This window comes from Aquabacterium sp. OR-4 (assembly GCF_025290835.2).
GTDB lineage: Bacteria > Pseudomonadota > Gammaproteobacteria > Burkholderiales > Burkholderiaceae_C > Pseudaquabacterium.
Genome location: NZ_JAOCQD020000003.1, coordinates 171,713 through 227,358 on the forward strand (window position 1 = coordinate 171,713; position 55,646 = coordinate 227,358).

The window sequence follows — 55,646 nt, forward strand, 5'->3', positions numbered from 1 at the left end:
TCCATGCGGCGCAGGAGCGCTCGATGCTGATGGACCTGCCGCTGTGGCTGCCCTATGCGCTGATGCTGCCGGGCCTGGCGCTGTGCGTGCTGATCGGCCTGGTGCAGTGCCAGCGCCTGCTGGGCCGGGGAGAGGCCGCATGAGCAGCTTCCAGATCGGTCTGCTGATGTTCGGCGCCATGCTGGTGCTGATGGCCGTGCGCGTGCCCATCGCCATCGCGATGTTCGTGCCCGGGGCCGTGGGCTATGTGGCGCTGTCGGGCTGGCTGCCGCTGCTGTCGCACCTGAAGGGCGCGGTGTATGGCCGCGTGTCGGTGTACGACCTGTCGGTGATTCCGCTGTTCATGCTGATGGGCGGGCTGGCGGTGCAGGGCGGCCTGGCCAAGGCGCTGTTCGACTTTGCCAATGCGCTGCTGGGGCGCTTTCGCGGCGGCATGGCCATGGCCGGCGTGCTGGCCTGCGCGGCCTTCGGCTCGATCTCGGGCAGCACCGTGGCCACCACCGCCACCATTGCGCAGGTGGCCTATCCGCAGATGCGGCGCATCGGCTACTCGGGCCGCCTGGCCACCGCGGCGCTGGCCACCGGCGGCACCATGGGCGTGCTGCTGCCGCCCTCGGTGACGCTGATGGTCTACGCCATCCTCACCGAGCAGAACATCACCAAGATGTTCCTGGCCGCCTATGTGCCGGCGCTGCTGGCGGCTGCCGGCTATCTGCTGGCCATCGCGGTGATGGTGCGCATCCATCCGCAGCATGCGCCCGCGGCGCAGGCCGCACCGGCCGGCGAGGTGCTGCAGGCCGGGCTGCGCGTGTGGCCCATCCTGGCCATCTTCGGCGTGGTGTTCGGCGGCATCTACGGCGGCCTGTTCACGGCCACCGAGGGCGCGGCCATCGGTGTGGTGCTCACGCTGCTGATCACGCTGGCCCGCGGCGAGATCAACCGCGCCAAGGCCGCCGAGGCGGTGCGCACCACGGCGCAGACCAGCGGCATGATCTTCCTGATCTTCATCGGCGCCGACATGATCAATGCCGCGCTGGCCCTCAGCCAGCTGCCGGCGCAACTGGCCCAGGTGGTCGGCCATCTGCAGCTCTCGCCGCTGCTGGTGATGGCCGGGGTGATGCTGTTCTACGTGCTGCTGGGCTGCGTGATGGACGAGATGAGCATGATCCTGCTCACCGTGCCCACGCTGTTCCCGGTGATCATGGGCATGGACTTCTTCGGTCTGAACCCGGCCGACAAGGCGCTGTGGTTCGGCATCCTGATCCTCACCGTGTGCGAGATCGGGATGATCTTTCCGCCGGTGGGCCTGAACGTCTACGTGATGAACGGCCTGGCCCGCGATGTGCCGATGGCCGAGACCTACCGCGGTGTGGTGCCCTTCCTGATCACCGACGCCGTGCGCCTGGCCCTGCTGATCCTGTTTCCGGCGCTGGCGCTCACGCTGGTCCATCGCCTGACCTGACCCCCCCCACACCCTCTCCCGAAGGACACGACATGAAGACCCGTTCGCTGGTGGCCGCGGCCACCCTGGCGCTGAGCGCGCTCGTCAGCCCCACGTTTGCCCAAGCCCAGGCCCAGGCCCAGGCCCAGGAGGTGACGCTGAAGCTGCACTTCTTCCTGCCCGCCAGCTCGTTTGCCAACACGCTGTTCATCACGCCCTGGTGCGACAAGATCGCCAAGGAGTCGGCCAACCGCCTGAAGTGCCAGATCTACCCCAGCATGCAGCTGGGCGGCACGCCGCCGCAGCTGTTCGAGCAGGTGCGCGACGGCGTGGCCGACGTGGTGTGGACGCTGCCGGGCTACACCGCGGGGCGCTTTCCCAGCCTCGAAGCCTTCGAGCTGCCGTTCATGATGCAAAGCCCCGAGGCCACCAGCAAGGCGCTGTGGGACTACGCCCAGCAGCACAGCCAGCAGGAATTCAAGGACGTCAAGCCGCTGGCCTTTCATGTGCATGGCGATGGCGTGTTCCACATGAGCAGCAAGCCGGTCAAGAGCCTGGCCGACCTGAAGGGCCTGAAGCTGCGCGCACCCACGCGCCTGACCAACAAGTTCATCGCCATGCTGGGTGCCACGCCGGTGAGCATGCCGGTGCCGCAGGTGGGCGACGCGCTGAGCAAGGGCGTGATCGACGGCGCCGTGGTGCCCTACGAGGTGGTGCCCTCGGTGAAGATCCAGGAGCTGGTGAAGTTCCACACCGAGACCGACCCCGCGCAGCCGGCCTTCTACACCAGCACCTTCGTGTTCGCGATGAACAAGGCGAAGTACGAGTCCCTGCCGCCCGAGCTGAAGAAGGTGATCGACGCCAACTCGGGCCAGGCGCTGTCGGGCCAGATCGGCCGCGCCTTCCTGCAGGCCGATGCCGAGGGCAAGAAGCTCACCGCGCGCAACACCACCAACGTGATCCCTGCGGCCGAGCTGGCGCCGTGGAAGGCCATGGGCGACAAGCTCTCGGCCGACTGGGTCAAGGAGATGGACGCCAAGGGCCTGAAGGGCACGCAGATGCTGCAGGACGCCAAGGCGCTGATCGCCCGGCACGCCGCAGGCAAGTGAGGCGCTGACATGGCCCGCATCATCGGAGGCATCGGCGCCTCGCATTCGCCCACCATCGGCTTTGCCAAGGACACCGGCAAGCACGACGACCCGGGCTGGAAGCCGATCTTCGACGGCTTCGATGCCATCCGCGGCTGGGTGCACGAGAAGCGCATCGACGTGATCTTCATGATCTACAACGATCACGTCACGTCCTTCTTCTTCGATCACTACTCGGCCTTTGCCCTGGGCATCGACGACCGCTACCTGGCGGCCGACGAAGGCGGCGGCCCGCGTGACGTGGCGCCGGCCATCGGCCACCTGGGCCTGGCCCAGCACATCGGCATGGCGATGGTGGCCGACGAGTTCGACCTGTCGTTCTTTCAGGGCAAGCCGGTGGACCACGGCCTGCTCTCGCCGCTGTCGATGCTGGGCGATGCCCGGGGGCCCTGGCCCGGCCGCATCGTGCCGCTGCAGGTGGGCGTGCTGCAGCTGCCGGTGCCGAGTGCCCGGCGCATGTGGAAGCTGGGCCAGACCCTGCGCCGCGCCATCGAGAGCTACCCCGAAGACCTGAACGTGGCCATCATGGCCACCGGCGGCCTGTCGCACCAGGTGCATGGCGAGCGCGCGGGCTTTCTCAACGAGGCCTGGGACGCCGAGTTTCTCGAGCTGCTCGAGCACAGCCCCGACACGCTGGCGAACATGCGCATCGCCGAGTACGCGGCCAAGGGCGGCATGGAGGGCGCCGAGGTCATCATGTGGCTGATCATGCGCGGCGCGCTGTCGCCCCAGGTGCGCCTGGTGCACAAGCAGACCTATGCGCCCTCGGTCACCAACATCGCGACGCTGGTGTTCGAGGATCTGGGCGGCGCGCCCGATGCGCAGGCCGTGGCCGACTACCGCCGGCACATCGGGCATGAGCTGGAAGGCGCGGGCGATCTCGCCGGCACCTACCCCTTCACCCATGCGCGCAGCCACGCCAACCTGCGCCTGAACGCCTTCTTGCACGACCTGGTGCTGCCGGCGCACCGCGAGCGCTTTGTCAACGACTTCGAGGCCCTGGCCAGCGAGCGCGGCCTCAGCGACGAAGAGAAGGCGCTGGTGCGCGAGCGCCGCTGGATCGAGATGGTGCGCCGCGGCGTGAGCTTCTTCGTGCTCGAGAAGATGGCCGCGGTGCTGGGCGTGCCCAACCCCGCGGTGTACGCGGCCTTCCGCGGCGAGACGCTGGCGCAGTTTCTGGCCACGCGCAAGCTGCCGCTCACCTACTCGGTGGCCGGCGGCGCCCAGGCCCAGGCCATCGCCTCGAACTGAGCGACCCCGGGCGCCCGCCGGCCGGCGCAACAACAACAACCCACCCATCGACAGGCCGACACAGGCCAAGGAGACAAGCCCATGAAGATTCCGTTTCAGTCCCGCACCCTGGCCCTGGCGGCTGCCGCACTGGCCGGCGGCAGCCTGATCGCCGGCTGCAATGCCGGCGCCGACAGCCCGGCCGCCGCCGCCACGCCGGCCACCACCCCCAGCACCACCGAGACGGCCGGCCCGGGCGTCTACGACAGCCAGCTGGTCTTCGACAAGACCCGGTACACCACGATCACCGTCACGCTCGACGGCGTGGCCACGCCGGTGCGCTGGTACCGCGAGCAGTGCTACGTGGGCAAGCCGATGGCCCTGGCGCCCAATCAGCGCGGCTCGGCAGTCGACAACCAGACCTGCGGCTACCAGAACCTGAACATCTTCGTGCGCGAGGTCGACGCCGCCCGGCATGACAACCCCATCCTGCTCAACGTCAACAACGCCGGCTGGTTTGCCAGCTACCAGGGCGGCCTGAACGGCTGGGACGGCGCGGCCGCCATCACCAGCACCAACTACCGCGGCGCCGACATCGTTGCCGGCCGCAGCTATGTCAGCACCAGCGACACCGACAAGATCGGCGCAGCGCTGGCCCGCGGCTTCGTCTACATCAACATGGCCTCGCGCAGCCGTGGCGCCACCGCGCCCGAAGGCAGCTACAGCGACGGCATCTACCAGGGCAAGGCGCCGGCGGCCATCGTCGACGCCAAGGCGGCCGTGCGCTACCTGCGCCTGAACGACGCCGTGATGCCGGGCAATGCCAGCCGCATCGTGGTCAACGGCACCAGCGGCGGTGGGGCCCAGGTCACCCAGCTGGGCGCCACCGGCGACCATGCCGACTACCTGCCCTACCTGAAGGCCATCGGCGCCGCCGGCGTGGATGCCAACGGCAAGAGCGCGATCAGCGACAGCGTCTATGCCGTGGTGGCCTATTGCCCGATCCAGGACATGGGCAGTGCCGACATCGCCTATGAGTGGATGTTCAACGTGCTCGACACCCGCACGGCGGTCTCGGCCGACCAGAAGGCCGGCCTGATCGTCGACGCCAGCGGCGCCGAGCTGGTGCGGGCCTCCAACCCCGACAGCGCAGGCAGCCTCGAGCTGATGAACAGGTTCGTGGCCTACCAGGCCGGCCTGGGCCTGAAAAACGACGACGGCACGGCACTCACCAGCGACAACATGCTGGCCGCGCTGCAGACCGAGTTCAAGAAGTCCGCCAGTGCCCACGTGCTGTCGGGCAGGTCGATCGTGGCCTACGGCGCCTACGGCAGCACGGCGGCCAATGGCGTGGCCGGCGGCAGCGGCACGCTGTACTACCAGAACGACTTCGTCAACGTTGACGCGGGCGGCACGGTGACCTACTTCAATCTGGGCAACTACCTGAAGTACGTGGCCAAGCAGGCGCGCCTGAAGGCCGTTCCAAGCTTCGACCAGGTGGGCCAGACGCCCGCCCTGGCCGCCACCTTGACGGCCGACACCACCAAGGCCGGAGCCGCAGTGTTTGGCAACTACAGCGGCGGCGAGTCGAACCTGTTCGGCACCGCGGCGCAGGTGTATGCCAACTTCACCGAGTACGGCTGGAACAACAACAACGGTGGCGACGCGATCAACGCCCGCCAAAGCGATGTCGGCCTGCTCAACACCGGCTACACCTGGGCCGCGAACCCGCAGCGCGACGCCCTGCTGAGCCAGTACAGGCTGATCAACGCGCTGGCCTACATCGGCAAGACCGACGGCATTGCCAGGCACTGGCGCATCCGCAACGGCGCGCGTGACCGCGACACCTCGTTCACCGTGGCCTACAACATCAGCCGCGCGCTGAAGGCCGATGCCAAGGTCAAGACCGCCGACTTCGCCCTCCACTGGGATCAGGGCCATGCCGGCAACTACGACGTGCTGAACGCGTTCAGCTGGATCGACGCGCGCCTGGCCGCCGGCGATTGAGGCCGCGGGCCCTCGCACCCATCAGCCCCCCGAACTTTCTCTTTTTTCCACCCTGCCTCAGGAGACAACGATGAAGAAGACGATGACGCCCCGCATGCTGGCCGCTGCGGCCATGCTGCTGTGCGCTGCGGGCGCCCAGGCGCAGAACGTGCAGATCTACGGCCTGATCGACCTGGCCGTGGAGCGCCTCACCGATGTGGGCGCAGCCGGCAGCTCGGTGACCCGCATGCCCGGCCTGACCGGCAGCGCGCCCTCGCGCCTGGGCTTTCGCGGCAGCGAGGATCTGGGCGGCGGCCTGAAGGCCTTGTTCACGCTGGAGGCCGGCCTGGGCGTGGACACCGGCACCTCCAACCAGGGAGGCCGCTTCTTCGGCCGCCAGAGCTTCGTGGGCCTGCAAGGCCCCTGGGGCACGGTGAGCCTGGGCCGCCAGTACAGCATGCTGTTCTGGTCGCAGCTGGATGCCGACCTGCTGGGCCCCAATGCCTACGGCTCGGGCTCGATGGACAGCTACCTGCCCAATGCGCGGGTCGACAACGCGCTGGCCTGGCGCGGCACCTTCGGGCCGCTGACGGCCGGTGCCACCTACAGCCCCGGCCGCGACGCCGTGAACGCCGGCCCCAGCCCGGCCGGCACCAACTGCGCCGGTGAAAGCGCCACCGACAGCCAGGCCTGCCGGCAATGGTCGGCCCTGCTCAAGTACGACGCGGGCCCCTGGGGCATGACGGCGGCGGTGGACCAGATCCGCGGCGGCACCGGCGCCTTTGCCGGCCTGACCAGCAGCACGCTGACCGACACGCGCAGCACCGTCACCGGCTGGTGGCGCGTGAACACCGATCTGAAGCTGGGTGCCGGCCTGATCTCGCGCAAGAACGAGGGCAGCGCCACCACCCCGCGCAGCGACCTGTGGTACCTGGGCGCCAGCTGGAAGCCCGCGCCGCTGTGGACCGTGGACGCCGAGGTCTTCAAGCTCGACGTCAAGAACAGCCCCAACGGCGCCACGCTGCTGGCCGTGCGCGGCAGCTACGCCTTGTCGAAGAACACCGCGCTGTACGCCACCGTCGGCCACATCGGCAACGACGGCGCCAGCGCGCTGGGCGTCAGCAACGCCGCCGCCGGCAACGCCCCGGCGGCCGGCCGCGGCCAGACCGGTGCGGCCACCGGCGTGCGCATGGCGTTCTAGCTAGAACAGCCGGGCCAGAAAGCCCAGGCTGCGTGACAGCGCCAGCACCGCGCTGGGCGCGTGGTGCGAGGCGCGGTCCCAGCAGTTGAAGCCGTGGTCGGCCTCGGGGTAGAGGTGGCACTCGGCGCCTTCGGGCGTGAGGGCCATCGCGGCCTCGATCGAGGCCACCGCGGTGGCCGGGATGTGGGCATCGCGCCCGGCATGGTGAAACTGCATCGGGCAGCGGATCTTGTGCGCCAGGTCGAGCTGGTCGGCAATGCCGCCGCCGTAATACGCCACCGCAGCGTCCACGCCGCACAGCGCCGCGGCGGCAAAGGCCAGCCGGCCGCCCATGCAATAGCCCAGCGCGGCCACCTTGGGGCCGCAGCTGGGCTGGGCGCGCAGCACGCCGAGGCTGGCGGCCATGTCGGCCACCACCTGCTCGCGCTGCACGCTGCGCATCAGGGCCATCGCGCGCTCGCGGTCGGCGCCGTCGTAGCGCAGCGCCACGCGCGGCTGCTGGCGCCAGAACAGATCGGGCGCCAGCACCGTGAAGCCGGCCAGCGCGTACTGCTGCGCCACCGCCTGGATGTGGGCATTGACGCCAAAGATCTCTTGCAGCAGCAACAGGCCCGGGCCGCTGCGGCCGCCCGGTGGGCGCACCAGGTAGGCATCGAAAGCGCCCTCGGCGCTGGCAACCGGAACCCATTCGGGCGAGAGCGAGGCGGTGGTCATGCAGTGGCGCGCCGGCGGGCGCGTGGTGGTGGTCAGGGGGGCGTCTGCGCGCCTCAGCGGGCGGCCTCGGCGCAACGCCGCAGATTGTCCAGGGTGATTGGCAGGCCGTGGTTCAGCCGCCGGATCATCATCGGCCCGATCACCCAGCCCAGCAGGCCCGAGAAGTGCACCCGGTGCGTCACCCGCACCGCGCCACCCACGGGCTGCAGTTCGTGCTCGAAGCGCATGCACAGCAGCGGGATGCGTGCTTCCACGGTGAAGCCGGCATCGGCCTGCACCTGCGTGATCAGCATCGGCACCGTGCGGCCCTGCGTGGGCGTGAGCGAGCCGCGCGTGCCCACCGCAAACGGCCCGGCGATCGACGCCTGCCGCGTGTCAGGGTCCCACAGGTGCCAGCCGGCCACGTTCTCGTAAAGCGCAAAGATGCGCGCGGCAGGGGCCTGGACGGTGATGCTGTGCTCGGTGTGCATGGCGGGCGTGGCAAGGTGGGCATCCGGCCGGACGGTGAGCCGGGCCTGTCATGCTGCCACATGTGGGGGGGGCGGGCCTGGGCGATTGCAACAGCGGCCAGGACGGCCGCGTCCGATCCTGCCTGGCCCAGGCCTTGGGCGGACCTGGCCCTCAGGCCAGGCGCGAGTCCTCGATCACCGTTTGCGGCACGCCCAGTCTGCGGGCCACCTGGCCGGCAATCTGCGCGCCCAGCCACACGCCACCGGTGCGGCCCAGCAGGCGCGGCACCAGGGCGGCCGGGTCGGGCTCGAACTCGTCGCTGCGGGTTTCAGCGTTGCGCCGCGTGAGCCCGTCGAACTGCCAGTGCACACCCAGGTAGACGCGGCTGACCGAGTTGTCGACGATGGCCTGCCACAAGCTCGGGTTGGTCACCGGTCGACGTGGACGCGGCTGTTGGGTGCGCGGGTCGGTGTTGACGCCGTCAAACTCGTCAGAGATGAAGGCCAGCGGCACGTCGTCGGTGCCGTCCGCGTCAAAGCGGGCGAGACCCTTGTGCACCAGGTACAGCCGCAGCACCTGGAACGCCGCCGCACCAAAGGTGGCATGGCCCGACGGATAGGCCGGAAAGTCGGGTGTGAGTGCCAGTCCGCGCTTGTTGGTGTCGGGCCTGCCCAGCGGAAAGAAGCGCGGGTCGGCCACGCCATTGCCGGCTTCAGCGCGTGGAATGCCCACTGCCGGCCGCCACATCATGTGGGTGGGGGCGTATTTGTAGTACCAGGCGTCGATGCCGGCCTCGGCCATGGCCAGGCCCACGCCGGCGATCAGCTCCAGCTCCTGGGCCAGGGTCAGGCGGGGTGCGGGCGCTGGCGCCTGGGCCAGCCGATCCAGCACGCTCAGCACGGCCTGCATGTAGAGGCGGGGGGGCGTGCCCAGTTTGGGCGGGCCGTCGTAGCCCCAGGCAATGCCGATGAACTCTTCGTCGTCGCTTCGTCCCATGGGTGCCGGGCCGCGGTTGAGGCCACCCTTGGCCTGCACCTTGGCAAAGTCGTCCCGGAAGTGCTGGGTGTCTTCAACCTCGGTGGCTGAGCAGCGCCCCGGTGGCGGCGGAAAGCCGGCCACCCGTTGCGTCAGCAGGTAGTTGACAAAGCCCCAGTCGGCCCCCGCGAAACCCTGCCTGGGTTGATTGGGCGGCGCGGCGTGGGTGTAGGGCAGGCCGGACGGGCTGTACATGTCGCCCGCGGCGAACTGCGCATCGTCGGCGCCCAGGCGGTCGATGGCCCGGCCCACCAAGCGGCCGGCCGTCTCGGCCTTCGAGACCGCGTTCTCCGACAGGCTGTACCCGCTGCTTTGCAGCCAGTACAGCCAGGCCGGATCGAGCAGGGCTGCCTGGTGCGGATAGCGCAGCTTCAGCACCTCGCAGCAAGCGGCGCAGCAGGCCACCTCGAGTTGAGCGGTCGACAGGCCGACCAGCCCCGGCTCGGGTGCCAGCGCCATCAGCGGCGGCAGGCCCGCAGCCAGGGCGTTCACCTCATGGGGCGCGGCCAGGGCCATGCCCATCGCCCGGGCCGAGCGAAACGGCCCGGTCTGGTCACCCGGGGCATCGGTGTGATCCTGTCGAACGCATTCCAGACACATGTCGACCCAGAAGCGGTGGTTCGCGGCAGCAGCCATGGTGTGATCCTTTCGTGGAGAGGGCAGCGGCTGTCCGGCGGCATCGGTGGGCGATGCCTGCGCCCGGCGCGTGACGGCTGCGAGGGCCTTGATGACAAGGTGACCTCAGTCTCGACCTGCGCTAAGGCGAGGACATCGTCAATCTCAAGGAACACTGGCCCCTGCCTGGGGTGCCGTGTGTGGGGGTGGGGGCCGGTGCGATCAGCCCTCGATGTCTTCGTGAAACGCCTGCGCGCCGAGCTTCCAGTAGGCCGAGACGCGCTGGCATTCGCGCGGCACGCCTTTTTCGTGCACGAGCAGGGCGCGGGCCTGGGCCATCACCTGGGCTTCGCCGGCGCACCAGGCAAAGCCTTCGCCGGCCGGCAGGGGCAGGGCGCGCAGGGCCGCCAGCCAGGCCTCGGTGCTGTGCACCCACTGGGTCTGCACCTGGGCGGCGCTGTGCCAGGGGCGCTGATCGGCGGGGCTGGCCACCTGCACCAGCACCAGGGCCTGGGCGCCGGCCGGCAGTTCCTCCAGCCGGCGGTTGATGGCAGGCAGCGCCGTGCTGTCGCCGGCCAGCAGGTGCCAGGCGTAGTCGGTGGGAATGATCATCGAGCCGCGCGGGCCGCCGATGGCCAGGCGCTGGCCCGGCGCGGCCTGGCGTGCCCAGTCGGTGGCGGCGCCCTGCTCGTGCAGCGCGAACTCGATGCTCAGCTCGCGGCGCACCGGGTCGAAGTGGCGCGGCGTGTAGTCGCGGCGCACCGGATCGGCACCGGGCGCGGCATCGAACAGCAGCTTGACATGGTCGTCGAAGGACAGGCTGGTGAAGCCCTCGAGCTCGTCGCCGCCGAAGACGATGCGCACAAAGCCGGGGCCGAGCGGCTGCACCTGGCGCACCTGCAGTTCGCGGCGGCGCAGCTCGTGGCGCACGCGCTGCACGCGGCGGGTGGCGGTGGGGTGGGGCGTGCCGGGGGAGGGGAGAGTGGTCAAGATGGGTGGGTGGATTGGTTGATAATGTCATCCATCATGCGCAAGAAGATTGACCTTGTCAACCAAACGGGTGTGGGTACGGGTACGCGTGCCTGCGCTGTTGGGCCGGCCGCCGAGCCGGCCGCCGAGCCGGCCGTCATGGCCGGCGCACGCGCCTCGGGTGTGACACCTGCGGCACCCGCGGCACCCGCGGCACCCGCGGCACCCGCGGCACCCGCGGCACCTGTGGCACCTGCGGCCCGCGCTGAGCGGGTGGCCCGCGACGGCGATGTGCTCGAGGCCATCCATGGCGTGATGCACCTGGCGCGCGGCCAGCAGCACCGCGCACTGCGCGATGCCGAGCAGACGCTGTCGCCGCTGGAGGGCCGGGTGCTGGGCTTTTTTGCGCGCCACCCCGGCGCCACGCTCAGCGAGCTGGCGGCGCACTCCGAGCGCGACAAGGGCCAGCTGGCCCGCCTGGTGGGGGGGCTGCGTGAGCGTGGCCTGCTGCAGGCCACGCCCGACGAGGCCGACCGCCGCGTGAGCCGCCTGCACCTGGCTGGCCAGGCGCAGGCCCAGCACCAGGCGCTGATGGCCCAGCGCCGGCTGCTGGCCGAGCGCGCGGCGGCCGGGCTCAGCGCCACCGAGCGGCGCCAGCTGCTGGCGCTGCTGGCCAAGGTGCGCGCGGCCCTGGCGCCACCGGCTTGAGGCCGCCGCCGGCCTGATGCCCGCGCCACGGCCGGGCCGGCCGCGCCGCGATCACCAAAAGGCATCGCGCCCCGGATCGGGTAACCGCCGCGCAAAGAGCCAGCAAAGTTGTTTGCGGATAGTGCGCTGGCTGCCTGCCAGCGCGGCAGGGCCCGCGCCGTCGGCTGGCGGGCTTGTCGCGTGTGCGGCATCACCAACCCGAGGTTTGCGCATGTTTTTCCGATTTTTTGCCTGGCTGGCGCTGTGCTCGGCCGGCCTGCTGGCGGCCGGCGGCGGCGGCAGTGACAGCAGCACCGCCACCAGCACCACCGACACGGCGCCCGTCATCAGCAGCCAGCCCGCCTCGCTGAGCGTGGTGGCCGGCGCCAGCGCCAGCTTCAGCGTGGTGGCCACCGGCAGCGGCACGCTCAGCTACCAGTGGCGCAAGGGCGGCAGTGCGATCAGCGGCGCCACCGCCAGCAGCTACAGCCTGGCCAGCACCGGCACGGCCGATGCGGGCAGCTTTGACGTGGTGGTGAGCAACAGCGCCGGCTCGGTCACCAGCGCGGTGGCCACGCTCACGGTCACCGGCAGCAGCGGGGTCACGGCGCCGGCCATCAGCACCCAGCCGGTCGCGCAATCGGTGAGCGTGGGCGCCAGCGCCACGTTCAGCGTGGTGGCCAGTGGCAGCACGCCGCTCAGCTACCAGTGGCTCAAGGACGGCAGCGCGATCGCCAATGCCACCGCCAGCAGCTACACGCTGGCCAGCGTGGCCAGCAGCGATGCCGGCAGCTACTCGGTCACGGTCAGCAACTCGGCGGGCAGCGTCAGCAGCGATGCCGCCAGCTTGTCGGTCAGCAGCGCCAGCAGCGGCAGCAGTGCGCTCACGGCTGAGGTGGTGAGCCTGGCCCAGGCCTTCGCGGCCACGCTCAGCAGCAGCCAGCAGAGCACGGTGCAAAAGAGCTGGAGCCTGGCCACCGCGCGCCAGTGGTCCAACCTGCCGGCCGCCATGGTGTCGCGCAACGGCCTGGCCTGGAGCAGCCTGAGCAGCGCGCAGCAGACGGCGGCGCGTGCGCTGATCCTCAAGGCGCTGGGCAGCAGCGGCAATGCGCTGCACCTGGGCCTGCAGGCCGCCGACGATGCGCTGGTCAGCCAGTACGGCGCCGGCAGCGGCACCTATGGCAGTGGCCACTACTACATCGCCTTCATCGGCACGCCCAGCAACACCGACTTCTGGCTGCTGCAGCTCACCGGGCACCACCTCACCTTCAACATCGCCTTCAACGGCAGCGTCAAGTCGCCCACGCCGCTGTTCCTGGGCGTGGAGCCCAAGGGCGCCTTCACGCTGAACGGCAGCAGCTACGACCCGATGGCCGCGCAGCGCACGGCGGCGGCCGACCTGGGCGCCACGCTCACCGGCTACAGCGCCGCGGCGCTCAGCGGCACCTACAGCGATCTGCTGTTCGGCGCCAACGGGTCGGGCGGCATCGACGGCACCTATCCCAAGAGCTACCCCACCGGCACCACCGGCCGCGGCGTGGCCTACTCGGCGCTCAGCAGCACCGACCAGGCCAAGGTGCAGGCCCTGGTGCGCGCCTATGTGGCCACCCAGGCCACCGAGTACGCCGACGAGCTGCTGGCGGCCTACCTGTCCGACAGCGCGCTGGCGGCCACCTATGTGGCCTACGCCGGCGCCGGCAACGTCACCAGCAGCGGCAGCTACCTGCGGGTGGACGGCCCGCGGGTGTGGATCGAGTTCTCGGTGCAGCGCGGCGTGATCGTCAGCAGCGACATCCACTTCCACACCATCTGGCGCGACAAGACCGGCGACTACGGCGGCAGGTTTTGACGCCCCCCCGAAGCGCCAGCGGCGCCTGCCCCGCGGGTGGGCGCCGCCGGTGGCCCGGCCCGGTGGGGTTCACGCCGGCCGCAGCGTGGGTGCGGTGGATCGCGGCGGCTTTGTCGCTGTGGGCCACGTTGGCCGGTGCCCACCCGATGCCCGAAAGCCGGGTGTGGATCGACACCCGGCCCGGTGGCCTGCACCTGCTGCTGCAGCTGCCGCTGAACCGGCTCGAGTTCGCCTACGGCCAGCCGCTGATCGACCAGCCGGCCACGGTGCTGGCGCGCCACGGCGAGGGCCTGTCGCGCTACCTGTTGCAGCATGTGGGCGCGCGCTCGGGCGCGGTGGGCTGGCAGGTGCTGCGGCCGCAACTGCGCGTGGTGGGCAGCGATGGCGCAGCCGAGCTGGAAGCCGAGATCGATCTGCGCGCGCCGCCGGGCGGTGATGCGCGCCAGCTCACCTTGCTGTACGACGCCGTGACCCACGAGGTGCGCACCCACCGCGTGCTGGTGGCCTTGCGCAACGACTGGGCCGGCGGCCAGGTGGGCCAGCCACCGCGGCCGCTGGGCGAGTTGAGGCATGGCCACCAGCAGCTGGAACTGGCGCTGGCGCCGGCCTCGGTGGCCGCCGGCCTGTGGCAGCTGGCCGGCGACGGCGCACAGCACATCGCCACCGGCAGCGATCACCTGATGTTTCTGCTGCTGCTGATGCTGGTGGCGCCGCTCACGCTGGCGCCCGGCACGCGGCGGGCCTGGGGCGGCGTGCAGCCGGCGCCGGCCGCCTGGCGGCGCACGGCGCTGCTGGTGACGGCCTTCACCGTGGGCCACACCGTCACCCTGGTGCTGGGCAGCAGCGGCCTGCTGCGCCCGCCGGTACAGGCGGTGGAGGTGGCCGTGGCGCTGACCATTGCGGTGGCCGCGCTGCATGCCGGGCGGCCGCTGTTTGCGCGCGCCGATGCGGCCATGGCGCTGGGCTTCGGCCTGATCCATGGCCTGGCCTTCTCGGCCAGCCTGTCGGGCGCCGGGCTCACCGCGCTGCAGCACGGCCTGGCGCTGCTGGCCTTCAACGCGGGCATCGAGGCCATGCAGCTGCTGCTGGTGCTGGCCGTGCTGCCGCCGCTGCTGTGGCTGGCGCAGCGCCAGCCCCGCGCCAGCGCCTGGCTGCGCCGCGCGGTGGCCGCGGCCGCCTGCGCCCTGGCGCTGTGGTGGGTGATCGAGCGCCTGGGCCTGCTGCCGGCGGCCTGGCTGGCCTGACACGGCCTGGACGAAGCGGCCGCCCAGGCCCATGGGCCGCGCGCGGCTGGCCGTGCGGGCGGCGCTTCGTGCAGCGCTTCGTGCAGGGCTGCGGATCGGGTGGGCAAGCCCGCCATCGGCCGGTTCGGCGCCCGCCGATACACTTGAGGGTTGCCCTGTACCCCCCGTGTTGACCCCTGACCCCGAGGTTTTGCCATGCCCGCCTACCGCTCCAAGACGTCCACCGCCGGCCGCAACATGGCCGGCGCACGCTCGCTGTGGCGTGCCACCGGCATGAAGGACGACGACTTCAGCAAGCCCATCATCGCCATCGCCAACAGCTTCACGCAGTTCGTGCCCGGCCATGTGCACCTGAAGGATCTGGGCCAGCTGGTGGCGCGCGAGATCGAGCGTGCCGGCGGCGTGGCCAAGGAGTTCAACACCATCGCCGTGGACGACGGCATCGCCATGGGCCATGACGGCATGCTGTACTCGCTGCCCAGCCGCGACATCATTGCCGACAGCGTGGAGTACATGGTCAACGCGCACTGCGCCGATGCCATCGTGTGCATCAGCAACTGCGACAAGATCACCCCCGGCATGCTGATGGCCGCGATGCGCCTGAACATCCCGGTGGTGTTCGTCTCGGGCGGGCCCATGGAGGCCGGCAAGGCCAAGCTGGCCGTGCCGGGCACGCAGACCGTGCAGATCAAGAAGCTCGATCTGATCGACGCCATGGTGATGGCCGCCGACAGCAAGGTCAGCGATGCCGACGTGGCCGAGGTCGAGCGCAGCGCCTGCCCCACCTGCGGCAGCTGTTCGGGCATGTTCACCGCCAACAGCATGAACTGCCTGACCGAGGCCCTGGGCCTGAGCCTGCCCGGCAACGGCACCGTGGTGGCCACCCACGCCGACCGCGAGCAGCTGTTCTTGCGCGCCGGCCGCGTGGCGGTGGATCTGTGCCGGCGCTACTACGAGCAGGACGACGCCAGCATCCTGCCGCGCAGCATCGGCAAGAAGGCCTTCGAGAACGCGATGACGCTCGACATCGCGATGGGCGGCAGCACCAACACCATCCTGCACATCCTGGCCGCGGCCCAGGAGGCCGGCATCGATTTCGACATGACCGACATCGACCGCCTCAGCCGCGCCGTGCCGCAGCTGTGCAAGGTGGCGCCCAACACCAACAAGTACCACATCGAGGATGTGCACCGCGCCGGCGGCATCATGGCCATCCTGGGCGAGCTGGCGCGTGCCGGCAAGCTGCACCTGGATGTGCCCACCGTGCACACGCCCACGCTGGGCCAGGCGCTGCAGGAGTGGGACATCACCACCAGCACCAGCGAAGCGGTGAAGACCTTCTACATGGCCGGCCCGGCCGGCATCCCCACCCAGGTGGCCTTCAGCCAGGCCACCCGCTGGCCCAGCCTGGACACCGACCGCGCCGAGGGCTGCATCCGCAGCGTCGAGCACGCCTTCAGCCAGGAAGGCGGCCTGGCCGTGCTGCGCGGCAACATCGCGCAGGACGGCTGCGTGGTCAAGACCGCCGGCGTGGACGACAGTCTGCTGGTGTTTGAAGGCCCGGCCCATGTGGTGGAAAGCCAGGACGAGGCCGTGGCCCACATCCTGGACGATCAGGTGAAGGCGGGGGATGTGGTGGTGGTGCGCTATGAAGGCCCCAAGGGCGGCCCCGGCATGCAGGAGATGCTCTACCCCACCAGCTACATCAAGAGCAAGGGCCTGGGCAAGGCCTGCGCGCTGCTGACCGACGGCCGCTTCTCGGGCGGCACCTCGGGCCTCTCCATCGGCCACTGCTCGCCCGAAGCCGCCGCCGGCGGCAACATCGGCCTGGTGCGCAATGGCGACCGCATCCGCATCGACATCCCCAAGCGCACGGTCGACGTGCTGCTCAGCGATGAAGAGCTGGCCAAGCGCCGCGCCGAGCAGGACGCCAAGGGCTGGAAGCCGGTGCTGCCGCGCCCGCGCAAGGTGAGCGCGGCACTCAAGGCCTATGCGCTGCTGGCCACCAGCGCCGACAAGGGCGCGGTGCGCGACCTGTCGCAGCTGGAAGACTGAGCCCGCTCTTGCGCCCCGCCAGCGTCGGCCCGGGCCGATGCTGACGGGCGCGGGCCTGCCGCTCAGAGAACCCGCAGCACCTCGAACTGCTGCCGGGCTGCAGCGACCTGCATCGACACCTCGTCGCCCTCGCATTTGCCCCACATGGCCCTGCCCAGCGGGGCCTCGCTGCTGATCACCTGAACAAGCTGCGCGTCGCACTCCAGGCTCATGCTGCCGCCCGCCGGGCCAAGAAAAAGCAGTTGCTGCCGGTGGTCGGCGTCGGCCAGGCAGACCAGGGCGCCGAGCTGGATGCCCTTGCTGGCGTCGTAGGGGCCCGGGCGAAACTGGCGCCAATGGGCCATGGCCTGGCGGATGGCCTCGGCGCGACGGGCCTGGCCGCTGGCCAGGTAGGCGGCTTCGAGCCCCAGGGTGTCGTACTTGTTCTCGGCAATGCTTTCTTCGTGGGTGGCCGCTTCATGGGCCACCCGCACGGCCTGCTCGGCCTGCAGCAGGTCTTGGGCGAGCCGATCCAGCACCTGCTGCCGCAGCGTGTTTTTATCCATGATGAAGGCCGGGCATCTTGGGCATCTCGGGCATCTCGGGCAAGCGGGGGGGGGTCAGGCCGCGATTGTGCCGGGCGAGGCGCGCCGCGCGCAGGCCCGCAGCGCCGAGGGCGCGCCCGACAGCGTTTTGGCCGCTGCGGCCCGCGCCGCCTACCCGGCCAGACGGGTGATGGCAGCGCGGCTGCCGGCCAGTTCGCGCAGGCGAAACTTCTGGATCTTGCCGGTGGCCGTCTTGGGCAGCTCGGTGAAGACCACGCGGCGCGGGCACTTGAAGTGCGCCAGGTGCGCGCGGCAGAAGGCGATCAGCGCGGCCTCGTCCAGCGCCTCGCTGGCATCGCGCAGTTCCACGAAGGCGCAGGGCACCTCGCCCCAGCGTTCATCGGCCTGGGCCACCACGGCCGCATGCAGCACGCCGGGGTGCCGGTGCAGCACGTCCTCCACCTCCACCGACGAGATGTTCTCGCCGCCCGAGATGATCACGTCCTTGGCGCGGTCGGTGATCTGCAGGTAGCCGTCGGCGTGCACCACGGCCACGTCGCCGGTGTGAAACCAGCCACCGGCCAGGGCCTGGGCCGTGGCCGCCGGGTTCTTCAGGTAGCCCATCATCACGGTGTTGCTGCGGATCAGCAGCTCGCCGCTGTGGCGGCCGTCGCCGGCCACCGGCACCAGCGTGTCGGGGTGGGCCACCCGGCAGTCTTCCAGCAGGGCTGCGCGCACGCCCTGGCGCGCCTGCAGGCGGGCGAGTTCCGCCGCCGGCCGCTCGGCCCAGGCGGCCTGCCGTGCGCAGCTGATCGAGGTGCCCGAGATCTCGGTGATGCCGAACACATGGTCGATCTCGAAACCCATGGCCTGCACGGCCTGCAGCACCGTGGCCGGCGGGGGCGAGCCGGCGGTGAGCACGCGCACGCGCCGTGGCAGCGGCGGGCGGGCAGCAGCCGGCGTGGCGGCCAGGCCGGCCAGAACGATGGGCGCGGCGCAGAAGTGGTCCACGCCTTGCGCCGCGATGGCCGCGAACACGTTGGCCGGTGTCACCTTGCGCAGGCACACATGGGTGCCGGCGGCGGCGGTGATGGCCCAGGTGAAGCACCAGCCATTGGCGTGGAACATCGGCAGCGTCCACAGGTAGGTGGGGGCCTTGGGCAGGGCCCAGTCGGTCATCTGGGTCAGTGCCATCAGGTAGGTGCCGCGGTGGCTGGGCACCACGCCCTTGGGGTCGCCGGTGGTGCCCGAGGTGTAGTTCAGCGCAATCGGCTGCCACTCGTCGTCGGGCCACACGCCGGCAAAGGCCGGGTCGCCGGTCTGCAGCAGGGCCTCGTAGTCCATGTCGCCAAGGGCGGCGTGTTCGGGGTCGTCGGGGGCCAGTGCGTCGTCGATGTCGATCACCCGCGGCGGCGGCTGCAGCCCGGCCAGCGCGCGCCGGGCCAGGCCGGCGAACTCTCGGTCCACCAGCAGCACGCGGCACTCGCCGTGGCGCAGGATGAAGGCGATGCCCTGCGCATCCAGCCGGCAGTTGATGGCATTGAGCACGGCACCCGACAGCGGCACGCCGAAGTGCGCCTCCAGCATGGCCGGCGTGTTGGGCGCCAGCACCGACACCGTGTCGCCCGGCCGCACGCCCAGGCCCACCAGGCCCGAGGCCAGGCGCATGCAGCGCTCGCGCGTCTGCGACCAGGTTTGCCGCAGCGCGCCGTGCACGATGGCCACGCGATCGGGATACACATCGGCCGTGCGGCCCAGGAAGCGCAGCGGGGTCAGCGGCAGATGGTTGGCCGCGCTGCGCTCGAGGCCGCGGGCGTAGGGCGAGGTGTCGGGCAGGCTCATGGCAGGTTCTTTCGGGCGCTTTGCAGGCATTGGGCGGGCGTCAGGGCAGGGGCACCGGCCCGCTGCCCTCGTCGTCATGGAAGTGCGTGAAGCCGGCCACCGGCTCGCGCGGGCTCACCAGTGCGTTCTCGGGCCGGCTGGGGTCGGCATAGCCCAGGCTCATGCCGCACACCAGGCGCTGGGTGTCGGGCAGGCCCAGTTGCTGCGCCACGATGTGGTGGAAGGGCGTGAACGCCACCTGCGGGCAGGTGTCGAGCCCGCGTGCGCGGGCGGCCACCATCAGGCTTTGCAGGAACATGCCGTAGTCGATCAGGCTGCCCTGGGCCAGCGCCGCATGCACGGTGAAGATCAGGCCCGCCGGTGCGTCAAAGAAGCGGTAGTTGCGCGCATGCTGGGCATGCATGCGGGCCTTGTCGTCACGCGTGATGCCGAGCAGTCCGTAGAGCTGCCAGCCCAGCTGGCGCCGCCGTTCCAGAAAGGGCGAGACCCAGTGCGCCGGGTAGTAGGGGTAGGGCTCCTGCAGCCCGGCCAGCGTTGCGGGGTCGTCGTGGGCACGCAGGATGGCCGCGCTCAGGCGCTGCTGGGCCGCACCGGTGAGCACATGCACCTGCCAGGGCTGCATGTTGACGCCCGAGGCGCTGTGCCGGGCCACGTCCAGGATCTCGAGCAGCAGAGCGCGCGGCACCGGGGTGGGCAGAAAGGCGCGGATGGCGCGGCGCGAGACGATGGCCCAGTCCACCGCGGCGGGCAGCTGGCTTTCGGGCACGGGAGGTGGCAGCAGGCGGTTCATGGGCCGCGATGCTGTCGCGCCGCGGCGCGGCCGGCTGTTCGTTCGACGACATTCCGGCCCCAGGTATGTCCCGCCACGCGCTGCGGCGCCGGCTGGCCAGAATGGCGGCATGTCCGAGCCCTGCCTGATCGACTTTCTCGAGGCCTCGCCCTGGCGCACCTGCCTGGGTGATGCGCAGATGGACCGGGTGCATGCCGATTCCAGCCTGCGCGGCTTTGCCGCCGGCTCCACGGTGTGCCTGCGCGGCTCGCCGGCCATGCACTGGCTGGGCGTGGCGGACGGCATGCTGAAGGTCGACACCATCGCCGCCGATGGCCGCAGCACCACCTTTGCCGGCGTGCCTGCCGGTGCCTGGTTCGGTGAAGGCGCGGCCCTGAAGGGCGAGCCGCGGCCCTATGCGGTGGTGGCGCTGCGCCACAGCCAGGTGGCCTTCATCCCGCGCGCCACCTTTCTTTGGCTGATCGACGACAGCCAGGCCTTCAGCCGCTGGGTGATCGACCAGCTCAACGCCCGGCTGGGTCACTACGTGGCCCTGGTGGAGAGCTTCCGGCTGCGCGACCTGACCACGCGCGTGGCCTACAGCCTGGCCGAGCTGTACAACCCGCAGCTCTACCCGGGCACGCGGCGCGAGCTGGTGATCTCGCAGGAGGAGATCGCCCGCCTGTGCGGGCTGTCGCGGCCCAACCTGAACCGCGAGCTGCACCGGCTGGAGGAGGCCGGCTACCTGCGCATCGGCTACGGCGCCATCGAGGTGCTGGATCTCGACGGGCTGCAGCGGTTTTCGCGCAGCGGGTAGCAAGCGCCCGCGGGTTTACGCCTGCGCGCGCTAGGGGGCGGCATGCGTGCTGCGTACAAGGCAGTGCGAGCCCCGGGTTTCTAGACTGCGGCGGCCCTGGCGCGGCTTGCGCCCCGGGCGGTTTGTCACTACCCGAGGAGTCCCACATGAACCCCAAGCTCTTGCCGCAACGCGCCCTGCGCGCGCTGGCCTTGCCGGCCGCCGCCGCGCTGCTGTCGGGCGCCGCCCTGGCGCAGATCGGCCCGGCCCCCACGTCGTCCAGCCTCAACGCCACGGCCGGCTCGTTTGCCGTGTCCACCAGCAATGTGTCGCTGCCGCGCGGCTTCGGCGGCGGCACCATCTACTACCCCAGCACCGCCGGCCGCTACGGCCTGGTGGCCATCAGCCCCGGCTTCACGGCCACCGAGTCCAGCATCGCCTGGCTGGGCCGGCGCCTGGCCACGCACGGGCTGGTGGTGATCACCATCAACACCAACACCACGCTCGACCAGCCGGGCAGCCGGGCCACGCAGCTGATGGCCGCGCTGAGCCATGTGGTCAACAACGCCAGCAGCACGGTGCGCAGCCGCGTCGACAGCACGCGCCAGGCGGTGGCCGGGCACTCGATGGGCGGTGGCGGCGCGCTGATCGCGGCCGAGGACAACCCCACGCTGAAGGCCGCGCTGCCGCTGACGCCGTGGAACACCACCACCAGCTTCACCCGCGTGCGCGTGCCCACGCTGATCGTTGGTGCCGATGGCGACACCGTGGCCTCGGTGGCGGCGCATGCGCGGCCGTTCTATGCCAGCCTGCCGGCCACCACGCCCAAGGCCTATGCCGAGCTCAACGGCGCCAGCCACTTCACGCCCAACAGCACCAACACGCCCATCGGCCGCTATGGCGTGGCCTGGATGAAGCGCTTCGTGGATGCCGACACGCGCTACTCGCCGTTCTTGTGCGGCGCACCGCACGACAGCTATGCCACGCGCACGCTGTTCGACCGCTACGACAAGAACTGCCCGTACTGAGCCACCGGAGCCCGGCATGCCGACATCGCACACCGCATCACCGCGCCGCATCGGCGGCCGGGCCCTGGGCGCCGCACTGGCCGCGGCGGCCCTGCTGGCCTGGTGGGCCTGGCCCGGGCCCGCGCCTGCACCGCCAGCCCCGGTGATGGCGCCCGGCGCTGCGGCGCCAGGCGCGGCAGCCTTTCCGTGGGCCAGCACACCGCAGGCGGTGCTGGCGCCGGATGGCGCCCAGGCGGGGGCCGTGCCGGCGCAGGCGCCGCTGGCGGCCGCGCCCGCGGGCCTGGCGCTGCCGGCCGGGCCGGGCCTGGCGCCGCAACAGGGCGTGTTTCGCACCGATGCGCAGGGCCGCCTGCAAGTGGATGCCGGGCTGCGCCAGCGCACCGAGCACCTGCTGGCCCTGCACGATGGCGACGCGCTGGCCACGCGGCTCGAGGCCGAGCTGGGTGCCTTGCCGGCCGCGGCCGCGGCACAGGCGCGCGAGCTGGTGGGCCAGTTCCAGGCCTACCAGTCGGCGCAGCGCGCGGCCTATCCGCCCGGGCAGGCACCGCTGGTGCCCGAGGAGGGCCTGGCCCAGCTGGCGGCGCTGCAGGCCATGCGCGCCGGCCACTTTGGCGCCGCTGCCGCGCAGCGGATGTTTGCCGCCGACGATGCCGTCACCCACCGCCTGCTGACGCTGATGCGCGACGAGTCGTCGGCGCTGCTGAGCATGGAGCAAAAGGCCATGCGCGCGCAGGCGCGCTACGACATCGAGCGCGGCGCCGCGCGGCCCTGATCCGCCGCCCGCGGCGGCGCACCGCGGCGCCCGGCGGTGCATCGTGCGCGCCACGCGGCGCAGACTGTTGCAACTTCGCGCAAGGGCCAGCGCGCCCTCGCGTCAACCCGCGTTGACGGCGTTGCGGGCCTGGCCGAGCATGGCCCGCATGAGCCAATTTTCTGCGCTGCCGCGGCTGGGCCTGCTGGGCGACAGCTTTCTTTATGCCGGCCATGCCGGCGGCCCGCGCGTGTGCCGGCATTCGGTGACCCTGGTGTGCGCACTCACCGCCCAGCCGCTGCAGCTGCTGGCCGCCGGCCAGCGCTTCACCGGGCTGCTGATGGCGGTGCGGCCGTTCACGCTGCGCCACATCGATGCCCCCGGCCAGGCCGTGGGCCTGCTTGATCTCGAGCCCTCGCATGGCCGCTTCAGCACCTTCACCCGCGCGCTGGCCCAGGCCCTGGGCGGGCCGCCGGTGCAGGTGCTGGATGCCGAGCGCCACCAGGGCCTGCTGAGCTGCGTGCGCGGCTTTGCCAGCGGTGCCCTGGTGGGCCGGCAGCTGCAGGCCGCGGTGCAGCTGCAGCTGCATGCCCTGGCCGACGAGCTGCCGCCGGTGCCACCGCTGGCGCCGCGCGTGCTGGCCATGATGTCGGCGTTGCGGCTCGAGCCCGCCTTGCCGCTGGCCGCGCTGGCCAGCAGTGTGGGCGTGTCGCCGGCGCATGCCTCGCGCAGCTTTGTCGAGGCGCTGGGCATCACGGTGCGGCAGTTCGCGCTGGCGCTCAAGATCCAGCGCGCGGCCATGCACTTTGGCAGCGACCGCTCGCTCACCGAGGTGGCCCAGCTCTCGGGCTTTGCCGATTCGGCCCACCTGTCGCGGGTGTGGGTGCGCTGCTACGGCGCCAGCCCCTCGCGCTACCTCGACGCGCTGGCCCAGCCCGGGCCCGGGCCCGGGCGGCTTGACCACGTCTGGCGCCAGCCGGTGCGCCTGGTCAGTGCCTGAGGGCGCGCCGGCATTGCGCGGCGCACCAGCCTCGGCGCCTCACCCCTGGCTCAGCCGGCTGCCGCCGCGGTGGCGTCGGCCCAGCCGCCGCCCAGCACCTTGAACAGCGTGATGCGGTTGCCCTGCTCCAGCAGCTGCAGGCTGATCAGCGCCTGGCGCGCGGCAAACAGCGAGCGCTGGGCGTCCAGCACATCGAGGGCGGTGTCCACGCCATTGCGCTGGCGCGCCTGCGACAGGCTCAGCGCCTTGGCGTACGCGGCCACCAGGGCCTGCTGCGCGGCCAGGCGCTCGGCCAGCGATTGCCGCACCGCCAGTGCATCGGCCACCTCGCGAAAGGCGGTCTGCAGGGTCTTGTCGTAGGCCGCCAGCTGGCTGTCGCGGGCCAGCTCGGCGCTGCGCAGGCTGGCCTGGCGCGCACCGCTGTCAAAGATCGGCAGGCTGATCGAGGGCGCAAAGCTCCAGGCCCCGCCCTGGAACAGCTGGCCCAGGCTGCGGCTGGCGGTGCCGGCCGAGGCGGTGAGGCTGATGCTGGGGTACAGCGCGGCGCGGGCCGCGCCGATGTCGGCCGCCGCGGCACGCAGCTGGTGCTCGGCCGCCAGCACATCGGGCCGGCGCTGCAGCACGCTGGACGGCAGGCCCTCGGGCACCGCCACCAGCACCGCGGCATCGGTCTGCAGGGGCAGCTGCGGCAGCAGCTCGGCGGGCACCGCGGTGCCGGCCAGCAGGTCCAGCGCGTTGCGGTCTTGCGCCACTTGCGCCGCATAGGCCGCGGCGGCCAGGCGGGCGCTTTCCACCGTGGCCTCGGTCTGGGCCACGGTGAGGGCGCTGTCCACGCCCAGGGCCTGGCGGCGCTGCACCAGGGCCAGGCTGTCGCGCTGGCTCTTCAGCGTCTGCTCGGCCAGCTGCAGCTGGGCCTGGTCGGCGGCCAGGCTCAGCCAGGCCTGGGCCAGCTCGGCCACCAGGGTGAGCTGGGTGCTGCGCTGGGCCTGCTCGGTCTGCAGATAACTCTCGAGCGCCGCGTCCTTCAGGTTCTGCAGGCGGCCGAACAGGTCGATCTCCCAGGCCGCGATGCCCAGGCCCGCGCTGAGGCTGCGGCTGCTGCTGGCCTGGCCGCTGCTGGTGGCCTGGCCCGGTGTGCGCGAGGCGCTGGCGCCGGCCGTGGCCTGCAGCGTGGGGCGCTGCGCGGCCGACTGGATGTCGTGCGCGGCGCGCGCCTGCTGCACGGCCAGCGCGGCCTGGCGCAGATCACGGTTGTGCTGCAGCGCCAGCGCGATGGCGCCGCGCAGCCGGGCATCGCTGACCAGGGCCTGCCAGCCGATGCTGCCGGCCTGCGGCTGGCCGCTGGCGGTGGCGGTGGCGGCAGTGCCGCCGGCCGGCCAGGCCGTGGGAATGGCCGCCGCCGGCGTGCCCTGGGTGGGCGCCAGGTTGGCGCAGCCGGTGGCCAGCAGCGTGGCCAGGGCCAGGGTCAGGGCCGACAGGCGTCGGGCGGGGGCACGGGCGGCCACGGGGCTGGCGTGGCCGGTGGGGCCGGCGTGGCCGGTCGGGCGGGATGGATGCGGGTTCATCACGAAACTCCGGTTCAGGCCTGCGAGGCGTCGGTGGACGGGTGCGCCGGGCCCGGCGGGACCAGGGGCTGGGCGGGCGGGGCCGCGCGCCGCCGGCCAAACAGGCGCCGCACCAGCACATAGAACACCGGCACGAAAAACAGGCCCAGCAGCGTGGCGCTGGCCATGCCGCCCAGCACGCCGGTGCCGATGGCGCGGCGGCTGGCGGCGCCGGCACCGCTGGCAATGGCCAGCGGCAGCACGCCGAACATGAAGGCCAGGCTGGTCATCAGGATCGGGCGCAGGCGCAGGCGCAGGGCCTGCAGCGTGGCCGCCACCAGGTCCATGCCCTGGTCTTGCAGCATCTTGGCGAACTCGACGATCAGGATCGCGTTCTTGGCCGCCAGGCCCACGGTGGTGAGCAGGCCGACCTGGAAGTACACGTCGTTGTCCAGCCCGGCCAGCGAGCTGAGCCCCACCGCGCCCACCACCCCCAGCGGCACCACCAGCATCACCGAGAACGGGATCGACCAGCTCTCGTACAGCGCGGCCATGCACAAGAACACGAACAGCACCGACACCGCGTACAGCAGCGGCGCCTGGCTGCCCGACAAGCGCTCCTGGTAGCTCTGGCCGGCCCACTCGTAGCCGATGCCCTGGGGCAGCTGGGCGATGATGTCCTGCACCGCCTGCATGGCCGTGCCCGAGCTCACGCCCTCGGCCGCGTCGCCCACGATCTCGAAGGCGCTCATGCCGTTGTAGCGCTCGAGCTTGGGCGCGCCATGCGTCCAGCGCGTGCTGGCAAAGGCCGAGAACGGCACCATCTCGCCCGCGCTGTTGCGCACGAACCAGCCCATGATCGCGTCGGGCGCCATGCGCCAGGGCGCGTCACCCTGCACATACACGCGCTTGACGCGGCCGGCGTCAATGAAGTCGTTGACATAGCTGCCGCCCAGCGCGGTGGACAGCGTGCTGTTGATGTCGGCGGCCGAGACGCCCAGCGCGCCGGCCTTCTTGTCGTCGATCAGGATGCCGAACTGCGGCGCGTCGTCCAGGCCGCTGATGCGCACCTGGCGCAGCGCCGGGTTCTGCCGCGCCAGCTGCAGGAACTGGTCGCGCGCCTGCACCAGGGCGGCATGGCCCAGGCCGTTGCGGTCTTGCAGCTGCACGGTGAAACCGCCGCTGGAGCCCAGGCCGCGGATGGTGGGCGGCTGCATGACGAACACCTGGGCGTCGCGCAGGCTGGCCAGCTCGCGGTTGGCGCGGCTGGCGATCTCGGCGGCGCTCTGGCCCGGGCCGGTGCGCTCGCTCCAGTCCTTGAGCCGGATGAAGGCATTGCCGCTGGCCTGGTCGCCGCCAATGCCGATGATCAGCGTGTAGCCGGCAATGTCGGCCTGCTGGCCGAGCCAGGCCTGCACCTTCTCGAGCGAGTTGTTCAGGCGCTCGGCGGTCGACCCCGAGGGCAGGCGCACCTGGGCCATCAGCACGCCCTGGTCCTCGGCCGGCAGGAACGAGGTGGGCATGCGGTGGTACATCCAGGCCATGGCGCCGACGATCAGCGCATACACCACCAGGGTGCGGCCGCCGCGGCGCACCAGCCGGCCGGCCAGGCCCTCGAGGCCGGCGGCGCCGCGCTCGAAGCCGCGGTTGAAGCCGCCGAAAAAGCGCCCCAGCAGGCCGGTGCGCGCGGCATGGCCGCCGCCGTCCACCGGCTTGAGCAGCGTGGCGCACAGCGCCGGCGTCAGCGTCATGGCCACGGCCACCGACAGCGCCATGGCCGACACCACGGTGATCGAGAACTGGCGGTAGATCTGGCCGGTCGATCCGCCGAAGAAGGCCATCGGCACGAACACCGCCGACAGCACCAGCGCGATGCCGACCAGCGCACCGGTGATCTCGCGCATCGACTCGCGCGTGGCCTCGCGCGGCGACAGGCCACGCTCGCCCATCAGGCGCTCGACGTTCTCGACCACCACGATGGCGTCGTCCACCAGCAGGCCGATGGCCAGCACCATGCCGAACATGGTGAGGCTGTTGATGCTGTAGCCAAAGGCCGCCAGCACGCCGAAGGTGCCCAGCAGCACCACCGGCACGGTGATCGCGGGGATCAGCGTGGCGCGCCAGTTCTGCAGGAACAGGTACATGATCAGCACCACCAGCAGCACCGCCTCGGCCAGGGTGTGCACCACCTCCTGGATCGAGATCTTGACGAAGGGCGTGGTGTCGTACGAGGTCACGGCCTTCAGCTGGTAGGGGAAGGTCGGCTGCAGCTCGGCCAGGCGGGCGTTCACCGCCTGGGCCACGCCCAGCGCGTTGGCGTCGTTGGCCAGCTTCACGCCCATGGCCGCGGCGGGCTTGCCGTTGTAGCTGGTCTTGACGGTGTAGCTCTCGCCGCCCATCTCGACCCGTGCCACATCGCCCAGGCGCACCACATGGCCGTCGCTGGAGGTCTTGAGCGCGATGTCCTGGAACTGCGCCACCGTGCTGAGCTTGCTGCGCGCCGAGATCGTGACGTTGAGCTGCTGCCCCTGCGTGGCCGGCAGGCCACCCACCTGGCCGGCCGAGACCTGCGCGTTCTGCGCGTTGATGGCGGTGGTCAGGTCGGACGGCATCAGCGCATGCGCGGCCAGCTTGGCCGGGTCGAGCCAGATGCGCATGGCATGCTGGGTGCCCAGCGTGGTGACATCGCCCACGCCCTCGATGCGGCTGATGGTGTCGACCAGGGTCGAGCTGATGTAGTCGCCGATCTCGATGTTGTTGGCGCTGCCGTCGGCCGAGTAGAACGACACCACCATCAGGAAATCGGTGCCGGTCTTGGTGACCGTGACGCCCTGGCTCTGCACCGTGGTGGGCAGGCGGGTCATGGCCTGCTGCAGCTTGTTTTGCACCTGCATCTGCGCCACGTCGGCATTGGTGCCCGAGACGAAGCTGATGGTCACGCTGGCGCTGCCGGCCGAGCTGCTGCTCGACGACATGGCCAGCATGCCGTCCAGGCCCTTCATCTGCTGCTCGATGACCTGGGTGACCGAGTCTTCCACGGTCTTGGCGGAGGCACCGGGGTAGCTGGCGCTGATGGTCACGCGCGGCGGCGCGATGTCGGGGTACTGCTCCAGCGGCAGCTGGGTGATGGACATCGCGCCGGCCAGCATCACCACGATGGCGAGCACCCAGGCGAAGATGGGGCGGTCAATGAAAAAACGGGCCATGGTGCGGGGCTCCTGTGCGATCAGCTGGCGGTGGCCAGGGGGGTTGCCGTGGCCTGCACCACATCGCCCACCTTGACCTTTTGCGCGCCCTCCACGATCACCCGGGCGCCGGCCTGCAGGCCGCTGTCGACCAGCCAGCGGTTGCCCACCGCGCGGGTGGCGGCAATGGCCTGGCGCCGCACCTTGTTGTCGGCGTCCACCAGCAAGACGCTGGCCTGGCCCGAGGCGTCGCGGCTCACCGCCTGCTGCGGCACCAGCAGCGCGCCGGCGGCCACGCCGGTGGGCAGCTGGGCGCGCACGTACATGCCGGGCATCAGCAGGCCATCGGGGTTGGCAAACACCGCGCGCAGCGTCACGGCGCCGGTGCTGGTGTTGACCGCCGGGCTGCTCACGCTCAAGCGGCCGGCATGGGCGTAGGTGCTGCCGTCCTCCAGCACCAGGCTCACGCGGGCCTCGGTGGCGCTGGCCGGCTGGCCGGCCGGGTCGGGCTTGCCGGTCTGGGTGGTCTTGGCGGTGCTGCCCGTCCTGGCGTCGGCCGCCAGCGGCTGCAGCCGGCCGCTGGCCAGCTCGCGCTTCAGGCGCAGCAGGTCGGCGCTGCTCTGGGTGATGTCGACCTGCAGCGGGTCCATCTGGCGCACGGTGGTCAGTGCCGTGGCCTGATCGGCGGTGACCAGGGCGCCCACGGTCACGGTGGACAGGTCGACCCGGCCGGTGATCGGGCTGGTGATCTCGGTGCGCTGCAGGTTGATGCGCGCGGTGGCCAATGCGGCGCGGGCGGCGGCCAGGTCGGCCTGCGCCTGGGCCAGCGTGGCCTGCGCGTCCTGCACATCCTGCTGGCTGATGGCCTCGATCTTCAGCAGCTCGGCGCGGCGCTGCGCGGTGAGCTGGCTGGTCTGCACCACGGCCTGGGCCTTGTCCACCGCAGCCTGGGCACTGGCCACCGCGGCCTGGTAGCTGGCGGGGTCGATCTGGAACAGCACCTGGCCGGCGCGCACCAGCGCGCCATCGGCAAACAGCTTCTTCAGCACGATGCCGCTGGCCTGCGGCCGGATCTCGGCCACCTGCGGTGCGGTGGTGCGGCCGGGCAGCTCGGTGGCGATGGCCACCTGCTCGGGCTGGATCAGCTGCACGCCCACCGCCAGGGGCCGCGCGGTGGCGGCGCCGGCCGGCGGCGTGGCGCTCTGGCCGGCGCTGCAGGCGGCCAGCACGGCGGCGCTGGCCAGGGCAAGAACGAAGGGGGCGATCGAGGGGCGACGCATGGCGGTGGGGCGGCTTCAGGCCGTGTTGCAGGCGCACGAGGCGCGATGTCAGCCATGGTGGCGGCGCAATGTGGAGGAAAAGTGGAGGCCTTGCGCGCCGCCCCGGCGCGCGCTGCGGCGCGGCGCGATTCGCCGACACTCCGGGGCATGGCTCTCCTGCGCTCGCTGCGTTCACTGCCCCGGCCCGGCATCACCGTGCGCCTGTTTCTCGCCGTGCTGGGCACGGCCGGCCTGGTGGTGCTGGCCATGGGCCTGGCGGCGCACTGGAGCTTCAGCCGCGGCTTCATCGGCTTTCTCAACCACCAGGCCGTGCTGCGCATGGAAGCCGCGCTGCCGCGCCTGGCCCAGGCCTGGCGCAGCCAGGGCAGCTGGGAGTTCGTGCGCGACCGGCCCGATGTGTGGTTCGAGCTGGTGGGCGTGGGCCCGCCGCGGCCGCACCGCGCCGATCCGCCCCCGCCCGGCCCGATGCCGCCGATGCTGGCCTCCGACCTGCTGGGCGCCGGCCGCCGCCTGACGCTGCTGGACGCGCAGCGCCAGCGCGTGATGGGCTTTCCGCTGATCCTGGCCGAGACGGTGCAGCGCGAGATCGTGGTCGATGGCCAGACTGTGGGCTGGATCACCATCGCGCCGCTGCAGAGCGTGACCGACGACGCGGCGCTGCGCTTCGAGTTCGAGCAGCTGCGCGCCAGCCTGCTGGCCGGCCTGATGGCCCTGCTGCTGGCGGCGCTGATCGCCTGGTGGGTGGCGCGCACGCTGCTGGCCCCGGTGCGCGCGGTGGCCGCCGCCACCCACCGCCTGGCCGCCGGCCGGCACGACACCCGCGTGGCCGTGACCGGCCACGACGAGGTGGCCCAGCTGGGCCAGGACTTCAACCAGCTGGCGCTCACGCTCGAGCGCAACGAGCAGACTCGCCGCGACTTCATGGCCGATGTCTCGCACGAGCTGCGCACACCGCTGGCCGTGCTGCGCGGCGAGCTCGAGGCCATGGAGGACGGCGTGCACGCGCCCACGCCCGAGGCCCTGCGCCTGCTGCAGGCCGAGGTGCGCACCCTCACCCAGCTGGTGGGCGATCTGCACGAGCTGGCGCTGGCCGATGTGGGCGCGCTCAGCTACCGCAAGACCGATCTCGACCTGGGCGCGCTGCTGGCGCAGGAATGCCAGGCCCTGCGCACCGCCTGCGCCGAGCGCCAGCTCACGCTGGACGCCGGGCTGCCCGCCACGCCGCTGCCGCTGCTGGCCGACGAGGCGCGGCTGCGCCAGCTGCTGCACAACCTGTTCAGCAATGCGCTGCGCTACACCGACGCCGGCGGCACGCTGCGCGTGCGCCTGGCCGCGCAGCACGGCCAGGCGGTGCTGCAGGTGGACGACTCGAAGCCCGCCGTGCCGCCCGAGCTGCTGCCGCGGCTGTTCGAGCGCTTCTTCCGCGTGGATGCCTCGCGCAGCCGCGCCAGCGGTGGCAGCGGCCTGGGCCTGGCCATCTGCCGCAGCATCGTGCTGGCGCATGGCGGCCAGATCGAGGCCCAGGCCTCGCCGCTGGGCGGCCTGGGCATCACGGTGCGCCTGCCGCTGGTGCGCCAGACCGCCGCCGTGAGATCCGCATGACCGAGCCGCGCATCCTGGTGGTGGAAGACGAGCCGCGCCTGGCCCAGCTGGTGGCCGACTACCTGCGCGCCGCGCAGATGCAGGCCGAGGTGCTGCACGACGGCCTGGCCGTGCTGCCGGCGGTGCGCGCCCGGCCGCCCGACCTGATCGTGCTCGACCTGATGCTGCCGGGCATGGACGGCCTGGGCATCTGCCGCGCGCTGCGCAGCTTCAGCGATGTGCCGGTGCTGATGCTCACCGCCCGGGTGGAAGAGGTGGATCGCCTGATCGGCCTGGAGGCCGGCGCCGACGACTACGTGTGCAAGCCCTTCAGCCCGCGCGAGGTGGTGGCCCGGGTCAAGGCCATCCTGCGCCGGCCGCGGCTGCCGGTGGCGGCCGATGGCGGCGCATCGGCGCCCGCGCCGGATGGCCTGGTGCTCGATGCCGAGCGCCACGCGGCGCAGCTCAACGGCCAGGCGCTGCCGCTCACGCCGCTGGAGTTTCGGCTGCTGGCCACGCTGGCGGCGCAGCCGGGCCGCGTGTTCTCGCGCGACCAGCTGCTCGACCGCCTGCATGACGACCAGCGCGCGCTCAGCGACCGCGCCATCGACAGCCATGTCAAGAACCTGCGCCGCAAGCTGCAGGCGGTGGATGCCGGGCTGGAGCCGATCCGCTCGATCTATGGCGTGGGCTACCGTTTCGAACTCTGACTGGACCGCCTTGCAAGCCCTTTTGAACGCCATCGCCACGATGGACCGTCGCGCCGACGCGCACCGCATCTTCCACGGCCGCGGCGGCCTGCACCCGGGCTGCGAGCACTGGGTGCTGGACAGCTTTGCGCCCGTGTTCGTGCTCACCAGCTTCCAGCCCGTCAGCGACGATGAACTGGCCGCCGTGGGCGCGGCGCTGGCCGAGCGCTGGGCACTGATCGCCCCCGGCGAGCCGCTGAACTGGGTGGCGCAGACCCGCCACGAAGGCCGCGCCGACACCCGCCTGATGGCCGGCCGCGTGCCCGAGCCGCATGCCGTGTCGGAAGACGGCGCGCTGTACCGCGTGCATGTGGCCAAGGGCCAGAACCACGGCCTGTTTCTCGACATGGCCGAGGGCCGGCGCTGGGTGCGCGCGCACTGCGCCGCCCATCCCGGCCTGGAGGTGCTGAACCTGTTTGCCTACACCTGCGCGTTCTCGGTGGTGGCGCTGCTGGGCGGCGCACGCCATGTGCTCAACCTCGACATGGCCCAGGGTGCGCTGTCGATCGGCCAGCAGAACCACCGCCTGAACGGCCTGGCCGAGGGCGCCAGCTTTCTGGCGCACGACCTGTTCAGCACCTGGGGCAAGGTCAACCGCGGCGCGCCCTACGGCCTGGTGATCGTTGACCCGCCCAGCTACCAGAAGGGCAGCTTCGTGGCCACCAAGGACTACGCCCGCCTGATCCGCCGCCTGCCCGATCTGCTGGCCCCCGGCGGCCACGCGCTGCTGTGCCTGAACGCGCCCGAGCTGCCCGAGGCCTTTCTGCACGAGCAGCTGCAGGCCCAGGCGCCGCAGCTGCAGTATCTGCAGCGCCTGGCCAACCCGCCGGCCTTTGGCGATGTCTCGGCCGACCGGGCGCTGAAGGTGTTGCTGGTGCGCGCGCCCGGGTGAGTGGCGGCGGCGACAATGCCGGCGATGCAACAGATCGACTTCACGCTGCGCGGCGAGTTCATCCCGCTCGACAGCCTGCTCAAGGCCACCGGCGCCGCGCCCAGCGGCGCCATCGCCAAGATGATGGTGGCCGAGGGCCGGGTGCGGGTGGATGGCCAGGACGAGCTGCGCAAGACGGCCAAGATCCGCGCCGGCCAGGTGGTGCAGTTCTCGGCCGGTGCGCAGGGCCTGCGCATCCGCGTGCTGGCGGCCACCGACCCGGCCGCTGCATAAATCATTCAGCCGCGCCCTCGCGCCGCGGCACCGGCCGGCCCTTAAGCTGGCGCCACCATGACCCCACGCCCCACCCTGATCGGCCTGGATGCCGACGACACGCTCTGGCACAACGAGCCGCTGTTTCGCCTGACCCATGCGCGCTTCGACGCGCTGCTGGCGCCCTGGGCCGATGCGGCCGCGGTGGCCGCGCACCTGGCCGCGGTGGAGCGGCGCAACCTGGGCACCTACGGCTACGGCGCCAAGGGCTTCACGCTGTCGATGATCGAGACGGCGCTCGATCTGTCGCACCGCCAGGTGCCCGGCGCGGTGCTGCACGAGATCCTGGCCGCCGGCCGCGAGCTGATGCACCACCCGATGGAGCCGCTGCCCGGCGTGGCCGAGGCCTTGCCGCGGCTGGCCGCCATCGCGCCGCTGGTGCTGATCACCAAGGGCGACCTGTTCCACCAGGAGAGCAAGCTGGCCGCCTCGGGCCTGGGCCGGTTCTTCCATGGCGTGGAGATCGTCAGCGAGAAGACCGCCGACACCTACCGCCGCGTGTTTGCCCGCCACGGCGCGGCGCCCGAGGCCACGCTGATGGCCGGCAACTCGGTGCGCTCGGACATCCTGCCGGCGCTGGCCGCCGGCGGCCGCGCGGCGCTGATCCCCTACCCGCTGGTGTGGGAGCACGAGGCCGCCGAGGTGCCCCACGGCCACGCCGGCTTTGTGCAGTGCGAATCTCTGGCCGCGCTGGCCGATTGGCTGGAAGGCCTGCCCACAGTGGCCCACCCGGCCCACCCCGCCCAACCGGGGCAGGCCAGCCCGGCTCAGCCCGGAGCGGGGTCTTGATCGGCGGCCGGGCCGGCGCTGCCTGCCACCAGGCCGGGCAGCGGGCGCTCGTCGATCGACTCGACCAGCCGCACATGGCTGCCGTCCGACAGCTGCAGCCGCACCCAGCGCATGTGGCAGGGCAGGATGCTCAGCGCGTCGCTGTGGCGTGCGCCGGTGTCGAAGCTGATCGCCGGCGGCGCGGGCTCGTACCAGCCGCGCTCGGCCAGCTGGCCTTCGGCACGCACGATGTCCTCGCTGGCATAGCGCCACAGCGCGCGGCCCAGCAGATCGCCCAGCGGCACATGGAACTGCGCCTGGCGCAGCGGCGATGCCGCCAGCAGCCGGTGGGTGAGATCGCAGATCAGGTGCACCGGCTCGCGCGACTGGCGCACCAGCCGGCCCAGCATGTGGTCGGCCGCGCTGTCCAGCCGCGCGGCCAGCAGCTGGCGCAGGCGCTGGGCCTCGTCGGCATCGGGCGCGGCGCGGCCGTTCTCCCAGCGCGACAGCGTGGGCTGCGACACGCCCAGCAGCCGGGCCGCATGCTCCTGCTTGATGCGGCGCAGCGCGCGCCAGCTGCGCAGGCTGCGCGCCAGGTGGCGGGTTTCGCCGCTGTGGATCACCGGATCGGTCGTCACGGCAGCGATTGTCGCCAAAGCGGCGCCGGGCTGGTTGCCGCGGGGTCGGCACGGTGAGCGCGGTGGGCCCCCCATCCGCCGCCAGACCGGTGCCGTCCGCATCGCCCGCCTCGCCCGCGCTGCCCGCATCGCCCGCGCCAGCCAGCCCGGCCGGGCTGCCGGCCGCGCCCTGGCCGGCCGTGCTGCTGCTGTATGCCGCCGGGTTGATGGCCGCGGCCCAGCTGGGCAAGCTGTCAGCGCTGGCGCCGCTGTTCACGCCGGCGCTGGGCCTGGGCCTGGCCGGCGCGGCCTGGGCCATCTCGCTGCTCGAGGTGGGTGGCGCCACGCTGGGCGCGGTGGCCGGCCTGCTGGCCCAGCGCTGGGGCCTGCGGCGCACGCTGCAGGGCGGCCTGGTGGCGCTGGCGCTGGCCGGGCTGGGCAGCGCCTCGGCGCAGGGCTTTGGCAGCCTGCTGGGCTGGCGCCTGCTGGAGGCCGTGGGCTACCTCAGCGTGACCGTCACCGCGCCGGTTTTGATCGTGCGCCTGTGCCAGCCCGCCGGTGCCCATGCCCAGATGCTGGCGATGACGCTGTGGAGCACCTTCGTGCCGGTGGGCCTGGCGCTGGGCGCCAGCGGCGCGGCCGCGGCGGCGCTGCCGCTGGGCTGGCGCGGCGCGCTGCTGGCCGGCGGCCTGCTGGCCGCCGTGCTGGCGCTGGCCATGCGCTGGCGCTGGCCGGCCGCCGCCGAAGCCGCTGCCGACCAGGCCGATGCGGCCAGCGAGGCCCGCCACCGCGCCGAGCGCGCCGCCAGCCATGGCCCCGAGGACAGCACCGCCCACCGCCTGGCCCAGCGCCAGATGGCCCGCCCGGGCGTGGCCGCCTGGTGCCTGGCGCTGGGCTTCGGCCTGTTTGCCTTGTTCGAGGTGGGCCTGCTGGGCCTGCTGCCCACGCTGCTGGTGCAGCAGGCCGGCCTGAGCGCCACCGCCGCCGGCCAGTGGACCGGTGTGGCCTCGCTGGCCGCGGTGGGCGGCAGCGCGCTGGCCGCCGTGCTGCAGCGCCACGGCGTGGCCGCGCGTGGCCCGGCCATGCTGGCGCTGGCGCTGCCGGCGCTGATGCTGTGGGGCATCTTCCGGCCGGCGCCCGATGCCGCCTGGGCCGTGGGCCTGGCCATCGCCAGCAACCTGCTGGGCGGCGTGTTTGCCAGCTATGCCTTCGCCATGCTGCCGCGCGTGGCACCACGCCCGGCACAGCTGGTGCGCGTCAACGGCCTGATCACCCAGTGCGGCGCCAGCGGCAGTCTGCTGGGCCCGCCGCTGATGGCCGCCGGCGTGGCCTGGGGCGGCTGGCACGGCGCGGCCGCGCTGGGCCTGCTGATCACCCTGCCGGCGCTGCCGCTGGCATGGCGGGCGTTCGCCGTTCGCCCGGGTGCTGCCTAGGCGCGTGATCCGCGTGATCTGCCCGATCCGCTCGATCCGCCTGGCGGGCGGGTGACTCACCGGGCGGGCCTGACGGGCCTGGTGGGTTTGATGGGCTTGATGGGTTTGATGCGCCTGGCCGGAGCGGCACGCTGCGGCGCAAGCCTGCCGTTCAGGCTATAAACCGGCGCATGCCAATGCTTGTGCGTCCGCAGGCCCTGCACCTGCCCAGCTACACCTCGGCACTGCAGCGCGGCTGGTCGGCCGACACCGTGCGGGGCGCCGCCGCGGCGGCCGACGAGCTGCAGCGCATCGCGCACGATGCCAGCGCCTTTCTGGCCTCGATGGAAGACCGCGAGGCCCAGGGCCCGCCGATCACGCTGCCCGACGGCTCGGTGGTGGCGCGCCTGCCGGGCCTGCGGCGCTGGCTGTGGGACGGCGAGTTCTGCGGCAGCGTCGGCCTGCGCTGGCAGCCCGGCACGGCGGCCCTGCCACCGCACTGCCTGGGCCACATCGGTTATGCCGTGGTGCCCTGGAAGCAGCGCCAGGGCCTGGCCACCCGCGCGCTGGCGCTGCTGCTGCCCGAGGCCTGGGCGCTGGGCCTGCCGCATGTGGATCTGACCACCGACCCCGGCAACACCGCCTCGCAACGGGTCATCCTGGCCAATGGCGGGGTGCTGGTCGAGGCCTTCACCAAGCCGGCGCAGTACGGCGGCCAGCCCGGCCTGCGCTACCGCATCCACCGGCCCGGCGCCACGGCGGCGCAGCCGGCCGAGGGACGCGCCGAGGGATCGGCCACATGAGCCGCGACTGCCTGCTGGCGCGCCGTGCAGGCCCCGGCCAGGCCACGCTGCGGCTGGCGCACGGGCGCTGGCAGATGCCAGGCGTGCAGCGCGTGCTGGGCGTGCAGCGCGTGCTGGGCGTGCAAAGCGTGCTGGGCGCATTGGGTGCAGTGGGCGTGCTGGCTGCACTGGTCGCACTGGCTGCACTGCTGGCCACCGCCCCCGCGCTGGCCGGCACGGTGTACCGCTGGGTCGACGATCAGGGCCGGGTGCACTATGGCGAAACGGTGCCCGAGCGTTATCGCGGGCAGTCGCGCGCCCTGGATGCCCCGGCCGCCGCGCCCAGTGCCGAGCAGCAGCAGCAGGCCGTCGAGCGCGCCCAGCGCGACAAGGCGCGCCTGGCGGCACTGGCGGCGGCCGCGGCGGCCTCGGCCGCCAGCGCTGCGGCGCCACCGGCCTCGGTCGCGTCGCGTCCGGTGGTCAAGCGCCCGGCGCGGCTGCCCGATGCGCAGACCGATTGCGCCACCTGGCAGCGCCTGTACCAGGAAAGCCTGGACTGCCTGGGCCCCTACCGCACGGTGCGCGGCGCGCTCAAGCCCGAGGCCCTGACCTACTGCAACCTGGTGTCGGAGCCGCCGCCCACCAGCTGCCGCATGCGCCTGCCCTGACCGCGGGTCCGGGCGTCCTGGCCGCGCCGTGCGGCGGAGGCAGGGGCGGGGGCGGGGGCGCGCGGCAGGCCCGCCCGCCCGCCTGCCTTGCAACTTGCAGCGGCTTTGACAGATCTGCCGCTGTTTTCAGGTGCGCTGCGCGGCTAAGCTGGCCGCCCCTTGCTCAGGCCCGTCACCATGTCCGCCTTGTTCCGCAGCCCGTCCCGGCTGATCCCGCTGCCCGCGGCCCTGCTGGCCTGGGTGGCGCTGGCCGCCCCGTCCGCCGCCCAGGCCATCGGCTGCGAGGAGCTGCGCCAGAGCATCGCCGACAAGCTGGCGCGCGGCGGCCTGCCGCAGGCCCCGATCGCCATCGTCGACGCTGCCTCGCTGCGCGGCGGTCGCGTGCTCGGCAGCTGCGAGAACGGCACGCGCCGGCTGGTGCTGCAGACGACCGAGCCCGGGCAGACCGCGGCCCTGCCCACCAGCGCCAGCACCGCGCTCAACCGCCCGCGCGCCAGCGAGCCGGCCAGCATGCGCAAGCCGGTGCGCAAGGACGACGTGATGCTGGTGGAATGCTTCGACGGCGAACGCTACCTCGACGGCCCCTGCCGGCGCTGAGCGCCGGCGCACGGCGCACGGCGCACGGCGCACGGCGCACGGCACAGGGCGTGAGGGCGTCAGGGCGTCAGGCGCTCGCCGTCGCGCGGCGGCTGGGGGTCGATGACCCGCAGCTTGCGGCTGCCGGCAAAGATGTCGCGCGGCTTCAGGCCATACACCTGGCGGATCGAGTGGCTGAAGTGCGTGCTGTCGGGGTAGCCGGCATCCAGCGCCACATGCGCCAGATTGGTCTCGCGGTTCACGTAGTGCAGCAGGCTGCGCGCGCGCTTCCAGGTGCGCAGGCTGCGAAACGGCGCCCCCACCTCCTGCTTGAACAGGTGCAGAAAGCGCGAGAACGACAGCCGCGCCTGCACCGCAAAGTCTTCGGCCAGCGCCGGTGCGGCGGGGTCGCGCTTGATGCGGTCGAGCACCGCCGCGATGCGCGCATCGATCTGCCGCGGCGGCAGCGCCCGGCCGAACAGCAGGTGGTCAAAATCCTCCAGCTGCAGATCCAGGCTCCGGCCGGCCGCTGCCAGCCGGGCATGGCAGGCGCGCACATGGGCCACAAAGCCGGCATCGTGCACCGCACCGCTGGGCTGGCGCAGCAGCGGCGGCAGCTGGGCCAGATCGACGCTCTCGGGCTCGAGCATCAAGGCCGCGATGTGGCGGCCCTCGCAGGCCACCTGGTGGCGCACATAGGGCTGCACCACCGCCAGATCGGTGCGCTGCCAGGCGCCGTCGAGCCCGCCCGGGCCATGCTCGGTGCGGATCTGGATGTCGCCATCCAGCGCCACATAGGCCCCGATGCTGCCCATGGTGCGCACCGACGGCGCGCCCAGCAGGCCCACATAGAACACCCGGTCGAGCGAGATCCACATCAGCCGGTCGGCACTGGTGCAGCGGCGCGGCGCATGCCCGCTGGCCGGCACCGACAAGCCGTCGGAGGTCGTCTGCATCTTGTTTGTCTCCTGGGGTGCGCGGCGCGTGCCGGCCCGGCCGCATCATCGTCGGGGCCGCCCGCCCCGGCTGCTGCCCAGGCGACAAAACGAGCCCATGCGCCAGCATAGGCACTGGCCAGGCCGCCGCGGCGCCGCCCGGCCACCCGACACGGCCAGACTTTCCCTTGCGGGTTAGCCCGTAGCGGGTGGGTTTGGCAGGGCCAGCGCATCGCCGCCGCCCACCTCCCGTCCCGGTGAACTTTGCCGGAGGTTTGCGGGAGCCGGCCTTCCTAGCATCGGCTGGCGGCTGGCCACCCCGGTGTGGCCAGGCGCTGTTCAGCCCCTCAACCCGATCTGATTGCCAGGAGTTCTGCCATGACCCCGACACTTTCGCGCAGCCTGCGGCTGCTGGCCTCTGCCACGCTGGCGCTGTGCGCCTCGGCCCACGCCGCCATGGTGGATGTGACCGTGACGGTGCAGAACCTGGTGCCCGCCCAGGGCATCAGCTTTGCGCCCCTGCATGTGGGTTTTCATGCCGGCCGTTTTGATGCCTTCAACCTGGGCGAGGTGGCCCAGGCGGCCATCGTGTCGGTGGCCGAGGGCGGCGCTGGCGGCGCCTGGCAGGCGGCCTTTGCGGCGGCCGATCCGCTGGCCACGCGCGGCACCGTGGGCGGCCTGCTGCTGCCCGGCGCCAGCAGCAGCCTGACGCTGCGCGTGGACACCGCGCTGAACCCCTTCTTCACCTTTGCCGCCATGGCGGTGCCCAGCAACGACCTGTTCATCGGCAACGACAGCGCCACCGCGCACCGCCTGTTCGACGGCCAGGGCCAGCTGGCCCAGGCCAGCATCGGTGTGCGCGCCAGCGAGATCTGGGATGCCGGCTCGGAGGTGTTCGATCCCGCGGCCGCGGCCTTCGTGGGCAACAACGACCTGCGGCGCCCGCAGCACTCGGTGGTGGCCTTCAACTTTGCCGAGCTGGCGGCCTTCAACGGCCTGACCACCGGCGCCGGCTACAGCGTTCACAGCGCCTTGTCGGCCGACAGCGAGGTCTACCGCATCGGCTTTGCCGTGTCGGCCGTGCCCGAGCCCGGCAGCTATGCGCTGATGGCCGCCGGCCTGCTGATGCTGGGCCGCATGGCGCGCCGCCGCGGCCTGCCGGCGGCCTGACTGCGCCGGCGTGGGCGCAATGTTCCAATCGGCCGCCGGCGCCGCCGCTTTGCGGCGCGGCCCTGCATGAACGAACACCTGCTGCTGGTTGAAGACGACGACGCCATCGCCGATGCGCTGCGCCTGCACCTCGAGGACGCCGGCTACCGCCTGCACCGCGAGGCCGATGGCCGCCACGCCATGGCGGCCATCGATCGCCAGCGCTGGGATCTGGTGCTGCTCGACCTGATGCTGCCCGGTGCCGATGGCTGGGAGGTCTGCCGCCACCTGCGCGCCCGCCATGCCGATGTGCCGGTGATCATGCTCAGCGCGCGCTCGGCCGAGGCCCACCGCGTGCTGGGGCTGGAGCTGGGGGCCGACGACTACATGGCCAAGCCCTTCTCGATGCTCGAGCTGGTGGCGCGCATCCGGGCGCTGCTGCGGCGCATTGCGCAGCTGCGCGGCAGCGGCCAGGCGGCGCGCGAGCAGTTCCAGTTCGGGCCCTTTCGGCTCGACACGGTGCGGCGCGAGCTCACGCGTGACAACCAGGTGCTGCCGCTGACGCTGCGCGAGTTCGACCTGCTGCTGTTTCTGCTGAAGCACCCGGGCCGGCCCTTCAGCCGCCATGAGCTGCTGCGCCGGGTGTGGGGCGAGGGCTTTGACGGTTACGAGCACACCGTCAACTCGCACATCAACCGGCTGCGCAGCCGCATCGAGGACAACCCGCGCGAGCCGCGCCGCGTGGTCACCGTGTGGGGCGTGGGCTACCGCTTCGAACCCGACGGCGGCAGCCCGCCGCCGCACCCGCCATGAGCACGCCGGGCCGCCCCCAGGCCGAAGGCCCGACGGCCCAGCCTGACGGTGCACCAGTGGGCCCGCCGCCGCGCGCCCGGCGCGCGTTCTCGACCCGGCTGTCGCTGGTGCTGGCGCTGCTGCTGCTGGCCTTTGGCGGCCTGGTGGCGCTGCTCGGGCGCCATGTCTCGCAGCAGCAGGAGCAGGAGGCGCTGCAACGCCTGTCGCATGGCCTGGCCGGCCACATCGTGGGCCACTGGCCCGAGATCAGCGCGCCCGACCGCGACGCCGCCGAGCGCAGCGCCCGCGCCGCCTTGCTGACCATGCTGATGACCGTGAACCCCGGCGTGCAGGTCTACCTGCTGGACGCCGACGGCCAGGTGCAGCACTACATCGGCGAGCCCGGCATGGTGCGCCAGCCGCAGGTCGATCTGGGCCCGGTGCGCGCCTTTCTGGCCGGCGCCGGTTTGCCGCTGCGCGGCACCGACCCGATGGGCTCGGGCGTGCCGCGCATCTTCAGCGCGGCGATGTTCCCGGTGCGTGCCGGCGACCTGCGGCCGCCAGGCTATCTGTACATCGTGCTCGATGGCGCAGCGCGGGTGCAGGTGGCGGGCCAGCTGGGCGCCTGGCCGGTCTGGCGCGGTGCGGCACTGGCCGCCGCCATCGGCCTGCTGGCCACGCTGGGCGTGGGCCTGTTCAGCGTTCGGCAGCTGACCCGGCCGCTGCACCGGCTGGCCGGGCGCCTGGCCAGCTACCAGCGCCACGGCGGCGCGGCGCCGGGGCCCGGCCCGGCCAGCGCCGCGGCGCTGCCGGCGCCGCCGCCGGTGGGTGACGAGGTGCAGGCCATCGAGCAGGCCTTTGAGCGCATGACGCAGCGCCTGCAGGCGCAGGCCGAGCGCGAGCAACACCTGGCCGCCGACCACCGCGAGATGATGGCCAGCCTGGCGCACGACCTGCGCTCGCCGCTGACCGCGCTGCACGGCCACCTCGAGGCCCTGGCCAGCGAGACGGCGGCCGGCGCAGCCCGGCGCGACACGCTGCTGCAGGTGGCGCTGGCCCAGAGCCGGCGGGTCAACCGCCTGTCGCAGCAGCTGTTCGAGCTGGCGGCGCTGCAGGCCCCCGGCCAGGTGCTGCAGCGCGAGCGCTTCAGCCTGGCCGAGCTGGTGAGCGACGCGGTGCAGAAGTTCGCGCTGCACGGCGCCACGCCGCAGGTCAGCCTGCAGGGCGTGCCACCGGGCCGCCTGGAGCTGGACGCCGACCTGCAGCTGGTCGAGCGGGCGCTGACCAACCTGATCGACAACGCGGTGCGCCACGCGCCGCCGCGCCAGCCGGTGCGGGTGAGCCTGCGCCTGGCCGGCGATCTGGCCGAGGTGCTGGTCGAGGACGACGGCCCGGGCCTGCCCGAGGAGCTGCATGCGCGCCTGGACCAGGGCCAGTCGCTGCGCGAGCCGCCGGTGCGCCGGCGCAGCGGCGGCCTGGGCGGGCTCGGGCTGGCCATTGCCCAGCGCGTGGCCCAGCTGCATGGCGGCAGCCTGCGCCCGCTGCAGGCACCGCAGGGCGGCACACGCCTGTGCCTGGCGCTGCCGCTGGCGGCCTGATCAGCGGCCGTGGCCCGACAGGAACTCCACCGTCAGGTCCCAGGTCTGCGGTGAGTTGAAGATGCCGATGTGGCCTGTGCGCAGCAGCGGGTCGTAGGCCCCCTGGCCGCTCAGGCCGATCTCGCGCGCGCCCTTCAGGCTGGCGCTGCGCGAAAAGTCGGTGGGCTGGCCCAGGCTGTCGATGGCCGGCACGGGCGGGATGAAGCCGTCCTGCAGCGGCATGTAGACGAAGCTGGCGTCGGTGTTGCGGATCACCAGCACGCGTGGCCGCGGCGTGATCTCGCGCGGCTGGTACCAGCCGGCCTCGTCGGCCGCGTTCAGGCGCTTCAGGAAGGGCGTGTTCGGCGAGCCCAGCTCCTGGCAGACCTCGCTGGCGGGCGTGAAGCCGCCCTGCGAGGCGGCCTGAAAGTAGTTCAGCGGCGACGGGCTGCAGTTGATGATGCCGCGGTTGGGGCCGTCCACCGCCACGAAGCGGCGCACCTGGTGGTGGGCACCGTCCTGGCGCATCCACTCGCGCGCCAGCGTCACGCCCAGGCTGTGGGCCACGATGTCGACCTTGCTGGCGCCGGTGTAGGCCAGCACCGCGGCCACAAAGCGGCGCAGGTCGGGCACGTTGGCCTGGTTGCTGTGGCCGATGCGCGAGCGCTGGGTCTGGTCGGCAGCCAGGTTGCACTGATCGCCCTGGTAGCCCAGGCCCCACAGCTCGCTGAGGGCCCAGCCGCTGTTGGCCAGGTGCTGGGCAAAGGCCTGGGCATTGCCGTAGCGGCTGCAGGCGGTGGGATAGGGCGTGTCGTTGTTGCCGTGCAGAAAGATCACCGGCGTGCGCTGCAGCGGGCCGGCGGCGCCGAAGCCGATCACCGGCCGGCCCAGCGACGCATCCTCGATGACCGGAAAGTTCTCCGGCAGACTGCTGCCCACGGTGCCGGCGGCCTGGGTCAGCGCGGCGCTGCCGGCCAGCACGGCGGCCAGGGCCAGCGTGCGTGCGCCCGCGTGGCGGCGCGGCGGCGCAGCGGTGTGCCGCGCAGTTTTGGTGTTGGGGTGGCTGCGTTCGATCATCCTCGTCTCCTGGTTTCGGTCACGACGGGGCAACTGATGGGCGCCGCGGCGCCGCCCGATCGATGATTCAGGCCGCGGCGAAGAAACGTTCCACCAAGGCGTACTGCTCGGGCGTGTTCAGCGCCGGGGCATGGCCGCAATCGGGCATGGTGACCACCACCGCGCGCGGGCCGCGGTTGCGCATGGCCTCGGCCACCTCGGGCAGCAGCAGGTCGCTGTCCTGGCCGCGCAGCACCAGCACCGGGATCTCCAGGCTGTCCCAGGCCGGCCACTGGTCGTAGTCGGTCGGGTGGGCGATGAACTGGCGCACCATCGCGGGGTCGTAGTGCGGTGTCACGCGGCCATCGGGCAGGCGGCGGGTGCTGGTTTCGGTGAGCCGGCGCCACTGCGCGTCGCTCAGCCAGCCATAGGGTTTGTAGACGGTGCGGAAGTACTGCTCCAGCTCGCCCACGGTGGCAAAGGCGGGCGGGCTGCCGGCATAGCTGCGGATGCGCGCCACGGCCGGTGCGGCCAGCTCGGGGCCGATGTCGTTCATCACCAGGCGGCGGATGCGGCCGCGCAGGCCCGCCGCCGCCGCGTGCAGGCCGATGGCGCCGCCCATGCTGGTGCCCAGCCACAGGCACTGGTGGATGCCCAGCTGGTCGAGCAGGCTCACCGCCAGCTGCTCGTAAAAGCCCAGGCAGTACTCGCTGTCGGGCGCCGGGCTCCACTGGCTGAGGCCGCGGCCCAGCGTGTCGGGGCAGATCACGCGCCAGCGCTTGCTGAGGTGCGCGGCCATGTCGTCCATGTCGCGGCCGGTGCGCGCCAGGCCATGCCAGGCGATCACGGTGTCGGCATGCTGCGCACCCCATTCGGTGTAGTGCAGCTCGCGCCCGGCGCAGACGAGGTAGTTCGAGGTGGGGTCCATGGCGGTCTCGCTGGCGGCCGGGTTCAGGGGTGGAAGCGCAGCGCCATCGCACGCAGCTTGCCCACCACGCCGCTGGGAAAGTGGTACACGCTCAGCACGAACAGCACGCCCAGCCACAGCAGCCAGCGGTCGGGCGACACCAGGGCATTGAGCACCGGCACCTCGGCCACCGCGCTGGCGCCCAGGGTCAGCAGGTCTTGCAGGTAGTTCTGCGCCAGCACGAACAGCACGCTGCCCAGCACCGCGCCATACATCGTGCCCATGCCGCCGATCACCACGATCAGCAGGATGTCGAGCATGATCTCGAAGCTCAGCGTGGTGTCGGGCCCGGTGTAGCGCAGCCACAGCGCCAGCAGTGCGCCGGCCACCGTGGCAAACAGCGCCGCCAGCACATTGCTCAGCGTGCGGAACACCACCGTGCGGTAGCCGATGGCCTCGGCGCGGAAGTCGTTCTCGCGGATGGCCTGCAGCACGCGGCCGAAGGGCGAGTTGACGATGCGCAGCAGCAGCAGAAACAGCAGCGCCACGGCCACGAAGATGGCGTAGTAGGCAAACAGCTTGCCGTCCACCGTCACGCCCAGCAGCGGGTTCTCGAAGGGCTCGAAGCTGGGGCTCAGCCAGGCCGGGTTCTTGAAGCTCAGGCCGTCCTCGCCGCCGGTCAGCTCGCTCATCTGCGAGGCCAGGGTCTGGAAGGCCGAGGCCACGGCCAGCGTGATCATCGCGTAGAAGATGGCCTTGACCCGCAGCGAGAACAGCCCGATCACCAGCGACAGCAGCAGCGACACCGCCAGCGCCGCGGCCAGGCCCAGCCCCACCGCGCCCCAGCCCTCGCCCAGGCGGGTGCTGGCGATGGCCACGCCGTAGGCACCGATGCCGAAGAACATGGTGTGCGCAAAGCTCACGATGCCGGTGTAGCCCAGCAGCAGGTCGTAGCTGGCCACCAGCAGGATGAACACCAGCATCTTGGCCGCCACACCCAGCGCCTTGCTGCCCGGAAAGGCAAACGGCGCCACCGCCAGGGCCACGGCGATGACGATCAGCGCCAGCGCCAGCCAGCGGCTGCGTGGCAGGTCGTGCGAGAGGATTCGATTCAGCATGACCGGGCGCTCAACGGTTGGTGACCGGGTACAGGCCCTGCGGCCGCCACAGCAGGATGGCCACCATCAGGCCGATGTTCGAGAACAAGGCCACCTTGGGCGCCAGAAAGCCGGTGTAGTTGGCCATCAGGCCCACCAGCAGCGCACCCACAAAGCAGCCCAGCGTGCTGCCCAGGCCGCCGATGATGATGACGATGAAGGTCAGCGTATTGACCTGGGCGCCGATCTGCGGCGTGACGTTCTGCTGGTACAGGCCCCACAGCACGCCGCCCAGGCCGGCCAGGCCCGAGCCGGCCACGAACACGCCGACAAACAGGCGCTTGATGCGGTAGCCCAGGCTCTCGACCATCTCGCGGTCCTGCACGCCGGCGCGGATCAGCAGGCCCACCTTGGTGCGGTTGAGCGTGAAGGCCATGGCCGCAAACACCGCCAGGCCGATCAGCGAGGCCAGTACGCGGTACTTCTCGACCGCGGCGTCGCCGACATACCAGGCGCCGCGCAGCGCCTCGGGCAGCGGCAGCGCAATCTGCAGCGGGCCCCAGATCACCTTGATGATCTCCTCGCCCACGATCATGCCGCCCATGGTGATCAATATCTGCTTGAGGTGCAGGCCGTACACCGGCCGCACGATCACGCGCTCGAAGGCCCAGCCGATGGCGCCGGCCACGGCCATGGCCACCCCCATGGCGGCAAAGATGCTGACGATCTGGCTCAGGCCCGAATCGCCGGCCCAGCCGGCCATGCCGCCCATCACGCTGGTGGCCACGAAGGCACCGAGCGCGATGAACACGCCGTGGCCGAAGTTCAGCACGTCCATCAGGCCGAACACCAGGGTCAGGCCCGAGGCGATGACGAAGATGATCAGGCCCATCGCCAGCCCGGCCACGGTGAGCGTGACCCAGGTGCTGCCGCTGCCCACGGCGGGCAGGCCGATGGCCATCAGCGCCAGCAGCAGAAAGATCGGCTTCCAGTCGAAGTTCGCCTTCGGAATGGCCGCGGCGGCGGTGGCCGGCGCGGCAACGGTGGTGGCGCTCATTGGTGGGCTCCGAGAGAAAGGCCCAGAAGGCGTTGTTGCAGCGATTCGTCTTCGGCCAGTTCCTGCATGCGGCCGCGGTGCACCACGCGGCCGTCGTCCATCACGGCCACGCTGTCGCCCAGGGCCTTGGCCATCATGAAGTTCTGCTCCACCAGCAAGATGGTGGTCTGCTGGCGCTTCAGCTCATTGAAGGCGGTGATCAGGTTCTGGATGATCGACGGCGCCAGGCCCTTGCTGGGCTCGTCGATCAGGATCAGCGCGCGCGGCTCGCAGATGGCGCGGGCCACGGCCAGCATCTGCTTCTGGCCGCCGCTCAGCTTGCCTGCCGGGTAGAGCCAGAACTTCCTGAGTGCCGGAAACAGGCCGAAGATCCATTCCAGGCGCTGCGTGTCCAGCTCGCCGGCATGGCGGGCCGAGCGGGCGGCCAGCACCATGTTGTCCTTCACCGTGAGGTCGCTGAAGATGCCCATGTTCTCGGGCACGTAGGCGATGCCGCGCGTGGCGATGTCGGGCGTGGCCAGGCCGTTGAGCGCACGGCCCTGGAACGCCAGCTGGCCCTGGCTGGCCTGCCACAGGCCCATGATGGTGCGCAGCGTGGTGGTCTTGCCGGCGCCGTTGCGGCCCAGCAGCATGGTCACCTCGCCGGCCGGCACCTCGAAGTCGACGCCATGCAGGATGTGGTACGCGCCGATGTGGGTGTGCACGCCCTTGAGCGTGAGGATGGGGCGGGTGCTCATGCTTCTTCTTCTGCCGCCATGCCCAGATAGGCTTGTTGAACGACAGGCGAGGCGATCACCGTGGCCGGCTCGCCATCGGCCACCAGCTGGCCGTTGTGCAGCACGATGATGCGGTCGCTCAGCTCGCGCACCACGTCCATCTTGTGTTCCACCAGCAAGATGGTGCAGTCGCGCTTTTTCTTGAGTGCGCGGATGAGGTCCAGGATCACCGGCACCTCGTCCACGCTCATGCCGGCGGTGGGTTCGTCGAACATGAACACCTTGGGGTCGAGGGCGATCAGCATCGCCACCTCGAGCTTGCGCTGGTCGCCATGCGGCAGGGCGCTGGCGTGCACATCGTGCTTGTCGGCCAGGCGCACCTGCTCGAGGATGGCCTGGGCTTCGCTGATCCAGGCCTTGCGGTCGAGCCACACGCGCAGCAGATCCACCCCGCCCAGGCCGCCGCCGTTGCCGCGGCCCGCCTCGCGCGCCTGGATGGCCAGGCGCACGTTCTCGCGCACCGTGAGGTTGGGGAACAGCTGCGTGAGCTGGAAGGCCCGCCCCAGCCCGCGCCGCGTGCGCAGCGGGGCCGGCAGCGCGGTGATGTCCTCGCCATCCAGCAGCACCTGCCCCTCGCTGGCCGGCAACTGGCCCGAGATCAGGTTGAAGTAGGTGGTCTTGCCGGCGCCATTGGGGCCGACGATGGCGGTGAGCGTGCCGGGCGCGAAGGCGCACGAGACATGGTCCACCGCCACGTGGCCGCCGAAGCGGATGGTGAGGTTCTTGGTTTCGAGCATGGGTGCGGGGCGGGACTTCAAAGGGCGCCGGTCAGGGACAGGTGCCGATCACGTAGTAGTTCGGGCCGGTCTGCTTCAGCGTGGTGGTGGTGAAGGTGTTCCACAGGCCCATGTTCTGGCCGCTGCCGTTGGCGATGGCATAGCCGCCGCTTTGCGTGGCGCGGCCGGCCGTGGTGTGGGCGTAGTTGCTGGCGGTGAAGCACACGGCCGCCGTGCCGGTGGTGCTGCCGGTGGCGCTGGCCGAGGCCGGGCCTTCGGCGCCGTTGGCATCCACCGCGCGCACGGTGTAGCTGTAGGTGCTGCCGCTGGCCAGGCCGCTGTCGGTGTAGCTGCTGCCGGCCACCAGCGTGCTGTTGGCCCGGGTGGCCGCGCGGTACACGTTGTAGCCCGCAGCGCCGCTCACCGTGCCCCAGCTGATGACCAGGCTGCTGGCCGTGGCGCCCGAGGTGGCCACGCCGGTGGGCGCGGCCAGGTTGGCAGGCGGCGTGCCGCTGCCCAGGCGGTCGACCATGGCCTTGATGGCCGCCATCTGCGGGCCGCTCTTCTTGCTGTAGTTGGCGCTGTCGTAGCCCCACCAGTCCCAGCAGCTGTTGGTGGCGCCGGTGCCCGTCTGCGGATAGAGCAGCACGATCTTGTTGGTGTCGGCCCAGCGGTTGTAGCCGGTGTTGCGCACGTACTGGGTGCCGATGTCTGCCGCGTTCTGCTTGCAGCCATGCAGCACCACATGCAGCTTGCAAGCGCCACCCGCTGGGCTGCCCGTGCTGCACGCGGCCGGCACATAGGCCCAGCCGGTGGCGGCCATGCCGTGGCCGGTGATGAAGGCGCCCTGGTCGTACTCGATGAAGCTGCCGCCCAGCGCGCCGTTGTTGCGTGGGTTCAGCGTGCCGTACAGCTGCTGCAGCATGGCGCCTGCCAGATCGAAGCCGCAGTTGTTGATGTAGGGCGAGGCGGTGGTGCCGCAGCTGGCGCCGGTGTCGTCGGTGACCATCGCGTGGCCGGCCGCGAGGTTGTTCTTGACCACCACGTTGGCCGCCGGCACGAAGCTGGCGTAGTAGGTCTTCAGGTCGTTCATCACCGCCGGCTTGACGGTGTTGTCGGCCGTGCCCGAGAACAGGTAGACCTTGCTGCCCTGCAGGTTGGCCACCGGGTCGATGAATCCGCTGCTTGCCCAGCTTTTGGTGGTGCTGACCAGATTGGCCACCGGGATGCTGGTGCTGCGCGTCATGCAGCGGCCGGTGGCGTTGACCACCGAGCCTTCGGCGCAGTAGAACGGCCCGCCGGCCACCACGCCGGCGCCCTTGGCAAAGGTGGCTGAATAGGCCACATGCAGCTGCACGGCCATGAAGCCGCCCGCCGACAGGCCCGAGACCGTGGTCTGGGTCTTGTCGAGCACCAGCGCGGGCAGGGCGCTGGCGGCGTGGGCGGGGGTGTGCAGCATCGTGAACGGGGTGAAGGCGGCGGCGAACAGCAAAGCGCTGCCCAGCCGGCCGAAACGGGCCGGTTGAACCATGGGGTTTGTCTCCTCAACGGTGGGAAGCGACGGCCGCGTCTTGTGCGCAACCTGCCGCGGGGAACCCCCGCGCCTCCGACTGACCAGCGGGGGAGGTTCCTTCAGGTCGCTGGCTTCAGCGTTTGTTGCGGATCGGCACGTCCATTTCAGACGCCTTGATCTCGCGCACCAGCTCCGGCACGCCCCACGGGAACGCCGGATCGACCTTGATCTTGAAGTGGTACATGTCCTGCATGGCCTGGTGATCTTCCTTGCGGAAGGTCATCTTGCCCTTGGGCGTGTCAAAGCTCATGCCTTCCATGGTGGCGATCAGCTTGTTGGTGCTGGTGTCGCCCTGGGTCTTCTTGAGCGCCTCCACCACGGCGATGGCCGCGCTCATGCCGCCGGCGGTGAAGAAGTCGGGCGGCGCCTTGTACTTGGTGTAGTGGTTGGCCACCAGCCACTCGTTGACCGGGTTCTTCGGAATGCCGAAGTAGTAGTACAGGCCGCCCTCCATGCCGGGGAACTGCTTGTACGCGGTCATGGCCGGCAGGATGTTGCCGCCGGTGGCGATCTCGATGTTGTAGCGCTTCAAGTCGAGGTCGGCGATCTTGAACGGGTTGCCGCCGGCCCAGATGATCCACACGATCTTGCGGCCCGGCTGGTCCTTCAGCTTCTCGATGATGCGCTGGGCGGCGGCGGTGAAATCGCTGGTGGCCGCGGGCAGGTATTCCTCATGCGCCAGCTTGGCCTTCTTCACCGCGTCCTTGAAGGCCTTGACGCCATCCTTGCCAAAGGCGTTGTCCTGCGCCAGCGTGACGATGCTGGTGCCGGCCTTGTCGAGCGCGGCGGCGTTGGCAATGGCGTCCTGGCTCGAGTTGCGGCCGGTGCGGAAGATGTACTTGTTCCACTTGTCGCCGGTGATGCTGTCGGCCACGGCCGGCTCCACCAGCAGGATCTTCTTGTACTCCTCGGCCACCGGCAGCATGGCCAGGGCCACCGGGCTGGCCGTGGGGCCCACGGCGATGTCGACCTTGTCGTCGGCATAGGCCTGGGCCAGCAGGTTCTTGCCCACGTCGGGCTTGCCCTGGTCGTCCTTCTCGATCACCACCAGCTTCTTGCCGGCCACCGTCAGGGTGCCGTTGGTGGCGTACTCGAGGCCCAGGTTGAAGCCGATGATGGTCTGCTTGGCGAAAGCCTCCAGCGGCCCGGTCTTGCTGGCGATCAGCGCAATCTTCACCTCGCCCTTGCCCTGGGCAAAGGCGGCAGGCGCGGCGCACACGCCGGCGGCCAGCGCGGCGGCCCAGGCAACGGTGTGGAAGAGGCGTCGGTTCATCTCGGGGTCTCCTGACTCGGCTGTGTGGGCGCCGCCGTGTGTTGGCCGGTGGCGTGTCGTGCCGGTATTCAACGCAACCGGCGTGCCGAGTCGCACAAACCTGGTGCAAACCCTGAGTCGATGGGGCTCCAATCGCCGGGCAAGCCAGGTTCAGCCCCGTTCTGGCGCCCAAAAACGAGAAATCCGGCACAAGGGCCGGATTTCAGTGCCTGGCAGGCAGACAGATCGGGTGATCGGTCTGCCTGAAAAGCAGTCATTTGGCCGGGGCTGTCTGCGCTTCAGACACTGGCGCCACCACCGCCAGCGCGCGCTCGAGCGCCGCCACCGCCCGCTCGGGCGCATGCAGCTTGTCCAGGCCGAACAGGCCGATGCGGAAGGTCTTGAACTCGGGGCCCTCGTCGCATTGCAGCGGCACGCCGGCAGCCGTCTGCAGGCCCTGGGCGATGAAGGCGCTGCCGTTCTGCAGCGTGGCGTCGGTGGTGTAGCTCACCACCACGCCGGGCGCCTCGAAGCCCGGCGCGGCCACGCTGGGCAGGCCGTGGCGGGCCAGCAGTGTGCGCACCTGGCGGCCCAGCGCGATCTGCTCGGCGCGCAGGCGCTCGAAGCCGTAGGCCGCGCTTTCGGCCATCACGTCGCGGTTGCGCGCCAGCGTGTCGGTGGGCAGGGTGGCGTGGTAGGCGTGGCCGCCGCCTTCATAGGTTTCCATGATCTGCAGCCACTTCTTCAGATCGCAGGCAAAGCTGCTGCTGGTGGTGGCGTCGATGCGCGCACGGGCGGCCTCGCTCAGCATCACGAAGGCGCAGCCCGGCGAGCCGCTCCAGCCCTTTTGCGGTGCGCTCACCAGCACATCCACGCCAAGGGCCGCCATGTCCACCCACAGGCAGCCCGAGGCAATGCAGTCCAGCACGAACAGGCCGCCCGCCGCATGCGTGGCGGCGGCCACGCGCTGCAGGTAATCGTCGGGCAGCAGCATGCCGCTGGCGGTTTCAACGTGCGGGGCGCACACCACCGCCGGCTTCACGCGGGCGATGGCCGCCTCGACCTCGTCGATCGGTGCCGGGGCGTAGGGGTCTTGCGCGCCGGGGCCGGTGCGGCGGGCCTTCAGCACCTCATGGCCGGACGGGATGGCGCCCATGTCGAAGATCTGGCTCCAGCGGTAGCTGAACCAGCCGTTGCGGATCACCAGCGCGGGCTGGCCGCTGGCGAACTGGCGCGCCACCGCCTCCATGCCGAAGCTGCCGCTGCCCGGCACCACGATGGCCGAGCGGGCGTGGTAGACCTGCCTGAGCGTGGCCGAGATGTCGCGCATCACGCCCTGGAAGCGCCGCGACATGTGGTTCAGCGCGCGGTCGGTGTAGACCACCGAAAATTCCAGCAGGCCGTCGGGGTCGACGGTGGGGTTCAGTCCGGGCATGGTGCGTCTCCTCGGTCATGCATCGCGCAGGGCCGGGCAGGTTAGCACCGGCGTGTGTCGGCGGCAGCGGGCTACAGCGTGCGGATCTGCAGGCGGCGAAAGCGGATCACGCCGCCGGCCGACTGCAGTGCGATCGGGCCGCTGCGAAAGCGGGCATCGCGCACATCCACCGTCTGCTGGCCGTTGAACACCACCACCAGGCGGTCGGCGCGCGCCGTCACCTCGAAGCTGTTCCAGCGATCGGCGGCCTTGGGCCCGGGCTGCGCCACCTTGGCCACGTTGACGATGGCGGCGGTGCCGTAGCTGGGGTCGGGCCGCTTGTCGAAGATGTTGACCTCGTAGGCGTTGTCGGCATTGACCTTGGCGCGGTCCTGGCAGCGCAGAAACAGACCGCTGTTGCAGTCGGCATCGGCCCAGAACTCGCAGCGCAGCTCGAAATCGGCATAGGCCTCGCGCGTGAGCAGGTAGCCCAGCGTGCCGCCGCGGCCTTCGAGCGTGCCGTCCACGATCTTCCAGCGGCCCTGGCCCAGCGGCGACCAGTCGTTCAGGTCTTTCAGGCCGGGGCCGTCGAGCAGCGTGGTCCAGCCGGGCGTGGTGGCGCAGCCGGCCAGGCCGGCGCCCAGCAGCGGTGCGGTGGCCAGGCCCAGCGAACGGGCCAGCAGTTGACGGCGGTACAGCGGCATGACATCTCCAGGGGCAGGCGCGACGATGGCGCGCATTGTCAGCGGCCGGCGCGGCGCGGCACACCGGGCCAAGCCCGCATGCCGGGTGCTGGATCAGGCCTCGCCGAGGGCCGCGCGCAGATTGCCCTGCAGCGCCTCGAGCCGGCTGCGCGCCGCGTCGGGGCCCAGGCCCAGGCGCACCATCAGCACCGCCACCTTCACGCGGTAGCCGCTGTCGCGCAGCGCGGCTTCGGCCTGGGCCGGCGCGCAGCCGGCGGCCTGGGCGGTCAGGCGCACGGCGCGGTGCACCAGCTTCACGTTGGTGGCGCGCAGGTCGACCATCAGGTTGCCGTAGACCTTGTGCAGCCGCACCATCACCGCGCTGCTGAAGCTGTTGAGCGCGATCTTCTGCGCCGTGCCGGCCTTCAGGCGGGTGCTGCCCGAGATGACCTCGGGCCCGGTGTCGAGCACGATGCCGATCTCGGCCTCGCTGACCAGCGGCGAGCCGGCGTTGTTGGCCATGCCGATGGTCAGCGTGCCCAGCGCGCGGCCGGCGGCCAGCACGCCCAGTGCAAACGGCGTGGTGCCCGAGGCGGCGATGGCAAACACCACATCGTTGGCCGTGGGGCCCAGGCGGTGCAGGTCTTCGGCGCCCTGGGCACCGTCGTCCTCGGCCCCTTCCACGGCCAGGAACATGGCGCCCGGCCCGCCGGCCAGCAGCGCCGGCGCGCGTTCGGGCGACCAGCTGAAGGTCGGGTTCAGCTCCACCGCATCCAGCACCGCCAGGCGGCCGCTGGTGCCGGCGCCGGCATAGATCAGCCGGCCACCGGCGGCCAGGCGCCGGGCCGCGGCATCCACCGCCCGCGCCAGCTGCGGCGCGGCGGCCTGCACGGCGGCCACGGCGCGCTGCTGGTCACCGATCAGCGCGGCCAGCAGCTCGGGGGTTTCGTACAGGTCGAGCGCGGCATGCGCCGGGTGCGGGGTTTCGGTGGAACTGAGTGGGCTCATGGGGTGCACGGGGGCTCAGGAATCGAGGCCATAGGCCAGCCGCGGCCCTTCGCCGCCCAGGCGGTCGATGGCCTGCAGCATCAGCGTGTCGGCGGCCTGGGGGTCGAGCTGGCGCTGCTGGCCGGGCAGGGTGTCAAAACGCCACTGGCCCGCGCGCCGGCGCCACAGCGCCCAGCGCCAGGGCGCCTGGCCATCGGCGCTGGCCAGCTGCAGCGTGCCGCCCGGGCTGCGCCGCAACTGCGGCGCGGCCGGCAGCGCGGCGCCGGTGTGCAGCCAGGGTGTGGCCGGCACCAGCGCCGGCTGGGCATAGGCCTCGCGCTGCAGGCGTGTGGCCAGGCTGTCGCGGTCTTGCAGCAAGGCCTTCAGGCTGAAGTGGATGTGGCCGCGCGCGCCGGGGCGCTGGCGCTGCAGCGCGATCTGCGCCAGCACCTCGTCGGCCGGCCAGGGGTCGGCGCCGCCATCGGCCACGCGGCTGCTGAACAGGCCCGGCCACAGGTGGTGGCGGTGGCTGTTGCGCGCCAGCCAGTAGTCGAGCAGCGGCTCGAAGGCCTGCGCAGTGCGCGCCCGTGGCCAGTACAGCTGCGGTGCCAGCTCGTCCATCCAGCCCTCGTCGCACCAGCGCTCGACATCGGCAAACAGCTGGTCGTACTGGCTGAAGCCGCTGATGCCCGCCGGCCGCAGTGCCGGCCGGCCGATGCCGAAGGGGCTGATGCCCACGCGCACCCAGGGCTTGAGGCCCTGCACCAGCGGCTTGAGCGCGCGCACCAGCTGATCGACGTTGTCGCGCCGCCAGTCATCGCGCGCCAGGCGGCCGCCGCCGGCCTGGTAGGCCTGCCAGGGGGCCTGGTCGTCGAAGGGCTGGTCGCGGCCGGACGCGTCTTTCACCGGGTAGGGGTAGAAGTAGTCGTCCAGGTGGATGGCGTCCACGTCGTAGCGGCGCACCACGTCGGCCACCACGGCCAGGGTGTGGGCGCGTGCGCCGGCCTCGCCGGGGTCCAGCCACAGCAGATCGCCATGGCGGCGCACCCACTCGGGCCGCGCCAGCGCCACATGGCTGCCCGCCGCGGCCGAGCGTGCCGATGGGTGCCGCGCACGGTAGGGGTTGAGCCAGGCGTGCAGCTCGATGCCGCGGCGGTGGGCCTCGGCCACCCAGAAGGCCAGCGCGTCGAAGGGCTGGCCGCTGGCCTCGTCCACCGGCAGCAGGCCCTGGGTGCCCGAGAGGTACTCGCTGGCCGGCTCCAGCGGCGAGTGGTACAGCGCATCGGCGCTGGGCCGCACCTGCAGGATCAGCGCGTTCAGGCCGATGGCCTGGGCCCGCTCGATCTGGGCCAGCGCACTGGCACGCAGCGCCGCCACCGGCAGGCCGGGCTGGGCCGGCCAGTCGATGTGGGCCACGCTGGCCACCCAGGCGGCGCGCAGCTCGCGCGGCGCGGCGCCGGGCTGGTCGGCCTCGGGCAAGGCCAGCGGGGGCAGGGCATCAAAGGGGGCCGCGGGCCCGGCGGGGGCTGGGGCGGTGGTGGGGCCGGGCTGGCCGGGGGCCATGGCCGCGGGGGCGCCGGCGCAGCCTGCCAGCCATGGCGCCGCGCCCATCGCCGCCCCGCTGCCGGCCACGGCCAGCAGCGCGCGGCGGGTGGGCCGACCAGCCCGGCGCCGCGCACGGTCACGGCGTGGCGGGCGCGGTGCCGTTGGCGGCGGGTGCCGCTGCCGGCGGCGGGGCCAGGCCGGTCAACACCTGCAGCCGGGCGGCGGTTTCGGCATCGGGCTGGCCGTCGTGGCGGGCCGGGCGGTACTTCATCTGGAAGGCGGCGATCACGCGGCGGGTCGGCTCGTCCAGCAGGCCATGGCGGTCAACCTGGAAACCATGCCGGGCCAGCGCCTCCTGGAACCAGGCCACGCCGGGCAGCCGCGCCTCGAACACCGGCTGCACGGCGGCCACGCGCGCGGCGTCGGGCCA

General features: G+C 71.8%; 51 protein-coding genes (2 of these 51 running past the window's edge). 26 read left to right on the plus strand and 25 right to left on the minus strand.

Annotated elements, in window-relative coordinates; genetic code table 11:
- The 6 genes from N4G63_RS22785 to N4G63_RS22810 all read left to right on the plus strand — a co-directional run.
- Positions 1-143: the 3' portion of a TRAP transporter small permease gene (locus N4G63_RS22785; protein WP_260789915.1), read on the plus strand. Its footprint begins 358 nt before the window's first position; the window shows 143 of its 501 coding nt (coding positions 359-501); the start codon falls outside the window, past its left edge; its stop codon occupies positions 141-143.
- On the plus strand, positions 140-1,462 hold the full coding sequence (locus tag N4G63_RS22790) for a TRAP transporter large permease (RefSeq protein ID WP_314600354.1): 1,323 nt from the start codon (positions 140-142) through the stop codon (positions 1,460-1,462). The genes N4G63_RS22785 and N4G63_RS22790 overlap by 4 nt, the downstream gene beginning before the upstream one ends.
- A gap of 32 nt (positions 1,463-1,494) precedes the next feature.
- Positions 1,495-2,550 (plus strand): TRAP transporter substrate-binding protein, encoded by a 1,056-nt coding sequence (locus N4G63_RS22795; protein ID WP_260789917.1) that lies wholly within the window; start codon positions 1,495-1,497, stop codon positions 2,548-2,550.
- A 9-nt stretch (positions 2,551-2,559) separates the two neighbouring features.
- Entirely contained in the window at positions 2,560-3,840 is a 1,281-nt protein-coding gene (locus N4G63_RS22800; protein WP_314600355.1) for a gallate dioxygenase, read from the plus strand.
- Between the two features lie 81 nt (positions 3,841-3,921).
- Entirely contained in the window at positions 3,922-5,826 is a 1,905-nt protein-coding gene (locus N4G63_RS22805; RefSeq protein ID WP_260789919.1) for a subtype B tannase, read from the plus strand.
- A 70-nt stretch (positions 5,827-5,896) separates the two neighbouring features.
- On the plus strand, positions 5,897-7,006 hold the full coding sequence (locus N4G63_RS22810) for a porin (protein WP_260789920.1): 1,110 nt from the start codon (positions 5,897-5,899) through the stop codon (positions 7,004-7,006).
- On the opposite strand, the gene N4G63_RS22815 is transcribed toward N4G63_RS22810, so the two are convergent.
- The 4 genes from N4G63_RS22815 to N4G63_RS22830 form a co-directional block, all read right to left on the minus strand.
- Positions 7,007-7,720 (minus strand): dienelactone hydrolase family protein, encoded by a 714-nt coding sequence (locus tag N4G63_RS22815; protein ID WP_314600356.1) that lies wholly within the window; start codon positions 7,718-7,720, stop codon positions 7,007-7,009.
- Positions 7,721-7,773: 53 nt separating this feature from the next.
- Complete coding sequence (locus tag N4G63_RS22820; RefSeq protein ID WP_260789921.1) at positions 7,774-8,190, minus strand: SRPBCC family protein; 417 nt, start codon at positions 8,188-8,190, stop codon at positions 7,774-7,776.
- A gap of 151 nt (positions 8,191-8,341) precedes the next feature.
- Positions 8,342-9,841: a vanadium-dependent haloperoxidase gene (locus N4G63_RS22825; RefSeq protein ID WP_314600357.1), complete on the minus strand. Its 1,500-nt coding sequence runs from the start codon at positions 9,839-9,841 to the stop codon at positions 8,342-8,344.
- Positions 9,842-10,042: 201 nt separating this feature from the next.
- Entirely contained in the window at positions 10,043-10,810 is a 768-nt protein-coding gene (locus tag N4G63_RS22830) for a siderophore-interacting protein (protein WP_260789924.1), read from the minus strand.
- A 138-nt stretch (positions 10,811-10,948) separates the two neighbouring features.
- Between N4G63_RS22830 and N4G63_RS22835 the strand changes: the two genes are divergently transcribed.
- The 4 genes from N4G63_RS22835 to ilvD all read left to right on the plus strand — a co-directional run bounded on the left by N4G63_RS22835 (position 10,949) and on the right by ilvD (position 16,624).
- A complete protein-coding gene (locus tag N4G63_RS22835) occupies positions 10,949-11,497 on the plus strand; it encodes a MarR family winged helix-turn-helix transcriptional regulator (protein ID WP_260789925.1) in 549 nt (182 codons plus the stop codon).
- Positions 11,498-11,708: 211 nt separating this feature from the next.
- Positions 11,709-13,325, plus strand: a complete 1,617-nt coding sequence (locus N4G63_RS22840) for a DUF3500 domain-containing protein (RefSeq protein ID WP_314600358.1) — start codon at positions 11,709-11,711, stop codon at positions 13,323-13,325.
- A gap of 146 nt (positions 13,326-13,471) precedes the next feature.
- Positions 13,472-14,569, plus strand: coding sequence for a HupE/UreJ family protein (locus tag N4G63_RS22845; protein ID WP_260789927.1), 1,098 nt, complete (start codon positions 13,472-13,474; stop codon positions 14,567-14,569).
- A 195-nt stretch (positions 14,570-14,764) separates the two neighbouring features.
- Positions 14,765-16,624 (plus strand): dihydroxy-acid dehydratase, encoded by a 1,860-nt coding sequence (ilvD, locus tag N4G63_RS22850; RefSeq protein WP_260789928.1) that lies wholly within the window; start codon positions 14,765-14,767, stop codon positions 16,622-16,624.
- A 62-nt stretch (positions 16,625-16,686) separates the two neighbouring features.
- Here the strand turns inward: ilvD and N4G63_RS22855 are convergent, their stop codons facing one another.
- From N4G63_RS22855 to N4G63_RS22865, 3 genes are all read right to left on the minus strand, one after another.
- Entirely contained in the window at positions 16,687-17,169 is a 483-nt protein-coding gene (locus N4G63_RS22855) for a GreA/GreB family elongation factor (RefSeq protein ID WP_260789929.1), read from the minus strand.
- Positions 17,170-17,319: 150 nt separating this feature from the next.
- The gene (locus N4G63_RS22860) at positions 17,320-18,990 is read right to left on the minus strand and encodes an AMP-binding protein (RefSeq protein WP_260789930.1); all 1,671 of its coding nucleotides are present in this window, start codon (positions 18,988-18,990) and stop codon (positions 17,320-17,322) included.
- A gap of 40 nt (positions 18,991-19,030) precedes the next feature.
- Complete coding sequence (locus N4G63_RS22865) at positions 19,031-19,780, minus strand: nitroreductase (protein WP_260789931.1); 750 nt, start codon at positions 19,778-19,780, stop codon at positions 19,031-19,033.
- 109 nt (positions 19,781-19,889) lie between these two features.
- Between N4G63_RS22865 and N4G63_RS22870 the strand changes: the two genes are divergently transcribed.
- From N4G63_RS22870 to N4G63_RS22885, 4 genes are all read left to right on the plus strand, one after another.
- Positions 19,890-20,576 carry a Crp/Fnr family transcriptional regulator gene (locus tag N4G63_RS22870; protein WP_260789932.1) on the plus strand — a complete coding sequence of 229 codons (687 nt, stop codon included), beginning with the start codon at positions 19,890-19,892 and terminating at the stop codon, positions 20,574-20,576.
- A gap of 146 nt (positions 20,577-20,722) precedes the next feature.
- Positions 20,723-21,583 carry an alpha/beta hydrolase family protein gene (locus N4G63_RS22875; protein ID WP_260789933.1) on the plus strand — a complete coding sequence of 287 codons (861 nt, stop codon included), beginning with the start codon at positions 20,723-20,725 and terminating at the stop codon, positions 21,581-21,583.
- Between the two features lie 16 nt (positions 21,584-21,599).
- On the plus strand, positions 21,600-22,355 hold the full coding sequence (locus N4G63_RS22880; protein WP_260789934.1) for a hypothetical protein: 756 nt from the start codon (positions 21,600-21,602) through the stop codon (positions 22,353-22,355).
- Positions 22,356-22,503: 148 nt separating this feature from the next.
- Positions 22,504-23,334, plus strand: coding sequence for a helix-turn-helix domain-containing protein (locus tag N4G63_RS22885; protein WP_260789935.1), 831 nt, complete (start codon positions 22,504-22,506; stop codon positions 23,332-23,334).
- Positions 23,335-23,384: 50 nt separating this feature from the next.
- Here N4G63_RS22885 and N4G63_RS22890 read toward each other — a convergent pair whose 3' ends face one another.
- From N4G63_RS22890 to N4G63_RS22900, 3 genes are read right to left on the minus strand one after another with little or no spacing between them, the layout of a single operon-like run.
- Positions 23,385-24,899 carry an efflux transporter outer membrane subunit gene (locus N4G63_RS22890; protein WP_260789936.1) on the minus strand — a complete coding sequence of 505 codons (1,515 nt, stop codon included), beginning with the start codon at positions 24,897-24,899 and terminating at the stop codon, positions 23,385-23,387.
- A 14-nt stretch (positions 24,900-24,913) separates the two neighbouring features.
- Positions 24,914-28,084, minus strand: coding sequence for an efflux RND transporter permease subunit (locus N4G63_RS22895; protein ID WP_314600359.1), 3,171 nt, complete (start codon positions 28,082-28,084; stop codon positions 24,914-24,916).
- Positions 28,085-28,104: 20 nt separating this feature from the next.
- The gene (locus tag N4G63_RS22900; protein ID WP_260789938.1) at positions 28,105-29,343 is read right to left on the minus strand and encodes an efflux RND transporter periplasmic adaptor subunit; all 1,239 of its coding nucleotides are present in this window, start codon (positions 29,341-29,343) and stop codon (positions 28,105-28,107) included.
- A 147-nt stretch (positions 29,344-29,490) separates the two neighbouring features.
- Between N4G63_RS22900 and N4G63_RS22905 the strand changes: the two genes are divergently transcribed.
- From N4G63_RS22905 to N4G63_RS22925, 5 genes are read left to right on the plus strand one after another with little or no spacing between them, the layout of a single operon-like run.
- Complete coding sequence (locus N4G63_RS22905; protein WP_260789939.1) at positions 29,491-30,945, plus strand: ATP-binding protein; 1,455 nt, start codon at positions 29,491-29,493, stop codon at positions 30,943-30,945.
- Complete coding sequence (locus tag N4G63_RS22910; RefSeq protein WP_260789940.1) at positions 30,942-31,634, plus strand: response regulator; 693 nt, start codon at positions 30,942-30,944, stop codon at positions 31,632-31,634. The genes N4G63_RS22905 and N4G63_RS22910 overlap by 4 nt, the downstream gene beginning before the upstream one ends.
- Before the next feature lie 10 nt (positions 31,635-31,644).
- On the plus strand, positions 31,645-32,565 hold the full coding sequence (locus tag N4G63_RS22915; RefSeq protein ID WP_260789941.1) for a class I SAM-dependent methyltransferase: 921 nt from the start codon (positions 31,645-31,647) through the stop codon (positions 32,563-32,565).
- A gap of 24 nt (positions 32,566-32,589) precedes the next feature.
- Entirely contained in the window at positions 32,590-32,838 is a 249-nt protein-coding gene (locus N4G63_RS22920) for an RNA-binding S4 domain-containing protein (RefSeq protein WP_260789942.1), read from the plus strand.
- Positions 32,839-32,895: 57 nt separating this feature from the next.
- The gene (locus N4G63_RS22925; protein ID WP_260789943.1) at positions 32,896-33,666 is read left to right on the plus strand and encodes an HAD family hydrolase; all 771 of its coding nucleotides are present in this window, start codon (positions 32,896-32,898) and stop codon (positions 33,664-33,666) included.
- Here N4G63_RS22925 and N4G63_RS22930 read toward each other — a convergent pair.
- Complete coding sequence (locus tag N4G63_RS22930) at positions 33,645-34,283, minus strand: helix-turn-helix transcriptional regulator (protein ID WP_260789944.1); 639 nt, start codon at positions 34,281-34,283, stop codon at positions 33,645-33,647. The genes N4G63_RS22925 and N4G63_RS22930 overlap by 22 nt on opposite strands.
- Before the next feature lie 89 nt (positions 34,284-34,372).
- Here N4G63_RS22930 and N4G63_RS22935 point away from each other — a divergent pair, with 89 nt between their 5' ends.
- The 4 genes from N4G63_RS22935 (at position 34,373) to N4G63_RS22950 (ending at position 37,721) form a co-directional block, all read left to right on the plus strand.
- Positions 34,373-35,695 carry an MFS transporter gene (locus N4G63_RS22935; RefSeq protein WP_314600360.1) on the plus strand — a complete coding sequence of 441 codons (1,323 nt, stop codon included), beginning with the start codon at positions 34,373-34,375 and terminating at the stop codon, positions 35,693-35,695.
- Positions 35,696-35,865: 170 nt separating this feature from the next.
- The gene (locus tag N4G63_RS22940) at positions 35,866-36,477 is read left to right on the plus strand and encodes a GNAT family N-acetyltransferase (protein ID WP_260789947.1); all 612 of its coding nucleotides are present in this window, start codon (positions 35,866-35,868) and stop codon (positions 36,475-36,477) included.
- Positions 36,474-37,124 carry a DUF4124 domain-containing protein gene (locus N4G63_RS22945; protein WP_260789948.1) on the plus strand — a complete coding sequence of 217 codons (651 nt, stop codon included), beginning with the start codon at positions 36,474-36,476 and terminating at the stop codon, positions 37,122-37,124. Before N4G63_RS22940 ends, N4G63_RS22945 begins: the two co-directional genes overlap by 4 nt.
- Positions 37,125-37,301: 177 nt before the next feature.
- Positions 37,302-37,721, plus strand: coding sequence for a DUF1161 domain-containing protein (locus tag N4G63_RS22950; RefSeq protein WP_260789949.1), 420 nt, complete (start codon positions 37,302-37,304; stop codon positions 37,719-37,721).
- Positions 37,722-37,780: 59 nt separating this feature from the next.
- Here the strand turns inward: N4G63_RS22950 and N4G63_RS22955 are convergent, their stop codons facing one another.
- On the minus strand, positions 37,781-38,656 hold the full coding sequence (locus N4G63_RS22955; protein ID WP_260789950.1) for a helix-turn-helix domain-containing protein: 876 nt from the start codon (positions 38,654-38,656) through the stop codon (positions 37,781-37,783).
- Positions 38,657-39,013: 357 nt separating this feature from the next.
- On the opposite strand from N4G63_RS22955, the gene N4G63_RS22960 reads away from it, so the two are divergent.
- The 3 genes from N4G63_RS22960 to N4G63_RS22970 all read left to right on the plus strand — a co-directional run bounded on the left by N4G63_RS22960 (position 39,014) and on the right by N4G63_RS22970 (position 42,174).
- Positions 39,014-39,805 carry a spondin domain-containing protein gene (locus tag N4G63_RS22960; RefSeq protein ID WP_260789951.1) on the plus strand — a complete coding sequence of 264 codons (792 nt, stop codon included), beginning with the start codon at positions 39,014-39,016 and terminating at the stop codon, positions 39,803-39,805.
- Positions 39,806-39,871: 66 nt separating this feature from the next.
- Positions 39,872-40,597, plus strand: coding sequence for a response regulator transcription factor (locus tag N4G63_RS22965; protein WP_260789952.1), 726 nt, complete (start codon positions 39,872-39,874; stop codon positions 40,595-40,597).
- Positions 40,594-42,174 (plus strand): sensor histidine kinase, encoded by a 1,581-nt coding sequence (locus tag N4G63_RS22970; RefSeq protein WP_314600361.1) that lies wholly within the window; start codon positions 40,594-40,596, stop codon positions 42,172-42,174. Before N4G63_RS22965 ends, N4G63_RS22970 begins: the two co-directional genes overlap by 4 nt.
- On the opposite strand, the gene N4G63_RS22975 is transcribed toward N4G63_RS22970, so the two are convergent.
- The 13 genes from N4G63_RS22975 to N4G63_RS23035 all read right to left on the minus strand — a co-directional run.
- The gene (locus N4G63_RS22975) at positions 42,175-43,230 is read right to left on the minus strand and encodes an alpha/beta hydrolase family protein (protein ID WP_260789954.1); all 1,056 of its coding nucleotides are present in this window, start codon (positions 43,228-43,230) and stop codon (positions 42,175-42,177) included. It abuts the gene before it with no gap.
- A gap of 67 nt (positions 43,231-43,297) precedes the next feature.
- The gene (locus N4G63_RS22980) at positions 43,298-44,137 is read right to left on the minus strand and encodes an alpha/beta fold hydrolase (protein ID WP_260790217.1); all 840 of its coding nucleotides are present in this window, start codon (positions 44,135-44,137) and stop codon (positions 43,298-43,300) included.
- 23 nt (positions 44,138-44,160) lie between these two features.
- Positions 44,161-45,234 carry a branched-chain amino acid ABC transporter permease gene (locus N4G63_RS22985; protein ID WP_314600362.1) on the minus strand — a complete coding sequence of 358 codons (1,074 nt, stop codon included), beginning with the start codon at positions 45,232-45,234 and terminating at the stop codon, positions 44,161-44,163.
- Between the two features lie 10 nt (positions 45,235-45,244).
- Positions 45,245-46,270, minus strand: coding sequence for a branched-chain amino acid ABC transporter permease (locus N4G63_RS22990; RefSeq protein ID WP_260789955.1), 1,026 nt, complete (start codon positions 46,268-46,270; stop codon positions 45,245-45,247).
- A complete protein-coding gene (locus N4G63_RS22995) occupies positions 46,267-47,007 on the minus strand; it encodes an ABC transporter ATP-binding protein (RefSeq protein WP_260789956.1) in 741 nt (246 codons plus the stop codon). Before N4G63_RS22995 ends, N4G63_RS22990 begins: the two co-directional genes overlap by 4 nt.
- Positions 47,004-47,783 carry an ABC transporter ATP-binding protein gene (locus N4G63_RS23000; protein ID WP_260789957.1) on the minus strand — a complete coding sequence of 260 codons (780 nt, stop codon included), beginning with the start codon at positions 47,781-47,783 and terminating at the stop codon, positions 47,004-47,006. The genes N4G63_RS22995 and N4G63_RS23000 overlap by 4 nt, the downstream gene beginning before the upstream one ends.
- Before the next feature lie 31 nt (positions 47,784-47,814).
- Positions 47,815-49,221 carry an extracellular catalytic domain type 2 short-chain-length polyhydroxyalkanoate depolymerase gene (locus tag N4G63_RS23005; protein WP_260790218.1) on the minus strand — a complete coding sequence of 469 codons (1,407 nt, stop codon included), beginning with the start codon at positions 49,219-49,221 and terminating at the stop codon, positions 47,815-47,817.
- 187 nt (positions 49,222-49,408) lie between these two features.
- A complete protein-coding gene (locus N4G63_RS23010) occupies positions 49,409-50,608 on the minus strand; it encodes a substrate-binding domain-containing protein (RefSeq protein WP_260789958.1) in 1,200 nt (399 codons plus the stop codon).
- 253 nt (positions 50,609-50,861) lie between these two features.
- Complete coding sequence (locus N4G63_RS23015) at positions 50,862-52,022, minus strand: aminotransferase class V-fold PLP-dependent enzyme (RefSeq protein ID WP_260789959.1); 1,161 nt, start codon at positions 52,020-52,022, stop codon at positions 50,862-50,864.
- A 71-nt stretch (positions 52,023-52,093) separates the two neighbouring features.
- Positions 52,094-52,705: a 3-keto-disaccharide hydrolase gene (locus N4G63_RS23020; protein WP_314600363.1), complete on the minus strand. Its 612-nt coding sequence runs from the start codon at positions 52,703-52,705 to the stop codon at positions 52,094-52,096.
- Between the two features lie 93 nt (positions 52,706-52,798).
- Positions 52,799-53,692: an N-acetylmuramic acid 6-phosphate etherase gene (locus tag N4G63_RS23025; protein ID WP_260789961.1), complete on the minus strand. Its 894-nt coding sequence runs from the start codon at positions 53,690-53,692 to the stop codon at positions 52,799-52,801.
- A gap of 15 nt (positions 53,693-53,707) precedes the next feature.
- Positions 53,708-55,234: a glycoside hydrolase family 10-like protein gene (locus N4G63_RS23030; protein ID WP_314600364.1), complete on the minus strand. Its 1,527-nt coding sequence runs from the start codon at positions 55,232-55,234 to the stop codon at positions 53,708-53,710.
- A 118-nt stretch (positions 55,235-55,352) separates the two neighbouring features.
- Positions 55,353-55,646: the 3' end of an N-acetylmuramoyl-L-alanine amidase gene (locus N4G63_RS23035; RefSeq protein WP_260789963.1), read on the minus strand. The gene runs 642 nt beyond the window's last position; 294 of the gene's 936 nt are visible here — the last part of the coding sequence; its start codon lies off the right edge, out of view — the gene reads right to left on this strand; its stop codon occupies positions 55,353-55,355.

Coding starts and splice junctions, on each gene's coding strand:
- N4G63_RS22880 (WP_260789934.1), top strand. CDS start 21,600: ATGCCGACATCGCACACCGCATCACCGCGCCGCATCGGCGGCCGGGCC.
- N4G63_RS22895 (WP_314600359.1), bottom strand. CDS start 28,084: ATGGCCCGTTTTTTCATTGACCGCCCCATCTTCGCCTGGGTGCTCGCC.
- N4G63_RS23025 (WP_260789961.1), bottom strand. CDS start 53,692: ATGAGCCCACTCAGTTCCACCGAAACCCCGCACCCGGCGCATGCCGCG.
- N4G63_RS23020 (WP_314600363.1), bottom strand. CDS start 52,705: ATGCCGCTGTACCGCCGTCAACTGCTGGCCCGTTCGCTGGGCCTGGCC.
- N4G63_RS22890 (WP_260789936.1), bottom strand. CDS start 24,899: ATGAACCCGCATCCATCCCGCCCGACCGGCCACGCCGGCCCCACCGGC.
- N4G63_RS23010 (WP_260789958.1), bottom strand. CDS start 50,608: ATGAACCGACGCCTCTTCCACACCGTTGCCTGGGCCGCCGCGCTGGCC.
- N4G63_RS22985 (WP_314600362.1), bottom strand. CDS start 45,234: ATGCTGAATCGAATCCTCTCGCACGACCTGCCACGCAGCCGCTGGCTG.
- N4G63_RS22790 (WP_314600354.1), top strand. CDS start 140: ATGAGCAGCTTCCAGATCGGTCTGCTGATGTTCGGCGCCATGCTGGTG.
- N4G63_RS23005 (WP_260790218.1), bottom strand. CDS start 49,221: ATGCTGCACACCCCCGCCCACGCCGCCAGCGCCCTGCCCGCGCTGGTG.
- N4G63_RS22885 (WP_260789935.1), top strand. CDS start 22,504: ATGAGCCAATTTTCTGCGCTGCCGCGGCTGGGCCTGCTGGGCGACAGC.
- N4G63_RS22945 (WP_260789948.1), top strand. CDS start 36,474: ATGAGCCGCGACTGCCTGCTGGCGCGCCGTGCAGGCCCCGGCCAGGCC.
- N4G63_RS22815 (WP_314600356.1), bottom strand. CDS start 7,720: ATGACCACCGCCTCGCTCTCGCCCGAATGGGTTCCGGTTGCCAGCGCC.
- N4G63_RS22845 (WP_260789927.1), top strand. CDS start 13,472: ATGCCCGAAAGCCGGGTGTGGATCGACACCCGGCCCGGTGGCCTGCAC.
- N4G63_RS22870 (WP_260789932.1), top strand. CDS start 19,890: ATGTCCGAGCCCTGCCTGATCGACTTTCTCGAGGCCTCGCCCTGGCGC.
- N4G63_RS23000 (WP_260789957.1), bottom strand. CDS start 47,783: ATGCTCGAAACCAAGAACCTCACCATCCGCTTCGGCGGCCACGTGGCG.
- N4G63_RS22960 (WP_260789951.1), top strand. CDS start 39,014: ATGACCCCGACACTTTCGCGCAGCCTGCGGCTGCTGGCCTCTGCCACG.
- N4G63_RS22855 (WP_260789929.1), bottom strand. CDS start 17,169: ATGGATAAAAACACGCTGCGGCAGCAGGTGCTGGATCGGCTCGCCCAA.
- N4G63_RS22875 (WP_260789933.1), top strand. CDS start 20,723: ATGAACCCCAAGCTCTTGCCGCAACGCGCCCTGCGCGCGCTGGCCTTG.
- N4G63_RS22950 (WP_260789949.1), top strand. CDS start 37,302: ATGTCCGCCTTGTTCCGCAGCCCGTCCCGGCTGATCCCGCTGCCCGCG.
- N4G63_RS22905 (WP_260789939.1), top strand. CDS start 29,491: ATGGCTCTCCTGCGCTCGCTGCGTTCACTGCCCCGGCCCGGCATCACC.
- N4G63_RS22835 (WP_260789925.1), top strand. CDS start 10,949: ATGGCCGGCGCACGCGCCTCGGGTGTGACACCTGCGGCACCCGCGGCA.
- N4G63_RS23030 (WP_314600364.1), bottom strand. CDS start 55,234: ATGGCCCCCGGCCAGCCCGGCCCCACCACCGCCCCAGCCCCCGCCGGG.
- N4G63_RS22805 (WP_260789919.1), top strand. CDS start 3,922: ATGAAGATTCCGTTTCAGTCCCGCACCCTGGCCCTGGCGGCTGCCGCA.
- N4G63_RS22795 (WP_260789917.1), top strand. CDS start 1,495: ATGAAGACCCGTTCGCTGGTGGCCGCGGCCACCCTGGCGCTGAGCGCG.
- N4G63_RS22920 (WP_260789942.1), top strand. CDS start 32,590: ATGCAACAGATCGACTTCACGCTGCGCGGCGAGTTCATCCCGCTCGAC.
- N4G63_RS22995 (WP_260789956.1), bottom strand. CDS start 47,007: ATGAGCACCCGCCCCATCCTCACGCTCAAGGGCGTGCACACCCACATC.
- N4G63_RS22925 (WP_260789943.1), top strand. CDS start 32,896: ATGACCCCACGCCCCACCCTGATCGGCCTGGATGCCGACGACACGCTC.
- N4G63_RS22940 (WP_260789947.1), top strand. CDS start 35,866: ATGCCAATGCTTGTGCGTCCGCAGGCCCTGCACCTGCCCAGCTACACC.
- N4G63_RS22810 (WP_260789920.1), top strand. CDS start 5,897: ATGAAGAAGACGATGACGCCCCGCATGCTGGCCGCTGCGGCCATGCTG.
- N4G63_RS22975 (WP_260789954.1), bottom strand. CDS start 43,230: ATGATCGAACGCAGCCACCCCAACACCAAAACTGCGCGGCACACCGCT.
- N4G63_RS23015 (WP_260789959.1), bottom strand. CDS start 52,022: ATGCCCGGACTGAACCCCACCGTCGACCCCGACGGCCTGCTGGAATTT.
- N4G63_RS22820 (WP_260789921.1), bottom strand. CDS start 8,190: ATGCACACCGAGCACAGCATCACCGTCCAGGCCCCTGCCGCGCGCATC.
- N4G63_RS22865 (WP_260789931.1), bottom strand. CDS start 19,780: ATGAACCGCCTGCTGCCACCTCCCGTGCCCGAAAGCCAGCTGCCCGCC.
- N4G63_RS22980 (WP_260790217.1), bottom strand. CDS start 44,137: ATGGACCCCACCTCGAACTACCTCGTCTGCGCCGGGCGCGAGCTGCAC.
- N4G63_RS22800 (WP_314600355.1), top strand. CDS start 2,560: ATGGCCCGCATCATCGGAGGCATCGGCGCCTCGCATTCGCCCACCATC.
- N4G63_RS22965 (WP_260789952.1), top strand. CDS start 39,872: ATGAACGAACACCTGCTGCTGGTTGAAGACGACGACGCCATCGCCGAT.
- ilvD (WP_260789928.1), top strand. CDS start 14,765: ATGCCCGCCTACCGCTCCAAGACGTCCACCGCCGGCCGCAACATGGCC.
- N4G63_RS22825 (WP_314600357.1), bottom strand. CDS start 9,841: ATGGCTGCTGCCGCGAACCACCGCTTCTGGGTCGACATGTGTCTGGAA.
- N4G63_RS22970 (WP_314600361.1), top strand. CDS start 40,594: ATGAGCACGCCGGGCCGCCCCCAGGCCGAAGGCCCGACGGCCCAGCCT.
- N4G63_RS22990 (WP_260789955.1), bottom strand. CDS start 46,270: ATGAGCGCCACCACCGTTGCCGCGCCGGCCACCGCCGCCGCGGCCATT.
- N4G63_RS22900 (WP_260789938.1), bottom strand. CDS start 29,343: ATGCGTCGCCCCTCGATCGCCCCCTTCGTTCTTGCCCTGGCCAGCGCC.
- N4G63_RS22860 (WP_260789930.1), bottom strand. CDS start 18,990: ATGAGCCTGCCCGACACCTCGCCCTACGCCCGCGGCCTCGAGCGCAGC.
- N4G63_RS22840 (WP_314600358.1), top strand. CDS start 11,709: ATGTTTTTCCGATTTTTTGCCTGGCTGGCGCTGTGCTCGGCCGGCCTG.
- N4G63_RS22910 (WP_260789940.1), top strand. CDS start 30,942: ATGACCGAGCCGCGCATCCTGGTGGTGGAAGACGAGCCGCGCCTGGCC.
- N4G63_RS22955 (WP_260789950.1), bottom strand. CDS start 38,656: ATGCAGACGACCTCCGACGGCTTGTCGGTGCCGGCCAGCGGGCATGCG.